The following is a 57671-nucleotide window of genomic DNA, read 5'->3' on the forward strand; positions in this document are numbered from 1 at the left end:
ACTTAAAAAGACTTGTAAAGCAGGATGCTACTGGGATATGGACAGTAATCGGATACGATACGATAGATAAATGATAGATAGGTGATGAATTAAAACAATTCATCACCTATCTTTGCATTTTCAATTTTCATTTTAATAAAGTGCCTATGGTTTTTATTAGCAATGGCTGCATTAGGGATGTCTATTGATTTAAGGAAATGAAATAGAAATACTTTAAAGTCCATGTTCACTCTATTATTAACATCTGACACTTTACCTTGTTTGGTTCATTCTTTAAATAGACTTAAAAGGAGAACCCCTTACGGGAATTCTCCTTTGTGCAAATTTTGGTTGAATTTACTCTTTAGGCTGCAAATCCTCAATCGAGTCAATCTCCATATAAGCTGGAACTACGAATCCATTTTGTGTACCTTTTAAGTTTTCACCTAAATCGATAAAGTCTTCTTCGTGCTTTTCATAGAAAGAAGCATGTGTCGAAGGTAACCAAGGAGCAACAGTTGCATCTCCTTCACCAGAAGCGATTGCTTCGAACATAATTGCAGGGTCTACGGGAGTCAATGTTACCTCGTATCCTAGTTGTTCTAATACTGCCTTCATCACATAGCCGGAGGCACGTTCCGTATCCCATGGTGTAGAAACTAATTCAATTTCTTCTCCTTCTACTTTCTCCACACCTTCTACCCATCCTTCTACTTTATCATGATTTTCTTCTATCCAATTCATTGCCGCTTCTTCAAACGGAACCTCTTGCGCATCAAACATCACAGCTTCCATATCTTCTGGCTCCCAGTAGAAACGATCAAGAATTTTATAAGCACTAGGCATATCCTCTTCTAGACCTTTTCTAACAATTGTGTTTATGTTTTCACTTCCACCCAAAGTGCCTTTGGGATCTTCTAGAATTTTCAAATCATATGCAGAGAACATCCAGTGCGGCGTCCAGCCTGTAAAAATAATTGGCTCTTCGTTTTTAATTGCTTCATCCAATGCACCTAACATACCTGCTGTTGAACTTTCTAGAAGTTCCCAACCTTCCAAGTTTTCATATTCTTCTAGTGTATTATGGGATAGCCCAGTTAACCCCGCTCCCGGTTCAATTCCTGTAATCGTATAATCTAATTTCTCACCTAAACTAGCGGTCTCTCCTGATGTACTCTCATTATCTCGATTTCCTTCTGCGTTTCCACAGCCAGTTAATAGTAGGGAAACAGATACGCCTAGAGTAACCCCAATCGACTTTAACTTTACCATTTTTCCATCCCCTTTTTAGAAAATTCAGCTTAACGACACCTTTTTAGCTATTAGCCCTAGTTAACAAAAAAAGTTAATGCTTTCTTATCTAAAAATTTTATGGAGTTATCCAATGATTAGATAACTCCATTTTTTTGTAAGAAATTTTAAATCATTAACCATTAGCATTTATCGATGCATGCCAGCGATTTATAATTATTCTACGCCCTCTGTCCATTCAGCCACTTTGTCTGCATGATCATTAATCCATTTAGCAGCTGCTTCTTTTGGATCTGTACCTCCATTAATATCAAGCATGACTGATTCAATATCTTCTGTTGTCCAGTTGAAAGCATCCAGTACTTTGAAAGCTTCTGGCATTTCTTCTTCTAAGCCAGTACGCGCAAATGTATTGATTGTCTCTTCCCCACCAAATACACCTTTAGGATCTTCTAAGTATTTTAGATCATAAGATGAGAACTTCCAGTGTGGAGACCAACCTGTTACAATTACTTCTTCCTCATTTTCAATCGCTTGACCTAAAGCAACTGTCATCGCACCTGATGATGATGGCAATAAATCCCAATCATTTAGGTTTTCATAATCTTTGATAGCTTGTTCGGTTGCAGCCATAACACCTGCACCAGGTTCAATACCTGTAATCGTCATGTCTGCTTCGTCAGTTAAGTCTTCGATCGAATTAACATCCATATAAGAAGGCACAACTAACCCAATTTTAGCTCCTGTTAAGTTTTCACCTAACTCTACTAAGCTATCTTTGTATTCTGCATATTGAGAAGCATGCGTATTTGGTAACCACCCCGCAACCATCGCATCGGCTTCACCGTTTGATACAGCTTCCCACATAATCGCATTATCTAGTGGTGTTAAAGTTACATCATAACCTAGATCTTCTAATACTTTACCTACAACATGTGTAGAGGCAACTTCAGTATCCCACTCAACATAAGCTAAGTTAATTTCTTTCGATTCTTCAGATGTTGCCGATCCATTTGAATCTCCTGACTCTTCTGTAGAAGATTCCCCTTCATCTGAACCGCTACATGCAGCAAGCATCGCACCCATTCCTAGAGCTAAACCCATCATTTTCAACTTTTTGAAATCCATCAAATCTTCCTTTCTTTATGTTATTTCTTTTTATTTAAGCTTTGCGTTAAACGGTCGACAATAATGGCGAAAATTACAAGACTAAGTCCCGCAACAAACCCATTACCAACTTGAGCACGTTGCAAAGCAGATAACACTTCTCGACCTAAACCAGGTGCACCAATCATCGATGCAATAACAACCATTGATAGGGATAACAGAACTGTTTGGTTAATACCAGCCATGATTGTTGATTTTGCTAATGGCAATTCAACCTTGAAAAGTTTTTGCCACCCAGTACTACCATAAGAATCAGCCGCTTCAACCAATTCTCTAGGCACTTGTCTAATACCTAGATTTGTAAAACGTACTGTTGGGGGTAATGCAAAAATAACAGAGGCGAATACACCCGGTACAACACCGATTCCGAAGAAGGCTACTGCTGGAATTAAATAAACAAACCCTGGCATTGTTTGCATAAAGTCTAAAATCGGCTTTATAACATTTTCGGCAACTGTACTTTTCGACATTAAAATCCCTAATGGAATCCCAATAATGATAGCAATAATACTTGAGAAAATAACAAGGGTAACGGTGTTCATCAACTGTCCCCACAAACCTTGGTTATAAATGAATAACAGACCGATGATCGAGAAGATAGCCAAGCCAAACTTTCTTTTCGTTGCAAAAAACGCAATGAGCGCAATGACTAAAATAAATACAACTGGCGGAATGGCAACGAGCATATCCGTTATAAAGTTCATCGAATTTTTACCACCGGATTGTAGAAAACCGAATAATCCTGATAAGTTACCTGTTAACCAGTCCATAATTGATTCCACTGAATCTGATACCGGCAATCTTGGAATAGAATCTAGCATTTTACTCATTTGCAGTCACCTCCTCACTATCTGAAGCAAGAGATTGAATGACTACACCTTTGATTAAGACACCTACAAGTTTATTTTCATTTACAACTGCTAAAGGAGTCGGTGATTCGGATATAATTCCTAATACATCTTGAATCAGCATATCAGGCGGCACTACATTCATATCTGTTTTCAAAATACCCAGTACATCTTTTTCGCCACGTTTTGCTGCCTCTAATGCATCATCCGCAGTGATATAACCTTTAAACGCTCTATTTTTATCAACCGCCAGTAGCACACTGACCTCTTCTTCACGCATCCGTTTCAACGCTACTTTTGGTCCATCAATTTCAACATTCACCGATATTGGTCGAATCATTGCATTTTCTACTGTTAATACCTTAGAACGGTCTACATCCTCCAAGAATGTTCTAACATAATCGTTTGCCGGATTTGTAAGGATCTCTTCTCCCGTACCGATTTGAATGATTTTTCCATCCTTCATCAATGCAATCCGATCACCAATACGTAATGCCTCATTTAAATCATGTGTAATGAATATAATGGTTTTTCTCACTTTTTGTTGTAAATCTAATAATTCATCCTGCATATCTTTTCGAATTAATGGATCAAGTGCAGAGAATGCCTCATCCATTAACAAAATATCCGGGTCATTTGCTAAAGCACGCGCTAATCCAACACGCTGCTGCATCCCCCCTGATAATTGACTCGGGAATTGATCTTTGTATGGTAATAATCCTGCGTTTTCTAAAGCTGTTTCCGCTTTTTTTGTTCTTTCTTCTTTAGGGATACCTCGCACTTCTAATCCATATTCGGTATTAGCAAGGACTGTTCGCTGTGGAAATAAACCGAAGTTTTGAAACACCATGCTCATTTTTTCGCGACGTATTGTTCGGAGCTGATGTTTATTCATTTTGGAGATGTTTTCACCATCTATGTAGATACTTCCGCTGGTTGGTTCAATGAGGTGGTTTAGCAGACGTACAAGCGTTGACTTACCACTACCTGAAAGACCCATAATTACAAAGATTTCACCTTCATTGACTGAAAAGCTCGCATCATAGACGCCGATTGTAGCACCTGTTTGCTTTAAAATCTCTGTTTTGTTTTTTTTCTGCTCGACAAGCTTAAGTGCATGATTAATATGCTTACCGAAGATTTTCGTCACATTTTCAACTTTAATCTTCTCCATACCGCACTCCCTTCCTATTTTTCTCAAATCTGTTTTTTATTAGTTTACAACTAAGCAACAACTTCATCCTAACAAAAGGTTGTTACTTATGTCAACTGAACATTCTATGAATCTAGTAATAGAGATATACCTTTTTTCAATAAAAAAAGGGCTATAGACACCGTTCGTAACGGTATCTATGCCCTAATCATTTTGGATATAAAAATTTTTGTACTCGCTCTAAACATTCGTCATTCCCAATAAAATAAATGACATCTCCTTGTTCGAAGGTAGCATATGGCCCTGGAGAAATCATTAATTCCACTCCACGACGAATTCCTACAATCGTTGCCATTGTATTTTGCCAAAAGTTAATGCTGCCAATGGATTGTGAAAGATATGGTGTTTCATCACGAACTTCAACTTGAAATGGTACAAATGGATTGACTGATTTGAATCGTTCCGTACGACTAACAAGCCTTTCCGTTGTTTCTTGTAAAACTTCCAACTCATTCTTTTGTCTTTTAATACTTTCTAGCATCTCTAATTGCACTTGATAAACGGATTGTACTTCCAAAAACTGATGGACAAATTGTGCAGCTTTTTCATAGGATTTAATCATAACCCCGCTGCCCTTTGTTGCCTCTACAATTTCTAGATCTTGCAGAACAGCAATTGCTCTTCTTGCCGTTTCAGATGATACATTATACTGACTTGCTAGAGAGGATCTTGCATAAATTTTTTCCCCAACCAAGAATTTTTTCTCAACAATTCTGGATGCTATATCAGCAGCTATCTTTTGATACCTTGGCTGCTTTACTTGGACTTTCTTATTTTCCATTACTGTTACTACCTTTCAACGGGTAATTTATTATAAAATTTCTTCTTCTCTTCAATATGATTATATTAAAGCATGTCTCAATCTCACGCTATGATTATTTTTTTGCAAAAAAGTTTTTTACAATGTTGACATTCTCGTTACGTCAACCTTTAAGATGAATTTATCGGGAGGGATAATGATGGAATACACGATTAGCAAATTAGCAAAAATAGCGGGTATAAGCAGCAGAACATTACGCTATTACGATGAAATCAACTTATTAAAACCATCTAGAATCAATAGCTCTGGCTATCGAATCTATGGCCAAAATGAAATCGATCGATTACAGCAAATTTTATTCTTTCGAGAGTTGGAAGTAGACCTAGAGACAATTATTCAAATAATGAATGAGCCTGATTTCGATCAAATGACCGCGCTGTTGCACCATCATAATAAGCTTGTCCAAAAACGTGCCCGCCTAGATAAATTAATCGAGACAATTGACAAAACAATTGCTCATCAGAAAGGAGAAAGTGTAATGAGTAATGAAGAAAAATTTGAGGCTTTTAAAGAAAACTTAATTACCGAAAACGAACAGAAATACGGAGAAGAAATTCGAGCAAAATATGGTAATAAAACCGTTGATGAGTCCAACGCCAAGCTTCGAGGGATGTCAAAGGAAGATTATGAAGCAATGGAACTGCTGGGAAATGAAATTTTCGAACTGCTTCCAAAAGCTCTGGCAACCGGTGACCCAAGTTCAGATTTAGCTCAGCTTCTTGCTGCAAAGCATAAAGAATGGTTAACGTATTCATGGTCATCCTATACAAAAGAAGCTCATAAAGGACTTGCGGAAATGTATGTCGCAGACGAACGCTTTAAAGCCAACTACGACAAGACAGTTGAAGGTGGCACCGAGTTTTTAAGAGATGCGATTTTAGTTTATGTAGATAAACAATAACCGATTTTTGTTTAATTTTAGCCATACTATTCCTATGAAGGACACTTTAAGAATAAGATCAGTGAAAAGGTCCTTCATAGGCTTGATGAAACGCGTTTCGACCAATGATTTACCCTCATGATGCGTTTCATTCAATTGTATAAAAGCGTTTTTACTATAACTTGGCTTAGAACTCAATTCATTTCTTTTCACTTCTATAACAGTTCTCTTCGCGCAACTCTCTTTTTTAATTAGTCTTTTTTCTATGTAAAAATGAAGAGTATATTGTTCATACTATATATGAATTATTTCCGAAGACACTTAACTGCCTCATAAAGGAGCAATTTCTAACTATGCAAAAACATGAAAAAAAGCTGAAGAAAATACACTATGATCATGAAAATCAGGAATACATAGTTTTAAACAAATGCCCACATTGCAATTTAGAAATTCATCCTACAACTGAAAATACGTATTCACTTGAAAATAATAGCTTTAAATTAAGTGTCATTTCTTTAACTTGCCCTTCATGTAAAAACGACTATTTTATATTCAATGATAATCGCAATGAGACGATAACAAATGAAAAATACCTTATTTCCATTCCAAAGTACGGTTTTAATGAGAGCTCATTGATTAAAAATACATCGACAAAGTTTCAAAACCTATACACTCAATCTACAAACTGCGAACTTTTGGGATACTATGATATTGCCTATTTCGGTTATATTAAGTCCCTTGAGATTTTACTAAAGGATATCGCCATATTGGAGCATCCTGATTCTGAGGATATTATTCTTTTTTGTAATGTCATTGCCTGTTTAGAGCAATTTCATTCGACAAACATCCACCTCTTCTCTAAAAAATTACTTGAGGTTTTGAAAAATGATTATCTACATTATCAGAAAAACACTAATTTCTATGAATATTCAGAGCTTGTAAAGGACTGCATCGATTATTTTTTACTCTATTTAGAATTACTTTTAAAAACATTAACATTAAATGAAACCAAAAAACCTTCAGATTAATAGAACTTCGAGGCTGGGACAAAACCCAAAAACACCATTTTCTCAAGTAGAAAAATAGTGTTTTTTCGTTGTGGTGGAGATTGATTTCCGTTCCGGGTACGCTTTTTCGCGGGCACTGCCCGAGCCTGTAGTCTCGGGCGTTGTGCTATTCCCGCAAGAGTCGACCCTATACTTCAATCAATTATGAAAGTATCAAATTTGCGCTAACTTTCTTATGATTTCTACTTATGTCCCAGCCTCTTTTTTCCCGAGCGTTCCTTGTCTCAATTATGCATACTTAACATTTTTAAGGGAAAACTAGAACTAAAAGGAGATTTTTCATGCCAAAAATTTCATCTATTAGTACATACAATCCCCCACATAAACTAGAACAAAGTAATATTGAGCAACTAACCAAGGAACTATTTACGAATAATATCCCTCAACTGGAACGCTTATTGAAAGTATTTGAAAACGGCGAGATAAAACAACGTCATTTTTGTGTTCCATTAGAATGGCATAAGAAAGACCATAGCTTTGAAGAACGGAATGATTTGTATATCGATTTAGCTGTGGAGTACGGTGTTACCGTTATTAAATCCTGCCTTTCAAATACGAGCTTTTTAGAGCAGCCTCTCTCATCTAATGAGATTGATGGGATTATCTTTGTATCCAGTACAGGAATTTCCACCCCCAGCATTGACGCACGGATCATGAACAAACTAGAATTTTCTGATCGATTGAAGCGTATACCTATTTGGGGACTTGGATGTGCAGGTGGTGCTGCAGGGATAAGTAGAGCATTTGATTACTGCTTAGCTCACCCAGAAGAAAAGGTGCTCGTTGTCTGTGTGGAACTTTGCAGCTTAACATTTCAAGCAAATGATTTTTCAAAAAGTAACTTAGTAGGTGCCTCTCTCTTTGCAGATGGAGTTTCCTGTCTTTTAGTCTGCGGTGATAACGTTCCAATAAAAAATAAAATGCCTATGCCTTATATTGTGAATACAGCTTCGAAATGGATGCCAGATTCAGAAGGTGTCATGGGATGGGATGTAAAAAATGATGGACTTCACGTTATTTTCTCTAGAGACATACCGACTATTATTAACAAATGGCTCGGTCCATTTATCGATGACTTTTTAGAGGAACAAAAGCTTACTAAGGAACAAATTAAAAATTTAGTGGCCCATCCTGGAGGAAAAAAGGTTTTAGCTGCCTATGAAGAAGCCTTAAATATGACCGAACAGCATACGGCCATATCAAGAAAAGTACTTCAACAAAATGGAAATATGTCCTCGCCAACCGTTCATTATGTGTTGGAGCAATTTATGTTAAATGAAGAAAACCCTAATACTTATGGTCTATTACTTGCTCTTGGGCCTGGATTTAGCGGAGAAGCGCTATTACTTCAATGGAGGGATTAACTAATGTTTTTTATACTATTTGTTTCTATTGTTATTTTACAAAGGATTATTGAAGTGATTATTGCAAGAAGAAATGAGAAAAAAATGTTAGCTGCCGGAGCCTATGAAGTTGGCGCTTCACATTACCCAATTATGATTACCCTTCATGTTAGCTTTTTTCTATGCTTAATTGGCGAAGTCCTTCTCCTTAACCGGACAATTTCACCCCTGTTTTTTTTGTTTTTTATTTTATTCTTATTAGTGCAAGGCTTAAGAGTATGGTGTCTAGCATCATTGGGACCATATTGGAATACAAAAATCATCATCCTGCCTGGAGCAAATGTTGTAAGAAAAGGCCCCTATCAATTTATCAGACATCCAAACTATCTTGTTGTATGTATTGAAATTTTACTGCTTCCATTAATGTTTCAGGCGTATATTACGGCAATTTGCTTTACCCTACTAAACTTTGCGATGTTAGCTGTTCGAATTCCAACTGAAGAAAAAGCATTGATCGAAGCGACGAATTATAGCAAAGAGTTTAAAAAGAAAGTCTCCAACGTTGTTACGAATGATCAACAACAATAAAAATCATTATATAAAAGTAATTCGTTTGCTTTTGTAGAGTGATTAAATAATATAATTATTTTATTGATAGAAATTACAAGAATTAAGTCGTATAATTCATCTTGTAAAGCACACAGATATCAATTAAAGCACCATATTAATTTAGAAAATACATTCTTTTTAACATCGAATCGTTTTTATATTAAAAATTTTCTAACATATTACTAACTTTTAGATTTTTAACAAAGAACTATAGGATTACGAGAATATTTAGTTTATCATTGAAGATGTATAAATTTCACAATGACGAAAAATTTGGTTTGATTTCAATGTGTGTTGTATAGCTTGTATGTGAAATTTCAAATTTTTTCAATGTAAAAAGCACAAGAGGCAAAATGTAAAGGAGAATTGGATATGTCAGAAGAATTGACTCAAGCTCAGCAAAGCTTACTTACAGGAAGAACAGATTTACTTGACCAATTATTAAAGCCTGAAGTTCAAGAATCACTAACTACTTTAGTAGAACAACTACCTAAGTTAACTGAGGTTGTAACACTTTTAACTAAAACTTATGATTTAGCTCAATTAGTTGCAACTGATGAAGTATTAAAGAACGATACAGTGAGCGCTCTTAAAGAAATGTCAGAACCGGTTATTGGTTCAGTTAAAACTTTAGCTGCTACTGCCATTGAAGCAAAAGATCGTGCAGAAGCTACAAACGAATCAATCGGTTTATTTGGTCTATTAAAATTATTAAAAGATCCTGAAGCACAAAAGCTTTTCCGCTTCGCTAATGCTTTTTTAGAAATCCAATCAGAACGTAAAACACAAGAATAGTTTCCTTATATTTAACTAGTATGGACGGAGGATTTATCATGGCAAAAGAAATCGTCATCTTAGGTGCAGGTTATGGTGGTTTACTAACTGCTCTAACATTACGTAAATATGTAAGTAAAGAAGAAGCGAAAGTAACAGTGGTGAATAAATACCCAACTCACCAACTGATTACAGAATTACACAGACTTGCAGGTGGTACAACTACAGAACGTGCAATTTCTTTCCCTTTAACAAAACTATTTAAAGATAAAGATGTAAACATAGTAGTAAATGAAGTAAAGTCTTTCTCTGTAGAAAATAAAGAGGTACATATGGTCGATGGTTCTGTAATGGAATATGATAACCTTGTAGTAGCTCTTGGTAGTCAAACTGGCTTCTTCGGAATTCCAGGTCTTGAAGAAAACAGTATGGTACTAAAATCTGTTGATGATGCAAACCGTATCAATCACCACATCGAAAGCAAAATCGCAGCTTATGCAAAATCAAAAAATCCTGCAGATGCAACAATCGTAATTGGCGGAGGCGGTTTAACTGGTGTTGAACTAGTTGGTGAAATCGTGGATAACTTCCCTAAAATTGCTAACAAATACGGTGTAGCCTTCAATGAATTAAGTATTAAACTTGTTGAAGCAGGTCCGAAAATCTTACCTGTTCTTCCTGATGACCTAATCGCTCGCGCTACTGAAAGCTTAACTAAACGTGGCGTTGAATTCTTAACTGGACTTCCAGTTACAGGTGTAGAAGGTAATAAAATTTCACTTAAAGACGGCTCTACAATCGAAGCCAACACATTCATCTGGACTGGTGGGGTTGCTGCACTACCATTAGTACAAGAATCAGGACTTGAATGTGACCGCGGAAAAGCTGTTATTGATGAGTATTTACGTTCTAAATCCCACCCAGAAGTATTTGTTGTTGGTGATGCTTCTGTTGCACTTCCTGCTGATGGCGGTCGCCCGTTATTTGCACCGACTGCTCAAGTTGCATGGCAAATGGGTGAAACTGCTGGCTATAACTTATATGCAACGCTTGAAGGTCAAAAACTTGAAGTATTTACTCCTGTCAACTCTGGTACACTTGCTAGTCTTGGACGTAAAGACGGTGTAGCTACTGTGGGGAGTAACAACATCCCATTAAAAGGGCTTCCAGCGTCGTTAATGAAAGAAGCAAGTCACGTTCGTTATTTAACACATATTAAAGCCTTATTTGGTTTAGCATATTAATACTTAAAAAAGAAGATTTCGGTTCACACCGAAATCTTCTTTTTATTATTCCATATCTGGTTTTCCTGCTTCAATCAAAACCTTACTTCTTAGTAAGACGAACCCGAGCATGAACAGTAAAATCCCTGTTCCAATTAAAAGCCATTCGATAGCAACAATATCAGCAAGGGGTCCAAATATAATCATTCCCAGAGGCATGACGGAAGTAGAAATCATTGTTAACACTCCAAAAACTCGACCTAAGTAATCGGGTCCAACCTTTTCTTGAAGTAATACCGTTGCTGGTGTGTTAAACATTGGCATGACGATACCAGTAAGTGCCATGATGATTAGATAAATCCAAAAAACAGGAATTACACCAAGTAAAACTGTACTGATACCAAATCCAAAGGCTGATAGCGTCATAGTATGTGTTTTATTTTTAAATCCGCCCCATGTAGCTATTAAAATTCCTCCAGCCATCATTCCAATAGAAAAAGCAATTTCAATCGCAGATAGATACCATTCATTTGCTCCAAAGCTTCTTGTAACTTGTAAAGGGGTTAAGAAAGCTGCTGGTGCTGCCAAAATAAGAAACATAGCAAAGAATGTAAAGAACTTCTTTAAAAACGCATGATTATTAATGTAGACTAACCCTTCTTTAAAGTCACTAAAATAACCTGTTGTTTGTGCTTCTTTCGCTTTTTCATGTAAAGGGACTTTTAAGAACAATAGTAAGGTAAATACCGCAATTGCAGCCGTAATGACATCTATAAAGAAAATTATTTCAATTGTTGTCATTGATAGAAGCCCGGCACTTGCAATTGGAGCTAATAACATAACGAGTGCTTGGATACTTCCATTTGCACCATTTACTTTAGTCAGCTTATCTCCTGGTACTATTTGAGGTAAAATTGCCCCTACTGCCGGTGTTTGTATACCTGTCCCGATTGCTCTGATAGCAGAGATAACAAACAGCAACCACATTGAATCATATCCATTTAAAAATAAAATAGCTAAGATCAGTGTAGAAATAGCAATCATAGAATCTGCCAATAGAATTAATATCTTCCGGTTATATCGATCTGCCCAAACTCCCGCAAACGGTGAAAGGAAAAACGTTGGGACAAATCCACAAATAATCGAGATGGTCATCATAATCCCAGATTGAGTAGTCAAAGTAATATACCACATGATGGCATATTGAACGAGTGCGGAGCCAAATAATGAAATCGTCTGACTTCCCAAAAATAGAGTAATACTTTTCTTCCAATTTTGTACTGTAATTTGTTCAGGGTGACTCATGTTACTTACATCCTTTTCTAATTTGATTGTATCTAGCTAATCCTATTAGAACCATTTCATTACAATACATTCATTACATTTATTAACAATTATGATTTTGGTATTGATCTGCTGGAAAAGAATTAATGTCCTTCATTTTGTTTTTACGAAATAAGTAGAGAAGAACACCTCTTCTACTTATTAATAAAGGTTTCCCTAATCGTTAGACCAATCCCATCTCCTCTACGAAAGTATGAGAGCTATTTCGAACTTTTCATCGAATATTGTTTATTGCTACTAGCTTTTAACCGAGCACAGTTGGGGAAATTCCCTTTAAACATCTGTGATATTCGTTAAAACTCTCATTCTTGGGTAAAGTAATTTCTATACTGAATGTTGTAATGATTAGTTCGAAAATCGGTTACGTAGTCTAACTGATTGCATCGGCGAAACCCTCCGTTCCTATAAGTGAATTATATTGTAACACATCATTATCTTAAATAATTAGAAAAAAGAAGAATCTTTACTTAAGATTTTGTAAACGATTGCGTCACTTCTAGACCTACTAAATTGTCCTTTGAAATTATTTAGAAAAGGGTATAATTGTAAATACAAGTTTTTAAAAAGGGGGCAAATAAATTATGAATACGAAGAGCGCTGTCCCAAGTAATCCCATTTATCCTGTCATGATTGCGATTGGGGTAGCTCATTTAATCAATGATACCATGCAGTCAGTCGTGCCTGCTATGTTTCCACTTTTAGAGAGAGATTTAGGACTATCCTTTACGGCCCTTGGTATCATTTCATTTGTTTTAAATATGTTTTCCTCCACCCTACAACCAGTGGTCGGCTACATAAGTGATAAGAAACCTATGCCATACGCATTACCCATTGGGATGATGAGTTCCTTTGTTGGTATCCTTATGCTCGTTTTAGCAGAATCCTATTGGGTTATCCTTGTTGCTGTTTTATTCTTAGGGTTTGGATCAGCGATTTTCCACCCTGAGGGATCAAGGGTGTCCTTCATGTCCGCAGGTAATAAACGAGGACTTGCTCAATCAATCTATCAGGTTGGAGGGAATTCCGGACAAGCGTTAGCACCATTAATCAGCGCATTTATTTTAGATATTTATGGTCAGCATGGAGCTGCTATCGTTTTGGTCTTAACCTCAATTGGTATAGTCATCTTACTTAAAGTATCGAGGTGGTATATGCAGCAGCTACAAGCAGAAAAGCTAGAAACGAAAAAGAAAAAAATACTCGTCTCTTCTTTACCGCCTCTTACTAAGAAACAAGTTGGGATTGCCATTGGGTTATTACTTACTGTTATTTTTGCGAGGTCCTTCTACACAACAAATATTACCTCTTTCTATGTGTTCTATTTAATGGATCACTATGAATTATCCTTAAAAACGGGACAAGTATTTATTTTCCTCTTCATGGCTTTTGGGGTTGTAGGTACATTTTTTGGTGGCTCATTGTCTGACCGAATTGGAAGAAAGAATGTGATTCTCCTATCTGTAGTAGGACCACTTCCATTCTGTTTACTACTCCCATATATGCCAATTTGGTTAGTTCTTATTTTCTTAATCATTATTGGAACCTTAATAATGATTAGCTTCTCCGTTACGGTTGTTTATGCTCAAGAACTAGTTCCAAGCAAAATTGGCACGATGGCAGGACTCACAACAGGCTTTGCTTTTGGAATGGGAGCCATTGGAGCTGTAGTAATTGGGTTTTTACTCGATTCTATAGGCATAGAGACAACAATAAAAATCGTTTCTATTCTACCTCTACTACTAGTTGTTGCATTCTTCTTACCTAAAGATAAAGTTGAAAAGTTAGCATAAAAAAGGAGAAACCCTATACAAATAGGGATTCCTCCTTTTTACTTTCTCAACTTTTTTCTATAGAATCGAATAACGATCACTATAAAGATTATTGCTAATGCTGCATACGCAAAATCTGAGTAGATGTCCATGTAATGCACAACTGTTTCCCATGAATTTCCTAAGGCAGCTCCTAGATTTACGAGTACCATATTCCAGATTAATGTACCAAATGTTGTTAGGACTAAGAAGATCCAAAAGTTCATTTTGGCTAATCCAGCCGGCAGCGAAATTAAACTACGAATCAACGGTATAAAGCGACAGAAGAATACAGTCCAAACATCATATTTCTCGAACCATGCATTGGCCTTATGAATATCATTACTTGTTAATCGTAAAACTTTACCCCATTTATCAACAAATTTTTCAATTCTTTTGATACCTACAATTGCGCCTACTCCATAAAGAATGATCGCACCAGCAACTGATCCAATTGTAGAGGCAATGATAACACCTGTAATAGTTAAATCTGTTGACGTCGTCATAAACCCGCCAAAAGTTAAAATCACTTCTGAAGGTATTGGAGGGAATAAATTTTCCAGCATGATTAATAAGAATACCCCTAAGTATCCAAAGTCCTCCATTATCGTTGTAATCCAGGTTTCCATTCATTCTCTCCTTATGTATAAATATATATTGTGATGATTCTATCATTTCATTTCCATATCTAATGCTACTCTATTATATCACCCTATTCAATTTTTCTTTTATTCATTCATAAAAAATCTGTTAACGAAAAAATAAGCCAACGAGAATTTTCGTTGGCTATAGCATTATATTTTATATTGACTCTTCATAAAGAGAAAGGTTCCTATAACAGTAAGATTATTTATACTTTTTCTTTTGACCCTTCGATATTTGCTTCCATTTACGTTGTTCTGCAAGCTTTGCTTGAGTGTTTGTTTTTCTTTCTATGAAGGCCAGCTCTTTTTGCAGCTTAAAATAACTTTGTAATCTTGATTGCTCAAGATGGCCATGATCAATAGCGAGATTAACAGCACATCCCGGCTCACTTTTGTGGGTACAGTCTCGATAACGACAATTTGATGCAAACTCTTCGATATCCTTAAAGCTAGAAGATAAACTATCACTCTGATCCCATAATTGCAGCTCTCTCATCCCAGGTGTGTCGATTAAACAACCTCCTCCTGGTAATAGCACAAGCTCCCGATGTGTAGTGGTATGTCTTCCTTTGGCATCATCTTCTCTTATACCAGACACTTCCATTTTTTCATTTCCGTATAATGCATTCGTGAGTGTCGACTTGCCTGCACCTGAAGAACCAAGTAAAGCCCCCGTTACACCTTCTTCAAATAATGCCCGAATTTGTTCGATTCCCTCTCCGGTATAAGAACTCGTTACAAAGATCTCTACACCCATTGCAACTGCCTTAGCTTCTCTCAAGTACCTATCAATATCTTCACATAAATCAGCTTTTGTTAAGACAATAATAGGTGTTGCTCCTGAATCCCATGCGGCTACTAAATATCGCTCTAATCGACGAATATTAAAATCGGCATTCAAACTCATGACGAGTAATACTATATCTACATTCGTGGCAACTATCTGTTCATCAATTTCTCGACCCGCAATTTTTCTTGAAAACTGAGATTTTCTATCTAATAGCTTATGAATGATTGCCCGGTTTTCGCCATCCATTTTTTCAACAAGCACCCAGTCTCCTACAGCAGGGAATTCTGCTCGATTAAATGCTTCGTATGCATAGAGACCTGATACAGATGCCAGCCATTCCTCATTTTCAGTAATTACACGATAAGAATGTTTGTGCTCTAGACTCACACGAGCTGGTACGCACTTTTCGTATTTCTTCTCTTTTAAAAGTGCAGTTAATTGGTCCTTGAAAAAGTCGGTAAATCCTAATAATTTTATATTCAATTTAATTTCCTCCAATAAATGTGTTGTCACAAAATTTTTTGCAAAATAAAAAACCTATGAGCTACGATTTGGTAGTCCATGGTTTCAACACATCCAAAGAGTATAATTAAATACACCTTAATTTATAAAATTAAGGAAGGTAATTAACACCGTACTTTGAGGTGAGTGAAATTAGACAAACCAAATCGCTTGTTTACAATCGCATATACATTTGTCAAAAAACTTCACCTCTTTCTCATATTATTACTTTCAGTATATTCTAACATCCCTAAAATGTCAATAAATGTTATGTATGCGTTTTGTCACCGGCTTTGTGTAAGGCCCGTTCACAAAAGTTATAGCTCCTGGACATTGTCGATATAGTGCGCAACTTACATAGTAGGCTGCGTATTCTTTAAAGGTAGCTCAATCTGAAAAGTATTTAATATGTAAAAACTTCATAATAAAAAAGAGACACCTCCTCTCGAGAGTGTCTCTTCTATCTATGCATAACCGGAGTCATACTCACAAAGTTAGTTCGTCCATTTTTTAATTTGACTATCTGAGCCGTATACAAAATGGTTTGGCAACACTTCGTGTACTTTGATTTCTTCAGTTGTTTCTTCGTGATTGTACTGAATTCTTGTACGTTTTCTTTCAGTCAGTGGATCTGGAAGTGGCACTGCTGATAGTAATGATTTTGTATAAGGATGAATTGGGTTATTATAGATTTCATTTGCTTCACCAAGTTCTACAATTCTCCCTCGGTACATAACTGCAATTCGATCACTAATATATTTAACCATCGATAAATCATGGGCGATGAATAAATACGTTAAGTTACGTTCCTTTTGTAGTTTTTTCAACAAGTTAACTACTTGTGCTTGAATCGATACGTCCAGTGCTGAAATCGGCTCATCGGCAATGATAAAGCTTGGATTTAAGCTTAAAGCACGGGCAATTCCAATACGTTGACGCTGACCACCAGAAAACTCATGGGCATATCGATTGGCATGTTCTCGGTTCAAACCTACTGCTTCCAGTAAGTTTCCGATATGCTCACGTCGTTCTTTTTTGTTTTTATATAGACCATGGATATCAAAGCCTTCACTAATAATCTCACCAGCAGTCATACGAGGGTTTAATGATGCATATGGATCCTGGAAGATCATTTGCATTTCACGATTAAATTCCTTTAATTCCTGGCGTGATTTACTAGCATGAATATCTTTACCTTTGAAGATTACTTGACCGTCTGTAATATCATATAAGCGAATAATCGAACGACCAGTTGTCGATTTACCACAACCTGATTCACCTACTAAACCAAGCGTTTCCCCTTCGTATACATCAAAAGTAATACCATCTACAGCTTTAATAGGATTAGAAGAAGAGCCGAAATGTTGTTTTAAGTTTTTTACTTCTAGTAACTTATTTGCCATTTTCTTCTGCCTCCTTTAAATAACCATCAATTCTTTGTTGAACTGCATCTGGAATCGGAACTTCTGGTGCATCAGGATGCAATAACCAAGTCTTTGCATAATGCGTATCAGAAATTTTGAACATTGGTGGTTCTTGTTCATAATCGATTGCCATAGCAAATTCATTACGTGCTGCAAAAGCGTCTCCCTTTGGTGGGTGGATTAAGTCTGGTGGAGAACCTGGAATCGTACGTAATTCTTCTTTTACATTATTTTTCAGATCAGGCATTGACCCTAATAATCCCCAAGTGTACGGATGTCTTGGGTTATAGAAGATATCATTTACTGTTCCATATTCTACGATTTGTCCAGCATACATAACCGCAACACGATCAGCAACGTTTGCTACTACACCTAAATCATGTGTGATAAAGATGATGGATGTATTGCTTTTCTTTTGAATGTCTTTCATTAACTCTAAAATTTGTGCTTGAATCGTTACGTCAAGTGCTGTTGTTGGTTCATCGGCAATTAACAATTTTGGATCAGCCGCTAATGCAATGGCGATAACTACACGTTGACGCATCCCACCACTGAATTCATGTGGGAACTGACGGAAACGTTTTTCAGGCATTGGAATTCCTACAAGATCTAATAATTTGATCGCACGTTCCTTTGCTTCAGCCCCTGAAACCTGTTTATTATGCTTCAAAATAACCTCAGTGATTTGTCGGCCAACACGCATTGTTGGGTTTAAAGCTGTCATCGGATCTTGGAAAATCATAGCGATATCATTTCCTCGAACTTTTGCCATTTCTTTTTCACTTAATGGTACAAGGTCGCGACCATCAAACAGAATTTCCCCACCTGCATAAATCCCAGGTGGTTGTGGTATCAATTTCATAATCGAATTACTCGTTACACTTTTCCCTGAACCAGATTCACCAACGATTGCCAGTGTCTCTCCTTCATATAGCTCAAAACTAACGCCACGAACGGCTTGGACAATTCCTGCATATGTTTTAAAGTTAATTCTTAAATCATTAACCTCTAACAATTTTTTACTCATCTTTTCTCACCTACTTCTATTTACGTAATTTTGGATCTAGTGCATCTCGCAAGCCGTCTCCTACAGCATTAAATGCGAAGATTGTTAATGAAATAAAGAACGCCGGGAAGAATAAACGCCATGGTGCTGAAGTTAATGCTTTATTTCCTTCCGAAGCCATCGTACCCCAACTTGCCGTTGGTGCTGGTACACCCAGACCTAAGTAACTTAAGAATGATTCTGTGAAAATAGCTGATGGAATTGTTAAAGTCATTGTAACTAAGATTGCCCCTAATGCATTGGGAACAATGTGACGCATAATTAAATGGCCAGTATTGGCTCCTAAAGTTCTAGCAGCTAATACATACTCTTGATTTTTAATGGATAATACTTCACCACGTACGATACGGGCCATGTTAACCCAACCTGTAATCGATAACGCAATAATCATTGGCAGTAAGCCTGGCTCTAATACAACCAATAAGATAATAACAACTAAAAGGTAAGGAACAGCAGATAAAATATCCGCAATACGCATCATAATATTATCTAATCGTCCACCTGCTAGTCCGGAGATACTTCCCCAGAATACACCGATGATTAAATCGATTACTGCAGCCGTAATCCCGATGAATAATGAAATACGAGCCCCTTGCCATACACGAACGAAAATATCACGACCTAAATCGTCTGTACCAAACCAGTGGGCTGCTGATGGTGCAGCATTATATATACCCAATTGCTCACGGTAGCTATATGGGCTGAAGACAGGAACAAAAATTGCCAACAAAGTGACGATGATTAAAGCGATCACACCGAATATTGCTAATTTATTTTGAGAGAAGCGAAGTGTAACTTCTTTCCAAAACGATACGGACTTGTCAGCTAATTTTTCATTTTCATCATGACGTCCACCAACAATTTTAAACATTTCAGGTGAGAACTTATCGAATTGCTTTTGAGTCATTATTTTTTCGCTCCTTTCAATTTAATTCGTGGATCAATTACACTGTATAGAATATCTACTATTAATACTGCGAATAGTAAGATAATTGAATAGAATACTGTTGTACCCATAATAACTGTGTAGTCACGGTTAGTAATACTTGTAACGAAGTGTTTACCTAAACCAGGAATTGCAAAGATTTGTTCGATGATGAAACTACCAGTAACAACTCCGGCAGTTAGTGGTCCTAAGTATGTAACAACAGGAAGTAATGCGTTTCTTAACGTGTGTTTGAATACCGTCGTCCACTTCCCAAGTCCTTTAGCACGGGCCATTTTAACATAATCACTACTACTTTGTTCTAACATACTAGAACGAGTAAGTTTTGCGATGAACCCCATATGTGTGATAGCGATTGCAAAAGCCGGTAGAATACTATAAATAAAACCTTTCCAACCACTTACCGGGAACATTCCCAATTTAAATGCCAGGAAGTATTGCATTAAACCAGCTAGTATGAATGACGGTACAGAAATACCCAATACCGCAATGGTAGATGCTAAATAATCCGGGAACTTATTGTGATAAAGTGCCGCAATAACCCCTAATAAGATACCAAACCCTATTGATAAAATCATTGCTTCTATCCCTAATGTTAAGGAGATAGGGAAACTCTCCGCAATCATATCATTCGTTGAGCGACCTTTGTATTTCATGGATTCTCCAAAGTCAAAAGTCACAGTATCGATTAAATAATCCTTATATTGAATATACCAAGGATTATCTAATCCATATTTTGCATTTAACTGCGCTTCAATTTGTGGTGGGAATGATCTTTCACTTGCGAAAGGACTCCCCGGTGCTAATTGCATTAAGAAAAATGTAGCAGTTACGATTAAATATAGTGCAATCAAGATATAACCTAATCTTTTTAAAATATATTTTAGCAATTTTGTCCCCTCCTTTAGATTTATAGAAAAAAATAACAGTACATAAGGCTGCTTTCATCTTGAAATCGAATTAAGCAGCCTAAGTACCATTAAATCAGTAAATAGTAACTTCTTAAAAATATCTTACTTGTTAATATCTACGTATTTTAAGTAAATGTTACCCATTGCATCAGTTTGCATGTTTTCAACATAGTCTTTCTTTACAGAAAGATTTGTGTAGTAGTAAATTGGTGCAATTGGATATTCAGTCATAGCAATTGCTTCAGCTTGTTTCATTAATTCAATACGAGCATCAGCGTCTGTTTCAGTAATTGATTGTTGTAATAATTCAGCATATTGTGGGTTTTCCCAACCAGTATCGTTGTTTCCATTATCTGCAGAATCATATTGCTCTAAGAATGTATAAGCATCGTTGTAGTCACCGATCCAACCCATACGTGCAACATCATAATCTAAGTTTGAAACTTTATCTAAGTAAACTTGCCATTCAGAGTTATCAATAGTTACATCGATACCTAAGTTAGAGTGCCAGCCTTCTTGGATAAATTGAGCGATTGCTGAGTGAGCTTCACTTGTATTAATAGAAAGGCCAATTGAAATTTCACTTGGATCAGAAAGTCCAAGTTCTTTCATACCTGCTTCTAAAGCAGCTTTTGCTTCTTCAATATCATTGTCTTTATAGTAACCACGATCTTCTTCAAAACCAGGAACAGCTTCAGGAACCATACCTAGAGCTGGAGATTGCTCACCTTTTAAAACGTTATCAATTAAGCCTTGACGGTCAATTGCAAGTGTTAACGCTTTACGGATGTTAGCGTTTGAAGTAAATTCACCAGTTGTGTTGAATTTATAGATATAAATTGATGCATAATCAGCAATGTTTAAAATACCTTCTTGTTTATAGCGATCAATTACATCTAACCCTACAGTTTGGAATGGAGATCCTAAGAAATCAATTTCACCAGCGTCAAACATTGTAGAGGCAGTTGCTTCGTTTTCTACCATTGAGATGTTTACTTTGTTTAGTGCAACATTTTCTGCATCCCAGTATTGATCGTTTTTCTCTAATGTAATAGAACCAGAATGTTGCCAATCAGCTAGTGTGAAAGGACCATTTGTGATATATGAGTCACCAGCTTCAGCATACCATGTATCGTTAGCTTCAGCTGTTGCTTTATGGATTGGGTAGTAAGTTTTAAATGCTGTTAACTCTAAGAAATATGGAGTTGGGTTTACTAATGTAACTTCTAAAGTTTTTTCGTCAACCACTTTAATTCCTAAATCTTCTTCTGTACCTTCACCATTGTTATAGCTTTCTGCACCCTTGATTGGGTAAAGGATTGATGCATATTCAGAAGCATTTTCTGGATTTAATGCAAATTTCCAAGCGTATGCAAAGTCTTCAGCAGTAACAGCGTCACCGTTTGACCATTTTGCATCTTTTAATGTGAATGTATATGTTAATAAATCTTCACTAATTTGAACATCTTCTGCTGCCGCATTTACGATTTCTCCATCCTTAACAGTTGTTAAACCTTCGAAAACGTTTTGTAAAATTGCATTAGATGTACTATCTGTTGCTAATTGTGGATGTAATGATGGTGGTTCAGATGCAATAACTAAGTTAAGTTCTTTAGCGCCTGTCCCATTATCAGATGATGAACTACTATCTTTTTCTTCTGATCCTCCAAAGTTACATGCTGCTAACACTACAGAAAGAGCTAATAACAATGAAAGAAGTAGAAAATTATTTTTCTTCATGAGGATCCCCCTATCATAATTTTGTAACATATTTCCCATTTTTCAGAAAACTTTTTTTCGGAGTTTTCATTTTTCAGAAATATCAGAGCTAACATTTACTATATTAACAAAAAGTTTTAAGTAAATAAACAAAAATTTTATTTTTCTAACTTATTATTTAATTTATTTCTAAAACGCACGCTTTTTCTGCTTTAATTTCAAATTTCTGTAATTTTAATTATTTAAATAGTTAGAAAAGTTATTCAATTAATAGTTATTATTATTTTCTGAATATAACGAATCCTCCCAATATTCTATTTTATAATATTTTAAAAAACTGATATTTCTTTCATCCCTCCTTCTTCTGTGTCAAAACTCATTTCAATTTCTTAAACTAGTTTGCCAAAAAAAAAGATGATAATTCATTCATCATTTAACGAATGAATTATCACTACTATTATCTTGTCCACATTTTGATTTGATTTTCAGTTCCATATACAAAATGAGCAGGTAACACTTCATGGACTTTCCCTTGCTCAGCAGTTTCCTCATGAGCATAAGGTATCCTTTCTCGTACCCGTTCTGTTAAAGGATCTGGAAGTGGTACAGATGATAGTAAAGATTTTGTATAAGGATGGATTGGATTATCATATATTTCATCTGACTTTCCTAACTCCACAATTTTCCCTCTGTACATAACCGCAATTCGATCACTTATATATTTAACCATCGATAAATCATGGGCAATAAATAAGTAAGTCAAATTACGTTCTCTTTGCAGCTTCTTTAAGAGATTTACTACTTGAGCTTGAATCGATACGTCTAGTGCGGATATTGGCTCATCGGCAATGATAAAACTTGGATTTAGACTTAGCGCCCGCGCTATGCCGATCCGTTGACGTTGCCCACCAGAAAATTCATGGGCATATCGGTTTGCGTGTTCACGGTTCAATCCAACCGCTTCTAATAATTCAGCGATTCTCTCTTGCCTTTCCTTCTTATTCTTATATAAACCGTGAATATCAAACCCTTCACCAATTATTTCCCCAGCTGTCATACGAGGATTTAGTGAGGCATATGGGTCTTGAAAAATCATTTGCATTTCACGATTAAATTCTTTTAGCTCTTGGCGGGATTTGCTCGTGTGAATATCCTTCCCATTGAACAGGATTTCTCCATCGGTAATGTCATATAGACGAATGATTGAACGACCAGTAGTGGATTTTCCACATCCTGACTCACCAACTAATCCCAACGTTTCCCCTTCGTAGATATCGAAGCTAATTCCATCGACTGCTTTTACCGGATGATTGGCTGTTCCAAAGTATTGTTTTAAATTTCTAACTTCAAGTAATTTATTAGCCATTTCCGTGTGCCTCCTTTATATAGCCCTCAATTCTTCGAGATATTGATTCAGGTACTTGAATTTGAGGTGCACTCGGATGTAATAACCACGTTTTCGCGAAATGCGTTTCTGACACTTGAAACATCGGTGGTTCTTCTTCATAATCGATTGCCATTGCATATTCATTTCTTGGGGCAAATGCATCACCCTTGGGTGGATGAATCAAATCAGGTGGAGACCCTGGTATTGTTCGCAAATCTTCTTTTACGTTATTTTTCAAATCAGGCATTGACCCTAATAATCCCCACGTATAAGGATGCTTCGGATTATAGAAAATATCATTAACAGTTCCGTACTCAACAATTTGTCCCGCATACATAACTGCTACTCGGTCAGCAACATTTGCAACCACACCTAAATCATGTGTTATGAAGATAATTGACGTGTCTCGTTTCTTTTGTATATCCTTCATCAACTCCAGAATTTGGGCCTGGATGGTAACATCAAGTGCCGTTGTTGGTTCATCAGCAATTAAAAGCTTAGGATCTGCTGCAAGCGCAATTGCGATTACAACCCGTTGACGCATCCCTCCACTAAATTCATGAGGAAATTGTTTAAATCGCTTTTCAGGCATCGGGATTCCAACTAAATCCAATAGCTTTATTGCTCGTTCTTTCGCTTCACCAGCTGTAATCTTTTGATGCTTTAAAATTACCTCTGTAATTTGGCGACCAACACGCATTGTTGGATTTAAGGCTGTCATTGGATCCTGAAAAATCATCGCAATTTCATTTCCCCGCACTTTCGACATCTGTTTTTCAGTTAACGGTACCAAATCACGGCCATCAAACTTAATCTCTCCACCTGCATAGATACCCGGTGGTTGAGGGATAAGTTTCATAATTGCATTACTCGTTACACTTTTCCCTGAACCTGACTCACCTACGATTGCTAATGTCTCTCCCTGATACAGCTCAAAGCTAACACCGCGCACTGCCTGAACAACCCCTGCATAGGTTTTAAAATTGATCTTTAAATCGTTTACTTCCAACAACTTCTTCGCCATTTTTTCAACCCCCTCTATTTTCGTAATTTAGGATCTAATGCATCACGTAATCCGTCACCCACGGCATTAAATGCAAATATTGTTAGTGAAATGAAAAATGCAGGGAAAAATAGTCGCCACGGTGCCGATGTTAATGCTTTATTTCCCTCTGAGGCCATTGTCCCCCAACTCGCAGTTGGTGCAGGAACACCTAATCCCAAGTAACTTAAAAATGATTCTGTGAAAATTGCTGATGGAATCGTTAATGTCATTGTGACCAAGATTGCACCTAACGCATTGGGCACTAAATGTCTTTGTATTAAATGCCATGTACTCGCACCGAGTGTACGAGCAGCCAACACATACTCTTGGTTCTTGATGGATAATACTTCTCCCCGTACTATTCTTGCCATATTAATCCACCCTGTGATGGATAAGGCGATAATCATCGGCAATAATCCCGGTTCTAATACAACAAGTAAAATAATAACAACTAGTAGATATGGAACCGCTGATAATACGTCAGCAATACGCATCATAATGTTGTCCAATCTTCCTCCAGCAAGTCCCGAAATACTTCCCCACAAAACACCAATAATTAAATCAATGACAGCAGCAGTGATTCCTATAAATAAGGAAATACGAGCCCCTTGCCAAACACGTACGAAAACGTCTCTCCCTAAATCATCTGTACCAAACCAATGGCTGGCAGATGGTGGTGCATTGTAAATTCCTAATTGCTCCCGATAACTGTATGGAGAAAAAACAGGAACGAAAATGGCCATTAATGTAATAATTATTAATGCAATTACCCCAAAAATAGCAAGCTTATTTTGTGAAAAACGCAAGAATACTTCCTTCCAAAAGGATACCGATTTATCTGCCAGTTTTTCTGTTTCGTCTTGTTTGATACCGACAATTTTAAACTTATCCGCTTCAATTTTACCGAACTGCAGCTCTTGTTTAGCCATTATTTTTTCGCTCCTTTCAGTTTTATTCGAGGATCAATAACGCTATATAAAATATCAACAACTAGCACTGCAAATAAAAGAATAATTGAATAGAAAACAGTCGTTCCCATAATAACTGTATAGTCACGATTGGTAATACTCGTCACAAAGTGTTTGCCTAAACCAGGAATTGCAAAAATTTGTTCAATAATAAAACTTCCTGTAACGACTCCAGCTGTTAGTGGACCTAAATATGTAACAACAGGTAACAAGGCATTTCTTAATGTATGACGTATTACGACAGACCACTTTCCAAGTCCCTTTGAACGGGCCATTTTCACATAGTCACTATTAGATTGTTCAAGCATGCTAGATCTTGTTAACTTTGCTATAAAACCCGCATGAGTAATTGCTATCGCAAGGGCTGGCAAGATACTATAAACAAACCCCTTCCAACCACTTACAGGGAAGAGCCCCAGTTTGAAGGCTAAAAAATACTGCATTAAGCCTGCCAATATAAATGAAGGAACAGAGATTCCTAGTACTGCTATAGTGGAAGCCAGATAATCCGGAAACCTGTTATGGTAAAGGGCTGCTATAACCCCCAGAAAAATACCCAATCCAATGGATAAAATCATTGCTTCTATACCCAGAGTTAGTGAGATTGGAAAACTTTCAGAAATAATATCATTTGTAGATCGTCCTTTATATTTCATAGATTCCCCGAAATCAAAGGTAACCGTGTCTACTAGATAATCCTTATATTGAATATACCAAGGATTATCTAACCCATATTTCGCATTCAATTGTTCTTCTATTTGCGGTGGAAAAGCACGTTCGCTAGCAAATGGGCTTCCAGGAGCTAGTCTCATTAAAAAAAATGTTGCTGACACGATAATAAATAAAGCAATAAGTATATAGATTAACCGCTTAAAAATGTATCTCAGCATAAAAAATCCCTCCTTTTTGTTTTCCCTGAGCTTATTTCCGGTGTTCATCAAGCCAGTAAAAAAGGCCGCTTGAATCGATTACTCGATTTTAAGCAGCCTAAGTTAGTTAGTAACACTATTTAATATGATAGATTATTTGTTAATATCTACATATTTAAGGTAGACATTACCAAGAGCATCTAGCTCCATATTTTCTACATAATCTTTCTTCACAGAAAGGTTTGTGTAGTAATAAATTGGTGCAACAGGGTATTCAGTCATTAAAATAGCCTCTGCCTGTTTTAATAATTCAAGACGTTTTGCTGGGTCTTGTTCTGTATTTGATTGCTTTAACAATGCTGTATATTCAGCATTTTCCCAACCAGTATCGTTATTACCGTTTGAAGCTGAGTCATACATTTCTAAGAATGTGTACGCATCGTTGTAGTCACCAATCCAACCTAAACGTCCAACTTGATAATCTAAGTTACTTAGTTTATCTAAGAATACCTGCCACTCAGAGTTATCTAAAGTAACTTCGATTCCTAGGTTTGTACGCCATCCTTCTTGGATGAATTGTGCGATAGCTGCGTGTGCTTCACTTGTGTTAAATGATAATTTTAAGTTAAGTTCGCTTGGATCAGAAAGACCAAGCTCTGCTAAACCAGCTTCTAAAGCCTTTTTCGCTTCTTCGATATCATTATCTTTGTAGTAACCGCGATCTTCTTCGAACCCTTTAACAGCTGCAGGTACCATACCTAATGCAGGAGATTGTTCACCTTTAGTAATGTTATCAATTAAACCTTGACGGTCAATTGCAAGAGTTAATGCTTTACGGATATTAGCATTTGACATGATTTCATCCGTTGTGTTGAATTTATACATATAGATAGCTGCATAATCAGAGATATTTAAAATTCCCTCTTCTTTGTAGCGGTCAATTACATCTAATGCTACTGCTTGATATGGTGAACCTAAGAAATCAATCTCACCAGCATCAAACATTGTTGCAGCTGTAGTTTCAGATTCAACCATTGAGATATTAACTGTATCTAAAGCTACGTTTTCAGCATCCCAGTAGTTTGCGTTCTTTTCTAATGTCATAGAACCACCATGTTGCCAATCAGTCAAAGTGAATGGTCCATTAGTGATGTATTGGTCACCAGCTTCTGCATACCAAGTATCGTTAGCTTCAGCTGTTGCTTTATGAATTGGGTAGTAAGTTTTAAATGCTGTTAACTCTAAGAAATATGGAGTTGGGTTTTCTAAAGTAACTTCTAAAGTTTTTTCGTCAACCACTTTAACCCCTAAATCTTCTACTTTACCTTCACCTAAGTTGAATGCTTGAGCACCTTTGATTGGGTAAAGAATTGATGCATACTCAGATGCATTTTCAGGAGTAAGTGCATAAGTCCATGCATATGCAAAATCTTCAGCAGTTACAGTATCACCGTTTGACCATTTTGCATCTCTTAATGTGAATGTATAAACTAAGCCATCTTCACTAACCTTTACATCTTCTGCAGCAGCGTTGATAACTTCACCATCTTTTACAGTTGTTAATCCTTCAAAAACGTTTTTTAGCACCGCATTTGATGTACTATCAGTTGCTAATTGCGGATGCATTGATGGTGGTTCTGATGCTACGACTAAATTAAGTTCTTTTGTACCACCTTCAGTAGTTTCAGTAGTACCTTCTGTTGCTGTTCCTTCTTCTGATGCTTCTTCTTCTTTTTCAGCACCAAAGTTACATGCTGCAAGTACTAGAGTTAAAGCTAGTAACATTAGCATTAAAAATAGATTGCGCTTTTTCAATGCGAATCCCCCTCTTTTTGTTTTTTCCCTATTTTCTGATAATAGGAGTAACAATTCTCATCATATCAAAAAACATTTACGAAATAAACAAAAAATTCATTTTTCTATGAAAATTTAGATAAGTTATTATATTAATATAATTCTATATATTATCATCTTTCGAGCAATATGATTTAGAAGATTAAGAGTGATAACTTTAGTCATTAGGAAAAAGCCATTAAAAATACTATAAGAATAGTAGTTTTTGTTAAATCAACTCATGGACATTACGTTATTCTATTAATAAATTAATTTTCATCTGATAATATTTTTATTTAAAATACTTTTCTATCGATAATTAAATTTTGTAAATTCGAAGTAAAAATTAATAAAAAAAAGAGGAATATTAGGAACAAAGAAGTGAATAAAATCTCATATTTTATATGAAAAGGTTATATTTACCTGGTACTTAACTAATATAAATATGAATAAAAAGGCATCTCATATTAGAGATACCTTTTCACTTATCGATTGGCTTTACGGAAGCCGTCAATACAATTATATATTGAAGATATTGGGAATAAAATCAACGTTGCTACTATGATAAAATTCCTAACCTGATCAGTCGTAGAATTGAGGATTTCACTCATATATGTTAGAAATTCTGGGTTAAACAAATTAGAATTTGTTATAAGAAAGATTAAAACGATTGTAGCGATTATCTCACGAATCACATTAAAAATGGCAATTTTCTTCGTCCACTGATGTTTAATAAAAAGAGTTAAGGCAAAGGCAATCTCTAATCCGATTACTAGAGCAATGATTGGCCAAAAAGAATTCAGCACATCTTGATTGAATGCCGGCATAATAAATTCCAGTCCATTCCCTACATTTCCATAAACACCAGCCAAGTGATCGGCGTTAAAATAAATCGTTCCCCAAATCGCCGTCCATAGCAAGCTCCCAAATACATACCCTTTTGAAACCGCCTTTTTTTGTGGAACAAATGGGATATTCTTCAAATCTTCTGGTGTCCATTTATTTAGACTCATTGTCCGTGGGTATTCATCTTTACTATGATCGGTTCTTTCGATAATAGCAAAAGTTAATGTCAGCCAAAAGAAAACCTGTATAAATACATGAACTACGCTCCAGATTCCCTCTCCTATTATCATTAGACCAACATTCAAAACTGTGTCTCCATTTTCGAACCCTACAAAGTACTCGGCAGCAACTACGATAAATGCAATAACTGCAGCTATAGGTACAATCATCTTTAGTAACGAAATATAGAGATCAAAATACTTAGGACCAATTAGATGCATTGGGCGTTCATTATATCCACTGGCCAAAGCTGCTGGATTCCCTAGCTCTCCAAGTACACTTTTTACATCGTCTTCTGAATACTCTTGTGGCAACATATCTTCTATGGTGGATTTTAATTCCAGACCAATATCTTCACGATTCTTCGCAGGTAATCTTCGTGTAACTTCATATATATATAGCTCAATTAAATTCAAATCTAATGATCCCCTTCCAATAATTTATAGAGTTCTTTTGAATTTTTTATCCATTCGTCCTTTAGCTTTTCGAAAACCTCAACACCGAAATCCGTTAAAATGTAGTATTTCCTTGGCCTGGATTCAGAAGTATCCCAAATACTTCTAACTAGTTCTTGCTTTTCTAATCTCCGAAGCAGCGGATATAACGTACTTTGTTCAATTGCTATTCCAGATTTTTCAAGCGACTGCACTAATGAGTAACCATATTGTTGTGTTTGCAATTGGCTTAATACCGCTAAAGTCAATGTGCCTCTTCTAAGCTCTGTACTTAACGAATCCAGTAAATTATTCAAGTTAGCACCTCCGTTTTATACTGTGTATAATACAGTATATGTTACACAGTATTATATGTTCAACAATATTGATAAGAAATTCAACTTTTAAAAAAACCTTTGCTTTGAATATGCTCAAAGCAAAGGTTTTTATGGTTTGTTTTTCCAAACATCTTGAAAACTATCTTCTTTAGGCATAATATGTGTATGACAAAACTATTAGGCTAAGATAGATTACAAGCTTACTGAAAGGTAGTTACTGCATATGTTTTTTGATCTAGATCCGTCCCTTATTATTATTTTATTTCTTTTTGGTTTTTTAGCTGCATTTATAGATTCAGTGGTCGGTGGAGGCGGATTGATTTCTTTACCTGCATTAATGTTTACTGGTTTAAGCCCCTCTGCAGCTGTAGCAACAAATAAGCTTGCTGGTACAATGGGTTCTTTAACGAGTACCATCACATTTTACCGCTCAGGCAATATCGATTTTAAATCGATTGCTAAAATTTTCCCTTTTGTCTTTTTAGCCGCGATGTTCGGCGCATGGGTTGTACATTTAATGGATCCAAATGTATTAAAACCACTAATGCTCTTCATGCTAGCAGCAGTAGCTGTTTATACGCTAATTAAAAAAGATTGGGGTAGCATTTCTACCTATAAGAAACTAACTACCAAAAAATACATCGGTTTTATCATATTAGTCGCAGCCATTGGATTTTACGATGGTTTTTTAGGTCCTGGTACGGGGTCTTTTCTAATGTTTGCTTTTTTAATGATTGGTTTTGACTTCTTAAAAGCTGCTGGAAATGCTAAATTTTTAAATTTTGCCAGTAATATCGGCGCCTTAATAATGTTCCTTTTTTTAGGTCAGATTAATTTTGCCTATGGACTCACTATGGGTGTTGCCCAAATTATTGGCGCAATTTGTGGGTCAAAATTCGCCATTAGTCGGGGAAGTGGCTACGTTCGCATTTTATTTATTGTTGTGACTGTTATTTTACTAGCCAAGAACGCATATGATTATTTTAACAACTAAGCAAAAAATCGAGACTGCGTTTTTAATCGCACCTCGATTTTTTTTATTTCACATTAAGTTATTTATGAAATTTGTGAATTTGTCTAAGTCTGATAAAGATCCGTTACAAAATTCACTATCTTCACAGATATAGTTCCCTCTCTTTGTATAAGTCCCTAAATCCGCGCCTTTTTTAGATACTAACAGCATGCCAACCTTAGCATGCTGATTACATACCGTACAAATTCCTACCTTAGAAGAATGGCTATAGGTACCGCGCACACCTTTTAAAACACCGTCTTCTCTATATACGATGTATTTTCGATTTGTCCCTGAATCGAACCAACTTAAATAGGAGGTTTCTTGCCAATCGTATGTTTCAAGCTTCGGCAGCTTTAACTTTTTATCTTTCGGAAACAGCTTTTTCAACTCCGTCTCAGTTGGTTTCTTAAACGGTTTGACATACTGTTTAATGTTAGCTAAAAATTGTTCTAGCTGCTCTTTTGATTTGATATCAAAGATAGGCTGCAGCAATAACTGTTGCTCAATATCACTGAAGGTTATCTTAGTATTAATCTCTTCTTGGACAAGAGCTTGAATTGCTTGTATAACCTTCTGATCTTTTGATGTTGTATATGTGTTCAAGACTTTTTTGGCTTGTTTTTTTACAAATTGAAATTGTTCTGGCGTTATAAAATGCATTTTTACCACTCCTTAAGCTTAGGGTACATAAAAGAGTGACAAACAGCAATTGCCAGGTATTTTTATAATTAAACTATACCTAAAAAAGCTGGCTTCATGCCAGCTCACTTTTTCCTATATAAGATTTTCTTTATGGTTTCAATAGATAAATGGTATTGCTCCGCTAACTCCCGAAGCGCAACTCCATCTTGATAATGCCTTTTTATTTGTTCATTTCTCTTTTGCAGTCGTTGTCTTTCACCAGATAAGACGCCCCACTGAATACGTTCTTTTTCAGGCTTAGGAATATAGATTAAATCTCCTTGAACATACTTCTGAATTTCCAATAATAGTTCTTCTGGTAGAATTTCATGTGCATTTACGTAACGCATTTGAACTTACGCTCCTTTACTTTTTTACTTTCAAAGTGAAGGGCAAAGCACACATGAATAAAGTGACTAAACACTTAGGGCGATTAATAACTTAATTACCTCACGCAAAGTATCGCCATATTATTCATAGGCTTTGCATGAGTAGGTCCATTAAGTGGCACATTTACTTGAGCCATCTTATCACTCCTTTAAAAGAGAGTTATTTAATTCTATTATACATTGGCAAACAAAAAAATCGAATGGAAAGTACTATTACTTTTCATTCGATACATGTTAGTTAATGTATTGGGGCAAACAATCCGTTTCATCGATAATATAACAGCTACCCTTTACCTTTTTGCAGTTTCGTTTAATAGCGGCTACTGCATTCGATATCTCTTCGATTTTATCGAACTTCTGCCTTTCATTTGTCAAAACAGCAATTGATAAAAACATTATCGTAAACTTTTCCATATTCCCCGATCTCACTTTTACTTTAAAATTCGGGTCATTTAAATGTTTCTCATCATAAAAGCTTGGAATCGTTTCATCAAATTCCTTAATAATCTCTTCACACATAGTATCTACTTGATACTTCGGAAGAATGGCCATAAAGTCGTCTCCACCAATATGTCCCAGAAAATATCCTCGTTGGGTAATATTTTTCTTTAAAATATCGGTTAAGTGCAGAAGTACCTTATCTCCCTTATTAAACCCATATAGGTCATTATATGTTTTAAAATGATCTAAATCGAAATAGAGGACACTGTATTTTTCTAAATATAATATCTCCGTCAGCTTTTGTTCTATCAAATGATTCCCTGGCAATTTGCTTAAAGGATTAAGGAAGCTTGCAATTTGTACTTGAATGTCAACAAACTCCATTAGCAGTGCTCGTATACTAACTACACCCATAAATCTGTCATCCTTCGTCACGATAACATCATCATACAAATCCTCTTCTTGCCTTTCCATTGCTAGCTTACTGACCTCAGTAATCGGCTGATGGAAATCAACAATAAGTGGACTTGTCTTGGCTAACAATTTACTTTCCCTACCCATATACAAATTATAACCATATAACGTCCCAATTTTTTGATAGAAATGTGTTCTTGTGATTTGAGCAATTGGTTTTTCATGATGTACGACTACAATTCCACGTAAATCAGGATTGTTAGTAAATAATTTGTCTACTTCTTTATTTTTTAAAGTTGGAGAAATAGAGGGTACGATTTTAACTATTCGTCCGATATTCGATACTACTTCACCTGTTTTCGTCATCATTTCCTCACCTATTTGCATCAATTTTACATAAATTATCTAGGCTAAGCTCGGTAATTCTCCCAATTTTATTTCTCTATTTGGTCTACCTAATGCATAGCCTTGGGCGTATTGTATGCCTAGTCGTTTGAGATATTTGATTTCTTCTGCTCTTTCAATGCCTTCTGCAATAATTTTTGTATTAGATTGTACGGCATAATCATGAATTAAAGATACCAACTGTTGGCTAGGTATACTTTCATCAATATTTTGAATGAGCGAACGGTCCAATTTTATAAACTCAGGTTTCAAGAAGATTAATGTTTTTAAGCTATTGTATCCTGAGCCAACATCATCTATGGCTATTCTGTAACCTTGTGAACGATAATGTGATAATACCCGTTCAAACTCTTGAAAATCTGTCACCGCACTTCTTTCAGTTAACTCGAACACTACATTTTCCGGCTGAATTCCGATCTCATTCAATTGCTGTAATGTATCCCCGCAATGATAGTTTTTATCTAGTAAAACATGTGGATGGATATTGATAAATATAGACAACTCTTCTTTTCGAAATGTATCATTTAAATTCGCAAAGTATCTTTTCAACGATAGATTTCGACAAAACATCTCAAACTCAAATACCCTATCGGTTTTACCAACAAACTCATAGAAATTGTCAACACTTGCAAAGAACTGCGATTGACTAGGGCGATTTAATGCTTCAAACCCAAATGTCTCTCCTGTTTGGAGATTAACAATCGGCTGAAAAAAAGTCTGTAAGGACTCATTTTGCATAATTTTCTTTAATTCGTTATATCTCTTAAAGTACAAAAGATCATCTTGTCTTTTATTAAATAAATATTTTAAATAGGAAAATAAATTAAGAGTTTGTTCTCTTGTATATGGTACTGAATTCATAGTAACTCCTTGTTTAATGAAGGGATTATTTCCTATCATATGCCATTGATGTTAATGTACTATTAATTCTTTATTAACCATTTGTAAAGGAGTTCGCGAAGCCCTTAATATCAAAAAGTCCCAAAAGCTTGTTAAACAAACTTTTGAGACACCTCCAACACCATACACTATTTCCAATCCATACCTGTACGTTTGATTTTAAAGTCTACTTGCACTTGAACATCCATTTCTTTATAAATTTCATCCCAATTTTCAGATGTCTTCACTTCTTCTCCCCAGTAACTGGGATATTTCGCTCTTACTCTTGATCCTATTCCAAGCACATACGATTCATTCAAAACAAAAGCCCTAAAGGAGTGTTTACTGATTCCTTTAGGGTTCATTATTATCGATTCTTTTTCAACACATTTATTTGTTTAGTGAGTTCATTAAACCTTGCATCTAGTTGGGTATAATTCGCGTCTTTAACAGTCATAAAACTTAATTTCCCAAGAACCTCCTGCCTTTCCGTTTCCAGCGTCAATAGCAATTCTTCTTGTGTATCTATTTGGGCGGGCTTTTCTTTTAATTGTTTATAAATGCTGCCTTCCTCAATCACCAAACTACTATTTGTTGTTTTTTCAAGGAAATAGCGATCATGAGATACAATAAGTAGTGTCCCATTATAATTTGATAGCGTCTCTTCCAACTGCTCACGAGATGGAAGGTCTAAATGGTTCGTTGGTTCGTCTAAAATCAGTACGTCTTTTTCTTCCAATATATAAACCATTAGCTTACATTTCACTCGTTCCCCCATACTCATATGCTGAATCGGTTCTTTCCAGGCAGCAACTTCAAAGCCTAAGTGCTTCATGAGATTTTGCACTTTCCCTCGTTCTTCAAAAGTATTTCGATAGAATAGTTCTTCAGGTGTCTTTGAAAGTGGCAAGTCAAACACTTCTTGCGTTAAGTATCCAATATTGGCAGATGGAGAGATCCATACGTTACCACCATCTGCTGATAGTTCCCCCATTAGAATTTTTAAAAGAGTCGTTTTTCCACTTCCGTTTGGTCCTACCAATGCAACCTTTTCACCGTGTTGAATAGTAAAGCTCGCATTATTAAATAATGTCCGATTATTTAATGCTTTCTTTAGACCCTTCACTTCTAAAAAACGTTTCCCGCGCTTGTCATTTGCATTTAAAGTAAACTGCACCTCATATTCAGGCTTTACTTGTTCCACTTTTGACTTCTCTAATTCCTTTTCGAGACGTTTTCTTTTGGATTTTATTTGTGCATCAGTCCGTTTTGCTTTTACTCGATGGTATTCTTTAAAACCTTCTTGCTTTGTCGAGGCAGCATGTGCTTTTTGAGACCAAGAGGAAAGCTCATTTAATTGTCCTTCGATTGTTTGAATCATTTGCTGTTGCTTTTCGTACTCCCGTTGTTGAGTGAGCCTTCTTTGTTCTCGAGCTTTCATATAGCTCGTATAATTTCCCTTCTGCTCGATCAATTGCTGATCCTCAAGTGACCAAACCTTTGTGACAACTTTATCCAAAAAATAGCGATCATGAGATACAAGGATAATGGTTCCCTTATATTGTTTTATACGCTCAATCAACAACTCGGTAGAACTTTCATCAAGATGGTTGGTTGGCTCATCCAGCAATAGAAGTTGTGCATTTTTTGAGAAACCTTTTGCAAGTCTTGCCTTTAGTCTCTCCCCGCCACTTAAATTACTATATTCATTTAAAGGCACTTGCCACTTAGCTAACAGGTGAGCTTCTTCCAAATCCACATATTCTACTATAAAATCTTCTGTTTCCTGTTCGACCATCTCTACCGTTACTTGTGGTTGTAGCCAGACTATCTTTCCATGAGACAACGGGAGACTCCCTGCAATCGTTTGTAGCAGGGTAGATTTCCCTGCTCCATTCTTGCCAATAATTCCGATCACATCTCCGCTATGCACTGTCCCGGTCACATTCTTAAAAAGAATGTTATCAATATTTTCGTATGTGACGTTTTGCAATTTTAAAAGCTCTTTCATCTATTCTCGCTTCCCTTCTTGGGGGAGGATTTATCATGTACAGTATTAAAATAAAAAAATCCTCCCAAAAATTCATTGGAAGGATTAGTCTCATTTTTATTAGATAGAAAGGTTTGGACTTTCTATTCCACTTTGGAACAACTCACGATATGTAAAAAAAACTTGATGTAAAATCAGGCTTTTATCCATATCAAATAAACTATTGGTCACAATAGCTGTTGAACGTTTATGGAAAAATGGGCAGACTAATCCTATTTTTAAATTCTTGAATTTATTTTTCAAAAATAAAAATAAGATTATATAATCATCGGCCACCCATCTTCCCTTCTCTTCATTTGTCATGAATTATACCATATCCGCACGTTTCTGAAAAATCGATATTATGCTTTTTTTATTAGGAGCATTTCATTTTCATCAAATTCCCACATTTCACCGTAAGCTACCTCCCAATAGTAACCATTTGGATCTTGGAAATAACCGCTATATCCACCCCAAAAAACTGTTTCTGGTTGTTTAACGATTTTGGCCCCTGCTTTTTCAGCCAGTGAAAATACATCATCTACTTCTTCTTTTGACTTACCATTGTAGGCTAGAGTAATTCCACTGAAGCCTGTTCCTATTTCCGGTGGTTGTTGCTCATTTATATCCTGAGCTAATCTTTCGATTGGAAATAACGATATTTTTGTCCCGTTATTATTAAAGAATATTACATCCGGGCTGGATTCCTCGCCATAAACAACTACTTCAAAACCTAACCCGTCCCTGTAAAATTGAAGGGATTCATGCATATCTTTTACTCCTAAAGTAAGTAAGTTTAAACGATTCATTGTTAGCCTCCAATATTTTCGCTTCCTACAAGCCGTTCTTTATATTTCGGACTTAATTCGCTCCAAACATCAAATTTATTGCCATCTAAATCCTGAAAAACGAAGTTTCTACCAGTATGCCCTCGATCCTCTATTTTTCCTACCTGTATTTGTTTTCTGCTAAATTCTTCGTAAATGTGATGAAGAGTTTCTAATCCATCCACTTCAAAGGTTACCGAAAATCGTTCTTCCCCATTACTATCAAGAAAATTAGCACTTTCATTAGGCAGAGATTGCACTAGAAAGAAACTTTGGTCAGCTAAGTTAAGAATCGCTTTTGTATGATCGATATAAGATAACTCTGCACTTAATTTTTCTTCATACCACTTGGCAGCTGCCTCAACTTCTTTTACAGGCAAGTAGATGGTGCCTACCCTAACTAAGTTTAAGTTCATTTTTTTCTCTCCTTCTCATAAAATAAACCCCCATTTGAAAAAATTTTATCATTTCGAATAGGGGCTTTCGTTTATGTAGTTCTAGTTGCCAAAGCATTTTGTATATGTGCAAGATGGTGATTTATGTGCCAAACACTGAAAGCCAATGTGGATAGAACTGTTTGTATACCCGTATCCGGATGCGTATACTTTTGTTCTAATTGTTCCTTATTTAGCTGTTCCAATAAATAAGCTAACCGTGCATGTAATCCTTCAATTATCTGTACGGACGAAATCATTGGCAGGTTAGAATCCTCTAAATTTGCCCACGCATTTTCTTCAAAGGGCTTAATCGTTGGATTTTCTTCTGTTAATGCCAGTTTAATTCGCGTATACATATTTACTTGTGCATCAGCAATATGGTGAACGAGCTGTTTAATTGTCCATGCTCCTTCTCGATAAGTGAGCTGTTGTTCTTCTTCGTTTAATGATTCTACCATCGCCTTTAACCTCAAAGGGTAGGAAGAAATAGTTTGAATCCATTCTACTATTAATTCGTCCGTCATAATATCAGGTTTTTCAAATTTTCCAATTGGATATCTTACATCCATTTGCTTTCACCTCAAATTGATTGATTGGTTTAAAAGTTTAACTATTTATGATTCAATCCCAAAACTTCCTGTATCTGTTTGAAATGGTGTTCATCATGCTCAACGAAGCCTTGTAAATAGTCTGTTAACGTTAAAGTAGTTTGACCTATTTTAATTTTGTTTTCCCACAACTCATCTGCAATATTGTTAATCGCAATGATCAGGCTTCTTCTAACAGTAATATATTTTGAGATTATTTCTTGTTTCGTCTTAGCTTTAGTCTCTAAAGATGACTGATGATTTAATTCATTTACTTCCGGTCCTTTCGGAAGTGCATGATTATTAAAGAGATAAGGAAGACGATTATCTAAAATAAATTGATCCCATGCCGGAAAATGACCAATAATCTCGCCAATAGTCCATTTCCCCTCTGCAATAGGGGTCTTCCATTGCTCTTCTGTTAAATTATCTAAATTCTTTACCCACTCGACAGAATTCTCATAATGCATTAAGATTTCTTCCTTATTTTGGTGCAAGAATTTCAGCTCCTATACCTTTTCTTATCCCCTTAAGATTCTAGAGAAAATCAAGAAGTCCTTCTTTAATCGACATTTTTCATTTAAAAAATAATGTCATTATAAGAACCGCGAACCAGTACAAAAGAAAAACTCCGTAAACAATTTTTATGGAAAGTTTCGTATTACTGAGAATCGTTTGTTTGCTGTAGTTGACCATCATTCTATGATCAAAACCTAAATACTCTTCCAAATTATCTCCAATTTTCTCTAAATCCTTATAATAAATTGTGATTCTCGATTCTATCGTCCAAAACACATATGTTAATAGCAATCCACAGATGGGCATTATTAACTCCGGGAACAATAGTGCGTCTGTCGTCTCCTTTAGTGCAAGTTGCACCAATCCAAACTGCACTACAAAGTAGACCGGAAATAGGGCAAATCGTAAACTACTATAATGTCTTCTTGATGCTTTTACTTCTTTATATTGTTCTAATGCGATAGCTTTTTTAGGCTCCAATTCACTCATTCTATTAACCACCTCTATTATATGGATAGCTTTATTGTAGCGAAGAAAGATTAGTAAATAAATAACGCAAATCCCTATAATATCCTTTTTACATAGAAAAACCGAAATCATTTAGTGATTTCGGCTTCTGATGATTTGTTCTAGAATGATTTTGCTTTTGGGGATACTCGGGATATCATCAATTTCGTAGCCCAGATCCTGTTCTGGCACTGTAAATTCCATTCGATTCACTAAATAATCAAGACTAACCTTCATTATATCAATGGTTATCTGTTCCCCTGCACAGCGATGGCCTAAATAATAATCTCCTCCACCCTGTGGAATAAAGCTAAATGGACTACCCACCCAATGAGCAAAACGTTCTGGGTTGAACTTTTGCGGGTCTTCCCACTTAACTGGATCATGGTTGGTACCATAAAGGTCCAGCAATGTTAACGTGCCTTCTTTAAACTCATAGCCATTCCACATAAAATCTGATTTTACTTTAGCAGCTACAAACGGAAAGAATGGGTAAAATCTTCTTACCTCTTGCACAAAGAGTTTAGAGTAGTCATGATATGACTGTAATTTCTCTTTTTCTTCGGGGTTTTCGAGCAGTGCCAGAAGAGAGAAGTTAATATAGATTGAAATAGCGACTATCGGTCTTAACATGTTCATGATTTCCACTGTCACCGTTTCCACATCTAATAAGTTACCTTGTGAATCCTTATGAAATGCAAATTGATGGATTACTGTGTTTTGTGGGAATTTTAATTTACCGTCTCGAGTATCTTGAATGAGTTGTTGAATTGTTTTTTCGCCCTGATTTCGGAACGTTCTACCTATCCAATGATTTGGACCAATTGCTGCAGCAGTTTCGAACATGGCAGAGAGCTCTTTGGTCATTTTCTTCACATCATTTGCGTGTATTGGATAGCCTATCCATTTAAACGCTACATTACAAAGCAACTCTTTTACTTCCTCGTAGAAAATGATCGAGTCCGTCTTGCTCCATTTATCGATGGATTGTTCCCACTGCATCTCTGTCAGCTCATATAAATGATTTAAATGCTCTTCTGTCATGACAGACATTAGCATCTCTTTCCGATTTCGATGATCCTCATCATCTAAGGTTTGCACACTGTTTTTTCCAAATAATGTTTGAACGATTCGATTAGGTGCTGCATCTTTTCTTTGAAATTTTTGTGGATCGTAAAAGATTTGTGCTGCTTCTTCTCCAAGCATACAGATAGCTTTTTTACCTAATAGTCTTGTCTCAAAAACATTGGACCGGAGCTTATCACTTCTGTTCAGAATAAAGTGATAGCCCTCCTTTAAAAGTCCGATACTATGATCGATTCCTTCTTCTTTTGGCATTTGATTTTCCATTTTTTTCACCTCATTTTCCGTTCACTCTTTATAGTCTTTCTAAACCTTTTCCATTTATACTTACCCTTCCTGCAGCAAAAAACACCAAAATGCTTTCATCTAAAAACATTTTGGTGTAAAAGTAATTAATATATAATAGGGTATACTTGATTTGTAGTTTCATTATCAAGCAAGTCGGCTAATTGTCCTTCAAATTCTAATTGAAGGTTCTTCATATTTTGCAAATCATTCGGAGATACGAGGGAAATTGGCTTTTGCAATTGACTAATACCACCTTTATTTAGCACTTGTGCAACAAATTCCGAACAAAAGAAAGCATGTTCTCTTTGATACGGTTTATTTATTATAAAGGTGATTAATCCCAAAAGATTATAACGATAGAGATGCTTTTCCATCTCAATTTTATGAATAAATGCTTTCATTTTATCAATTTGCTGTTCTGTAGCATCAAAACTATAAATGGCACACCTCGCATTTTTAAATAAGCCCTGTCTCACATCCTCATTTACAAATCCACCTATAAAAGGATTTCGAGGTCTTTTACGTCCGAAACTATAGACTTCGTTAAAATGTTGGTCAAATACAATCGATGCATGGTTATAAGGCTTTCTTGTATATAGCTTGATCATCCTTGTAAACATTGTACCTGTATCAGTCAGTAATAAATATACCTTCTCCCTTTCCATCCTATTACCCCTTCGTTTAAATCTTACTTCTTATAATAGAATATTGACTTTCACCTGTTAACCGACTGAGGAAATATTTACGTATCCGACCTAAGACGTAGTTTCGCTATTTTTTATCGATTCAGGAGATTAAGTGCTTGATAAAATAACATGTATAAGTATGAAGAAATAGCATAATTGTTTTTATGTAAAGTAGAGTAAAAATAGAACTTAGTCTCCAGAAAATCTCTTTAGCTGATAATACCTAACTCAAAAAATAAAACCCGGAAGAAAAATCTCCGGGCTTAGAAAGCACTAACTATCCTTAAACTAACGTAATTTCTTCTGTTCGTTCTCACGCTCAATATGTTCTCGCATTTTCTTTAATCGTTTAATCTCATGCTTTTTAATTGGAATCATTTCTTTGCTAAGCATTTTCCATAATGTAATCCCTAGTAATAATACTATAAAGATAAATGGCAGTGCAGCAATCAAGGATGCTGTTTGTAAGGCATCTAATCCACCTGCATATAATAATACACCTGATATTGCCGCCATTAAGATTCCCCATGTTAATTTCGTAACAACTGCCGGGTTAATAGCACCATTGGATGTCATGCTAGCCATAATGAATGTTGCGGAATCAGCCGATGTAATTAAGAAAGTAAAAATAAGAATAATCCCTATAACGGAGGCAATCATAGATAGCGGTAAATTATTTAAAGTTTGAAAAAGTGCCACTGTTACATCTTCATTTACTAATGTAGCTATATTGGTATTCTGATGTAAATCATACCAAAGTGCTGTACCTCCAAAAGTTGCAATCCAAAAACAGGATATTACTGGTGGTACGATTAATACACCAAAAATGAATTCGCGTATCGTTCTACCTCTTGACACCCTTGCAATAAATGCACCAACGAACGGTGACCAAGAAATGGCCCATGCCCAATAAAAGACAGTCCAATCCTTCACCCATGTGTCTTCTTTATAGGGCTGTAAACGCAAACTATATTCAACAAAATGAGAAATATAATCTCCCACAGCTAAAGTAAAAGTTTCCAAAATAAATACTGTTGGACCCATGATAAATACAAAGGCGAGTAAAAGAATCGCTAACCCCATATTGACGTTACTTAATATCTTGATTCCCTTTTGTAAACCGGTCGTAGATGATAGCATATAACCAATGAACATAATGGCAATAATAGAAAGCTGTATTAAAAAATTAATAGGCAAACCAAAAACTGCATTCAACCCGCCGTTTGTCTGTAGAACCCCAAGCCCAATAGAGGTTGCAACCCCCATGACAGTTGCAATAACTGCAAAAATGTCAATAAGATTTTTGATTCCTTTGTTAGTTCCTGTAATGGGCTCTAATGACGTCGAGATAAGTAAATCCTTCTTTTTATTAAATTGCATATAGCACATAACCAGACCCATCAGTGCATAAACAGACCATTGACTGATCCCCCAATGGAAGAAGGAGTAACCCATGGCAAGTCTAGCAGCCTCTGTTGTTAAAGGTTCTACATCATCGGTTGGGGTAGTGAAAAAATGACTCATTGGCTCAGCTACACCCCAGAACACTAATCCTACTCCAAGACCAGCTGAAAACAGCATCGAAATCCAAGTAATATATGAGAAATCGGGTTTAGCTTCATTTCCACCAAGTCGAATCGAACCAAACTTACTTATAGCCAAGAATATTAAGAAGAGAATAATGACAAAAACTGAAAGTAAATAAAACCATGAGAAATTACGCGTTGTCATATCAAATATATTACTAGCTACTTCACCAAACCGTACCGGAAACAATGCACCTAAAACGACTAAAAATAGTATGATCAATGCCGCGATTGTAAAAACCGGATTTTTTATAACTTCTTTCACAAAAACACTCCTCATTAACGTGTAACTTGACTTATATTCCCCTATTCTTTCCGAAGTAAACATCAAAAAAATGCGGAGCTCTACTCAATTTGGTTAAAAATAAAAACCCGGAAAAAAATCCGGGTTTCTTTTTTCACTGAAATCACTATATCATGACCTAATAATGTCTAGCCTTAGCATCCGTCCTCAAAATTTGGTTATGGAGTGAAATCTCCGTTTTACCATTCACTTGAGATTTTTGAATCTTCGGCTTAGCCCAGTTGCGGTGATTCTTTGAAGAATGAGGATCTAATATACCCTTCTTATCCATCCGTCACACCCCTATAGTCGTATAGTAGATTTCTTAATGTGAAATCAATTTTAGTATGAAGCAGTCACAGTAAATCATGCATTTTTTCTTTTTTATATTTACTGTTTAATCAGGGTTTTATTATAAAATAATTTAATTCTTGGCTCATTCCTATATAGAAAATCCTTTTTTCGGGAACACTTTTTTCCCCCTTCCATATTTTATAAAGGAAAGGGGCGATAAATATGGTTTCGATAGAACCACTCGAAATAAACGGACACATGTTTACTGCTGTTACTGTACGGTTACCAAAAACAACACTATTAACTGTTTCAAACGAAAACGGCTATATTATGTGTGGGGCATTAGATGTTGGATTGTTAAATAGTAAATTAGCCGATCGTAAAATCATAGCTGGTCGTGCTGTAGGTGTGAAAACAATTGAAGAATTATTAAAAGCTCCACTAGAGTCCGTTACTCACGAGGCAGAAAAATTAGGAGTTGTAAAAGGAACAATTGGTGAAGACGCTTTAATGATGATGATTTAATAGGAAAAAGCCCGAGAAAATTACTTTTCTCGGGTCTCTTTCATTTTGTAAAGTCCCACCGATTTCTATAATCCATCCTATATAGAATGACATTTCGATTGGAAATAAAAATGCTCCAACAATAATGCTAAATCGCGCAATTAGGTCTCCTCATGTATAACCTAAATTAGCAAAAACAATACGATTTCATCATCGGAAAATTTGGTATATCTAAAGGCGAACCCTTCTGGGTATAGCCACAGTCTAAGCGGTTAAAATAAACTAAACAAAAATTTGGCTAACCAGGAGTGAAACTATGCTAAACATTTCTAAAGTAATAATTAGTTTCATGCTTTTTTTTAGTTTAGGCAGTACTAGTACCGTTCTAATTCGCGCTCAAGATCATGGCGTCTCCTCAGGTGAAACCAAACAGTCAAATGTAGATATAACAATCACTGGTGAAGCAGATGAACAGCTTCTGGATCAACTTACTAATAATTTAAAGGCTGAGAGTGAAGAAGAAATCGATCCAGATGAATCCATTAGAGGATCAGCTCAATATATCGATATGGATCAATTTAAAAAAAGGTATCTTAATATACCTTATACTGATACTCAAAATGACAGACAACAATTAGACATAGTTTACCCACCAATAGGCAATCCACCCTATAAAGTAATTGTGGCACTTCACGGGGGTGGATGGTCAAACGGCGACCGCAAATCTGCATCCATAAAAACAATCCAAATGGCAGCACAACAAGGCTATGTCGTCATAAATGCAGGGTACCGATTAACTGACGAAGCAAAATGGCCAGCTCAGCTCCATGATGTAAAGGCAGCCATCCGCTTTATACGCGCGAATGCGAAAGAGTATCGATTAGACACGCGCAATATCGTTGTATGGGGAAATTCCGCTGGGGGACATTTGGCTAGTATGCTGGGTGCAACAAATGGAATGGTTGAGATGGAAGACCTTTCGATGGGGAACTCTAAAGCTTCCTCCGAAGTGCAAGGGGTAGTCTCCTGGTATGGGATTTCAGACATTTCAACACTACCAGACACTAGTATAAATATTGCAAATAAGCTTTTAGGTTTCAATGTTCGAGAAAAAGCAGAGGAGGCTGGTGTTGCTAGTCCAAACCAGTATGTAACGAAAGAGTACCCTCCGATTTTCATGATTCATGGCACAAACGATCGAATCGTTCCCTTTAAGCAAGCTGTAGAATTTGCAAAGAAAATTAATCAAGTAACAGGAAAAAAACAAGCATCAATAAAGCTTCATATTAATGCGACACATGGTGATAATGCGATTAAAAATGTAACAAATGTGGATGAAACATTAAACTTTATAGATAAAATCATGTACACAGAACGAAAAAACCCCTATCGAACTAAGAAATATAACGAAATAAAGACAACCTCCGAGAAATCATCTTAAACCTTAAGGAGACGTCTTATCAAAAAACGTCTCCTTTCGATTCAATAAGCTAATGACCTATTGCATCACTAAACTTCCCTGTGATTTTTTCAATTTCTACTTCAAATAATTCCGTTTTCGGTAAAGCAGGATATCCGTCCTTTTCGAATGTCCAGTTAGGATCTCCATACTTTTTCCACAGTCTGTCATAAAACCATTCTTTTTTTGCGTCCTGATTAATATGCTTAATTGTTCCAAACAAGACAACACTCATGTAACCTAAAGCCGATTGGCAAGCATACTTTCTTCCCGGAACAATATCCCCCATCTCACATACCTCAATGCTTACTTTCTGATTCACCTTTACATTTTCCCAAAAATGACTTTCTCTTAAATTTCCTATATGCAAGTAAAGTTTGGTTCCCCCTTCGTAAACATAAACAAAAGGGATCACATACGGATAACCATCTTCACCTATTGTTGCCACATGCGCTACTTGTGCCTGCTTTAAAAATTCGTAAGCCTCCTCAACTGTTACCTCTCTCTTTTTATTATGAATTGTTCCCCTCATTCTCTATTTCCCCCTTCGCAAAAACTGTACATTTCGCTCTTTAAATATATATTCTAAATACTTCTTTAAACTCCTCTTTTTTTGCTTCTATTCTAAAAACACATTACCCAACATTTATAATTAAACGATAATGTGTTAAAATCAAATCGATAAAGCGAAACCACATTAGGGGGAGAATATTCAATGGGTAATTCTGTTTTAAAACCAAATGCTAAAATTAGTCCAGAACGCGAAAGTGAAGCATTGGCTATTCGTAATAACTTAATTATTGAATTATTAGTTAGTGTATTAGACGAAAAATTAGTTATCGAACGCCATATTTTACGCGAGCGTTTAGCAAACCTTATTGAACTTGCTAAATATGACGAAGAGCTAACAGAAACTCTTCACGGTGTAATTAATAAATTATAATTCACATATATAAAAGAGTCGCTTCCTTATAAGGAGCGACTCTTTTATAGTTTACGGATATTTTAATAGAAGATTTCTATAATTTAACAAATATTCAATACAGGACAAGCATAAACTTTGTTATCAAAGCGAAAGGATGGTGTATGTGACATCAGCGTTACTTTATATGGTGTTGATACGACTACTATCTGGAAGTCTAGAAGTCACAGTAGCTGGCCTAATGTATAAAACTCATGATTTAGAAAAAGCTTTAGCACTAAACTCCATGCTAGCTTTAGTTGGTCCCTGTGTACTGATAATTACAACAGGACTCGGCGTTGCTGGATTGGGTGATAAAATTTCTTTCCAAAAGATGATTTGCATATTTAGTGGTGTTTTATTAATTTTGTTAAGCCTAAAGATGAAATGATTCATTTCCCTTAGCTTAGCTATTTAAACCAACCTTTCTTTTTGAACCAAAGTAACATAGCCGCACCGATTAACACCATTGAAAGTAACGAAAATACATACCCATATTTCCATGATAGCTCTGGCATATTCTCAAAATTCATCCCATAGATACCAGCAATAAAGGTTAGTGGTGCAAAGATGGATGTGATAATGGTTAGAAGTTTCATGACATTATTTGTTTGATGGGAGTTTAATGATAAGTAACTATCCCTGATATCTGCTGTGACTTCCCGATTTGTCATGACCATTTCAGAAAGCTTTAGAAGATGATCATAAATATCAGAAAAATATTCTCTTCTTTCTCCAATTCGATTCACATTTAAGTGATGAGAATTCAACATGCGGTAGAGCAAATCACGCATCGGATTTACGGAATGCAAGAGATTTAATAGCATATTTCTCGTTTCAAACAGTTCATTCATGAGATGATTCATCGATTTCCTGTTTGTATTCTCAATCATCTTTTCTAACTCATCTTCAATTTTATAGATTAATGGAAAGTAATTATCAACGATTTTATCTAATATTTCATAAAAGATATAATATGGATCCCAGCCGGATATAGACTCTTGAGCTAAAAATCGACTCCATACTTTAGAAACTTCTTCTGAAGGAACTTTATGAAAGGTAACAATACAACTTTCACCAACAAAAAAATCCAGTTCATCTTTAATAATGTGTTCATTTTCTTCTCTAAGAATGTGCGTTACATAAAATGTGTAGCTTTTATAATAATCTAATTTAGGACGCTGAAACTCATGCACACAATCTTCAATTGCTAGTGGATGGAAGTGAAATGTATCTGAGAGGTGTTTGATTTCTTCTTCACTTGGTTCACTAAAATCCACCCAAAACCATCTATAGTCCGATAAAACAGCATGATTGATTGAGATGTTTTTTTCTAAATGATTGTCATTTGTTATTCCTATAAAATTTATCATCGGTTTTAACCCTTCCATATTTAAAACATTAGATAGTATAAGGATATTCCCATTTACTCGAGTAAATAAACCTTACGAATTGGGCATGTTTCTTTTAATACGATTTAGAAGCAAACTTCAGTAAGTAATAGTATGAGCTAAAGAACAATCGTTAATCTTCTTTGGATTAGAAAACTTTTCATAGGCATGGAATAAGATTTATCATCCTTTTTAAAAAAATGCCTAATCTCCTGAATACATTGGAGACTAGGCATTTTAATATTATATTGTTGCGATTAATTTCTTCTGCTGACGTTTTACCGGATCTAATCGTCGCTCAATAATCCCCAGTAAAATGTCTGATATGATGGCCATTAAGGCTGTTGGTAGGGCACCTGCTAATATTATTGCTGTTCCATCCGTTGCGTTAGTACCACGAATAATAATATCTCCTAAACCACCTGCACCAATAAATGCACCAATGGCAGTAATTCCAATTGCTACTACAAGGGCAATTCGAATCCCGGTAATAATCACTGAGAGCGATAAAGGCAGCTCAACCATATATAACACTTGCACCTTTGTCATTCCCATACCTCTACCCGCATCTGTGACACTTTTGTTGATCGTCGTAATACCCACATACGTGTTTTTGATAATAGGCAGCAATGAGTAAAAGAATACCGTTACAATAACTGTTGTTTTCCCTAATCCCAATACAAGCATTAAAATGGCCATTAGGGCTAGGGCTGGAATCGTTTGTATAATATTCGCTAAGGTGATGACTACACTAGAGAGTTTTCCGTATTTGGAAATGAGAATACCCAGTGGAATACCAATGATTGCAGCTAGCAATACACCATAAATCGAAATTAAAAAGTGATCTAAAAACTGACTAAATACGTAAAAGCCATTTTCCTGCATATAAAAGAAAAATTGCTCCGTTGTAGACATTTGTGTCATATCTTTCATTACTCATCACCTCCTGAAAAGTAATCATGTTCTTTCAAGAAGTTTTCTGCTACAACAGCAGGTTCGATTAAATTATTGTCAGCCAAGAAGTTTAACTCCTGCATCGTTTCGGTAGGAATTTTCCCAACAAGTCGTTCTACTGCATTTTTGACTTCCGGTTTTTGCTCCAGTAACTCAGTATCAGCAAATGGACTCGCATCATATGGAGGGAAGAAATTTAAATCATCCTCTAAAACAACTAAATCATAGGATGCAATACGGCCGTCTGTTGTATAGCCCAAAACTACATCCAGTTCTCCGGACTCAACTGCATCATAGACTAAACCGATTTGCATAGGATAGGTACGAGAAAAATCAAATCCATATGTTTCAACAAATGCTTTATAGCCATCCCCTTCTCGGTTCATCCAAGATGTATCCACACCCGCTTCAAGCTCACCTGCTACAGAGGCTAAATCACTTAATGATTGTAAATTATATTTTTCGGCAGTTTCTTTCTTTACCATAAAGGCGTAGGTATTTTCAAACCCATATGAATCAAAAAAGGTTTGATCAAATTTTTCCGCAAATTCCTTTTGTACAAAAGCTAATGCCTCATCTGCATCTTTTATCGGTTCTGCCTGTAATGCCCCGGTTAAATCTGTACCTGTATATCGAACAGCTGACATATTGGCATCACCATTTACCATCGCTTGATGGACGACTGTACTGGAACCAAGATTATTAATGACTTCGGCCTCTTCCTCTGTATAATGCTCAATCATGTATTTCATCATATAAGCTAATATTTGCCCCTCTGTCGTTACAACTGAGGCGATTTTAATCGAGTCATTCTTCTTATTTCCAGATAGCGAACATCCACTAATGACTAGAGTTAAAATAATGACACTCATTAGAAGGAGTCTTTTTCTCATGAAGCACGACTCCCTTCAACTTTCAAGCCTTTTGGAGTTACCAGTTTTTCTAGCTTTGATAATAGGAAGTCAGCCAGCAAAGCTAAAAGGGTAACAATCACTGCTCCACCTACAATGAGTTCTGCTTGATATAAATTTAAACCGTTAAAGATAAAATCACCCAGACCACCTGCACCAATATAGGAAGCTAGCGTTGCCCAAGAGATAACATATACTGCGGATAATCGGATTCCGGACATAATCACAGGTATTGCTAACGGCAGCTCTACTAACAATACCGATTGCATCGTCGTCATCCCCATTGCAATCCCTGCACCTTTGGTATTGGCATTCACTGAGTGCATGCCAATAAACGTATTATTTAAAATTGGCAATAATGAATAAATACATAATGCAACAACTGCTGGTACCTTTCCTACCCCAAATAATGGAATCATTATAGCTAGTAAGGCTAGGGATGGTACTGTTTGTAATACACTGGTAATACTTAATACGATCTTTGATATATATTTTGATTTTGATAATAGGATTCCTATCGGAACGGCAATAATCACACCTAAAGCTAAAGCGATTATAGAGATATAGAAATGCTCCCAAGTTTTTAAAAGAATATCCGAGCTGTTTTCAGTGAAAAAGGACATCATCCACTAATCAACTCCTTCAAACTTTCAGAACCTGCATGCACTTTTTCGGAAGCTGTTGGCTCTTCTTCTCCCCAAATTGTGTCATAAACGATATCAACAATATTTGCACGAGTAACTAAGCCTACTAAGCGGTGCTCCTCATCGACAACAGGGATATTTTTTAAGTTACGCTTTAAAATTCTGCGAACAGAATCTTGTAATTTAGACCCAGTTTTTACGTAGAAGACATCTTTTTCATAGCATTCTGAAACACTTTTCTTCGTCTTACGCGCACCAGTAAAGCTTTCTACATCTAAATATCCTTGCAGTCGATTGTCGCCATCAGTTACAAATAGCGTATCGACTCGTTTTTCCACCATTAAACGGATGGCTTCATCAAGACTCTTTTCAATTGTTATGGAGATAGGTTTAATCATTACTTCATCAACGGTTTTAATATTTGGTTTTTGTTGAATGAGGCGATGTGAACCGATAAATTCTTTTACAAAATCATTAGCCGGGGCTGCTAATATATTATCGGGGGTATCAAACTGAATTAATTTCCCTTCATGCATAATTGCGATTCTATCTGCCAGTTTAATAGCTTCATCCATATCATGGGTAACGAAAATAATTGTCTTTTTCAGTCGCTGTTGAATATCTTTAATCAAATCTTGAAGTGTATCCCGGGTAATAGGGTCAAGAGCACCAAATGGTTCATCCATTAATATAATGTCTTGGTTTGCAGCAAGTGCTCGTAAAACACCAATACGTTGTTGTTGCCCCCCTGAAAGTTGAGCTGGGTAATAATCTAAGTAGGATTGCGGTAAATTGACAAGTTCGATTAAACGGCGAGCCGTTTCGTCCTTCTTCTCTTTCGACCATTTTAAAAGTTGTGGAACTAACGTGATATTATCTCGTATCGTCATATGTGGCATTAAACCAATCTGCTGAATGACATAACCAATACTTCTTCTTAAAGTAACAGCATTCATCTTTGTTAGGTCTTTTCCATTCAAGGTCATCTTTCCACTTGTTGGTTCGACCATTCGGTTAATCATCCTTAGTGCGGTTGTTTTACCACTTCCACTTGTACCTATAAAAGCAATAAACTCTCCTTCTTGAATATCAAGATTGAGCTTATCTACAGCGACTTTGCCGCCTCGATAGATTTTCGTTAAATTCTCTATTTTCAACATTCTATTAATCTCCCTTCCTCCCCATTAATGTTACAGGGTTTTCACAATAAATCAAACAAACTAATTAATTACAATACATAAATGTTACAATATAGTGAACTTTTTAGGTATTTTTTGTGACGAACTATCCGTCGATTAGTCCATAATAATACCTTCTCAATCTACTAATCTAAAGCCATTTAGAACCTTTCTTAAAAAATTTAATACAAGTCAGATAAAAGAAAGTTATTTGAGTATTAAATTTTTTAAGGGTTGACAGAATAATAATTTATATTTTGAAATCGGAATACACCTATAAACTCAAAACAATTAGGGGTTTTGCTATTAGCAAGGCTGCTTGTCATGGACAAATTCTCTTGGCATCCACATTATTTTGTCCGCGAGACCGCTTATGACCTTGCTGCAACATTGAATGTTATTAGCAAAAGAATTTCAAGTGCTAACTAACTCACTTGTATCTCATTACCCAAATGCACTATTTTTCAAACAAAATTTTTCATAATTTGCTATAACCCTTGATTGCATTCAATTTACTAAGCTTTAAACACAGAGCATTTTAGAATTTTTTGCGAGGGTGTTTTGAATAGCCGTTCGTGCTCTCTTGATCCGCCATTTTCAATAAAAGAAAGCACAATTCGGTATCCGATACAATAGCCAATCCACTTAGGCAGACCTTCAACTTCATTGCCATACAAAAACGGAAAATGGTTATCCACACCCTTTATGTGTAATGCTCGCGCAAAGTTCTTTGTCCATACTTTCAAGCACTCTTCCTGTGAATATTTTTTTGTCCATGGGGATAACCATCGTTCGCCATATAACTCTTCAACAGCAAATTCCGCTAATCCTTCGATTATCAACGTTTCCAGCAACTCGATTTCGTGTTGAGATTTATCTAAGCTAGTGAGTCTACAGATATGATGATACTCATGCGCCAGCAAAGCTTTTAATTCCTCTGTTTCTAAATCATCCGTAACAAATAAAAATAGCACGTTATTATATGAAACACCGTTTTTCTTCACTTCTGTACCGTCGACAACAGGCCGAAATTTTGTCAGTGGATAAATAAAAATAGGCACATCTGGTCCATTCCATAAATTTTTAAGATAATCAAACTCCTCCTGTACGGTTTTCCATACTTTTTTATGTTCGAGCCTCAGCAAATTCTTACTAATTGCAGCACTCTCATGTGGCCCAAATAACCCTCTTGATATCAGTTCTTCCTGAATTTCTTTTGTTGAAGCTTGTGGAAAAAACTCTTTCAAAGGATTACAAATCATCTCCCTATGAATATCTACTAGACTTTCTCCGGTATGTTCAGATTTTTCGATTAATTTATAAATTATCGGAAGTGTATGAACGACTGACATCTATCTCTCTCCATTTCAAACTATTATTTCTATAATTTATTGTTCTCAAGGAATATGTTTTAGACATCTCACACGTGTCAAAATAATTTAGCTTCATATATTGATTATTAGTCTAGTAAAAAGGGGGGGAATAGAATGCAACCAAGAGAAGCATACGATCTATGTTGTCGTCACATGGGCAAAAGAGTGTGCATCACTGAAAAATGTGGCCGTAAACATTATGGTACAATTACTAGAGTTGATAGGGACATGGTTTGGATTATGCCAAATCGTGGTTTTGGCGGATTTGGTCTTGGCTTTTGGGGCTTTGGTGGAGGCGGATTAGGCATTGGAATCGCAATTGGTGCCATTGCTGGAATTGCTTTAGCAGGAGCTTTTCGTTGGTAATATTATGAACAAAAGTGCAAGTGCCTTGCTTAATCCTTCTTTGACGTAAACATAACCCTCGTGTGGCAACATTGACATGACTTACCTCGAGTAAGGGCCAAGTTGCTTATGGAAACTGTCGAATGTGCTTACATCTGCCGCTTTGCTTTCGTTACAGATAAATTGCACATGTGGATAAAGGCTGTGCACTGAAGCTGGATATAAAATTGGTTATTCGTAAAACTATCCTTAAAATTATAAAAAATCTATTTTGGACACTCGATCCAAAATAGATTTTTTTAATAAAACTACTTGTTTAAAGTATCGTTTTCAACAGCATACTTCAACTTTGATAATTTGTTATACCAGAATTTCTCATAGTAAGCTAGCCAATCCTTTAATTCCTTTAAGGGTTCAGGTTGGAGGAAGTATATTTTTTCTCTGCCACGCTTTTCACCATGTACTAATCCGGCTTCTGTTAAAACAGTGAGATGCTTCACAACTGCTGTTCGACTGACATCAAAGTGGGAAGAGAGTTCTGCTATTGATTGATTTTTTTCTGAAAGCAATTGAAGAACTTCTCTCCTAGTTGGATCAGCTATCGCCTGAAAAACATCGACTTTTTGTAGCTCAGCACTCATTAAGCTTCTACCAATTGTTTTAATTTCTGAACAATACCTGCCCACCCTTGATTCATCGTATCGCGAATTGCAGATTGTGGACGTTGTGCTTTTGGAACAATCGCACCTTCTTCTTTCCAGCCACCATGAATCACAGTAAACTCTGTTTCACTTCCCATATCTCTAAGGAGGAATGTTAACTCCCAACCATCTGTATCCCATTGAATCGAAATTTTAGTTGGCTCTTCAACTTCAAGTACTTTACATGGTGATGGACCAAATGGGGATTGGATTGTGAATTCGTGCCCTACTTGCAATTTAAAATCACTCGGCATAAACCACTCCGCAATTCCTTCAGCTGTTGAGACATAATCCCAAACCTTTTGAATTGGTGCATCAATTGATACAGTTTGAATAATATCTGGTAATTTTTTTTGTTCATTTGACATAAGATGAATGCTCCTTTTAACGAAAAATATAACCTATAGGTGTTATTTTATGATTATATACAACCAAAAGGTGTTATGTCAAACTTGGCTTATACTTAAAAAATAAAAGTAAATATGGCAAACAGTAATGGCATAATCGTTAATACAAAGCCAATCTTCGTTAATTTCTTAATAAATAAGAACACAACACCGATGATCCAAAGTACAACAAAAAAGGCATCATCATATACAACTCGTTCAAAGCCATCTTCCAATATTGGTATGGAAATGAAAAAAGCAAAAATGGCTGTCCAGATAATATGTATGATTCTATAGATTTTAAACATAAAAACCTCCCTTTCCTACTTAATTATTAACGTGCTCATACATCGAAAGGATTCTTCATTCAGTAATCTAGACAAATAGTCTAACCTTTATAAGCGTTATTACATATAATATGGCATTAAAGGGGTGAAAATTTTGTATTCGGCAAACGATTCTAAAGAATTAAAGCGACCTAATATTCTGTTTTTACTCGTCGATGAGCAACGTTACCCGCCCTGTTATGAAACTGAAACTTTATATGAGTGGAGAAAGGAAAATTTAATTACACAAGAGATTTTACGTGAGAAAGGACTTACCTTTTTAAATCATTATATCGGAAGTACTGCCTGTTCACCGAGTAGAACAACGCTTTTTACCGGTCAATACCCATCTCTCCATGGCGTTACACAAACAACTGGGGCAGCCAAAGGGGCGTTTGATCCAAACGTTTACTGGCTTGGGTCAAATACCGTTCCAACTATAGGAAATTATTTTCGTACAGCAGGCTACCAAACATTTTGGAAAGGAAAATGGCACCTTTCAGATGAAGATATTTTAGTTCCTGGTACACACAATGCATTACCGAGTTATCATACAACCACTGGTATTCCTGATTCTACAAAAGAAAAGCTCTATGAAAATGCAAATCGATTAAATGCATACGGCTTTGATGGTTGGATTGGACCAGAACCTCATGGAGCGGACCCTCGAAATTCTGGATCCTCAGCGAAAGTCGGGTTATGTGGACGCGACGCAATTTATTCAGCGGAGGTTGTGGAATTAATTCAATCATTAGAACAGAACCCAAGTTCAAATCAGCCTTGGCTCATTGTATCTTCTTTGGTAAATCCGCATGATATCACTCTTTTCGGATCACTTTCTAGACTAAGCCCAAACTTTAATTTTGAAATAGATCCTTCAGTGCCAAATATCCCACACTCACCTACGTCAAAGGAAGATTTACTTACAAAACCAAAGGCACAATTGAGTTATCGGGATACTTATCAATTAGCCTTTCAAGCAACAGTCGATTCTGAGTTTTATAGACAGCTATACTACTCACTTCATAAGAAAGTAGACGAAGAACTATATAAAATTTACACTGCCTTGGCAAATTCTATTTTCTATGAAGATACTATTATCATTTTCACATCTGATCACGGAAGTTTACTGGGGGCACACGGTGGACTTTTCCAAAAGTGGCATAATGCTTACGACGAAGCTCTTCATGTACCATGTATTATTCATAGCCCAAAATTGTTTGCAGAACCGAAAGAGTTGAAACTACTAACAAGTCATGTGGATATCGCCCCAACATTATTAGGTCTAGCTGGTATAGATATAGATGTGGTACAGAAAGAATTGCTTAAAACCCATTCAGAGGTACACCCTTTTGTTGGACGAAATCTTGCTCCTTTCATCAAAGGGGAGGAAACTATAACAAAAGCTAACGAAGCCCTTTACTTTATGACAGATGATGAAGTAACAAAAGGATTAAACCAAACATCACTGCAAGGCGAACCTTATTCATCTGTTCGTCAGCCCAATCATTTAGAGACCATCATTATTAAATTACCTACTGGCAAGGGGGACTCGGAGGAAATATGGAAGTATACGCGTTATTTTGATAACCCACAATTTTGGAGTACTCCTCACTCTGAGGATCTTGAAACAACGAAAATCTTCACCACAAAACTTTCAGATACAAAAGAAGCTAACATGGTGCTTAAGACAACAAAAACTGAACCTGTGGATGAGGAGTTTGAATTATACAATTTAACAAGGGATCCTTTAGAGAGGATTAACTTGGTTCATCCTTTGCACGAAACTCCCGAAACAAAGTTAGTTCAGCTTCTTTTATCACAAGTATTAAAGCAGCAAAGGAAACAGAAAAGGATTTATCCTACTAATTAATAAAAACTAGAAGGAAACATTTACGTGTATATTTTGCTAATTAAAATTCTAATATCGTATGTATTATGCGAGCGAACTAAGGGGCCAACACGACGTTGGACATGGGAGCGATGTCACATGGACGTGACGTTTTCGCTCCCCACACAAGCCGCAGAGCCAACTTGTTGTCTCTACGACTCGTCTTTGTGCTTATGTAAATGTCCGCTCACACTAGTTGCATCTTCTAAACTTTCCGCAGTAATTGTGCAGCTTACGTGGTAGGCTGCGGCTTCTAAAATGAACAACTTTCTGTAGTTAGACTAAAGGTATTCGATTAATAATTTCGGAGATAAAATACGTTTTACTCATTATTACTGAGCAATAAAAAGTGTCACTCCTTCTTTTTCTTAAGGCGTGACACTTTTTATCATTTGATGGCATTACGGATGTGAGCTAGATGGTGATTCCCGTGCCATGCATAAAGTCCAATGTTTTTCTCAAGCGTAATGTCACCAGCGTCTGGATGAGTGAAGGTTCTTTTTAGTTGTACGACTGTAAGTTTTTCTAATATGTATACCCATCGTTCATGTAACGACTGTATTAACGCCAAGGATACTTCAATAGGAAGATTTGAATCAGGGAGTTCGGCCCATTTTTCCTCTGCATAGGGTTTTATGGTTGGGTTGTTTTCGGTTAAAGCAAGTTTGAAGCGTATATAGGAATTCAGATGACTATCCGCTATATGGTGGACAAGCTGCCGAATGTTCCAGCCACCTTCCCGATAAGTATTTTTAAGTAATTCTTCATCTAACTCATTAACAACTTCATTTAATCGCGCTGGAAATGTTTTAATTTCATGAATCCATAGCTGAACTTCTTCCGAAGAAATGCTTTCACCACATGAGAACTGACCAATCGGATACCTTTCATTCATGTTGAATCCCCCATCCATCTTTTTATACTACTTTATTCATAGATAAAGCTTTTTTATAAAATACGAGACTTAGTAATACGATCACTGCCATAACAAAATATATTTCTCCTGCATAATGAGTGAGAAGCCATCCACC

Annotated in this window: 63 protein-coding genes (2 of these 63 cut by a window edge); 15 read left to right on the forward strand and 48 right to left on the reverse strand. The window is 36.1% G+C overall.

The window, feature by feature from the left end:
- Window positions 1-74: the end of a hypothetical protein gene (locus C1N55_RS18760; protein WP_137730203.1), read on the forward strand. It extends 376 nt beyond the left edge of the window; only the last 74 of its 450 coding nucleotides appear in the window; its start codon lies off the left edge, out of view; its stop codon occupies window positions 72-74.
- A gap of 262 nt (window positions 75-336) precedes the next feature.
- Here the strand turns inward: C1N55_RS18760 and C1N55_RS18765 are convergent, their stop codons facing one another.
- The 5 genes from C1N55_RS18765 to C1N55_RS18785 all read right to left on the reverse strand — a co-directional run bounded on the left by C1N55_RS18765 (window position 337) and on the right by C1N55_RS18785 (window position 5239).
- Complete coding sequence (locus C1N55_RS18765) at window positions 337-1251, reverse strand: glycine betaine ABC transporter substrate-binding protein (protein WP_137730204.1); 915 nt, start codon at window positions 1249-1251, stop codon at window positions 337-339.
- A gap of 195 nt (window positions 1252-1446) precedes the next feature.
- Window positions 1447-2358 carry a glycine betaine ABC transporter substrate-binding protein gene (locus tag C1N55_RS18770; protein WP_137730205.1) on the reverse strand — a complete coding sequence of 304 codons (912 nt, stop codon included), beginning with the start codon at window positions 2356-2358 and terminating at the stop codon, window positions 1447-1449.
- 20 nt (window positions 2359-2378) lie between these two features.
- The gene (locus C1N55_RS18775; RefSeq protein ID WP_137730206.1) at window positions 2379-3227 is read right to left on the reverse strand and encodes an ABC transporter permease; all 849 of its coding nucleotides are present in this window, start codon (window positions 3225-3227) and stop codon (window positions 2379-2381) included.
- Window positions 3220-4419 (reverse strand): quaternary amine ABC transporter ATP-binding protein, encoded by a 1200-nt coding sequence (locus C1N55_RS18780; RefSeq protein ID WP_137730207.1) that lies wholly within the window; start codon window positions 4417-4419, stop codon window positions 3220-3222. The genes C1N55_RS18775 and C1N55_RS18780 overlap by 8 nt, the downstream gene beginning before the upstream one ends.
- A 187-nt stretch (window positions 4420-4606) precedes the next feature.
- Window positions 4607-5239, reverse strand: coding sequence for a GntR family transcriptional regulator (locus C1N55_RS18785; RefSeq protein WP_137730208.1), 633 nt, complete (start codon window positions 5237-5239; stop codon window positions 4607-4609).
- Window positions 5240-5417: 178 nt separating this feature from the next.
- Between C1N55_RS18785 and C1N55_RS18790 the strand changes: the two genes are divergently transcribed.
- The 6 genes from C1N55_RS18790 (at window position 5418) to C1N55_RS18815 (ending at window position 11195) form a co-directional block, all read left to right on the forward strand.
- Window positions 5418-6179 (forward strand): MerR family transcriptional regulator, encoded by a 762-nt coding sequence (locus C1N55_RS18790; protein ID WP_137730209.1) that lies wholly within the window; start codon window positions 5418-5420, stop codon window positions 6177-6179.
- Between the two features lie 332 nt (window positions 6180-6511).
- The gene (locus tag C1N55_RS18795; RefSeq protein WP_137730210.1) at window positions 6512-7186 is read left to right on the forward strand and encodes a hypothetical protein; all 675 of its coding nucleotides are present in this window, start codon (window positions 6512-6514) and stop codon (window positions 7184-7186) included.
- 320 nt (window positions 7187-7506) lie between these two features.
- Window positions 7507-8589, forward strand: coding sequence for a type III polyketide synthase (locus C1N55_RS18800; protein ID WP_137730211.1), 1083 nt, complete (start codon window positions 7507-7509; stop codon window positions 8587-8589).
- 3 nt (window positions 8590-8592) lie between these two features.
- A complete protein-coding gene (locus tag C1N55_RS18805) occupies window positions 8593-9156 on the forward strand; it encodes an isoprenylcysteine carboxyl methyltransferase family protein (protein WP_137730212.1) in 564 nt (187 codons plus the stop codon).
- 393 nt (window positions 9157-9549) lie between these two features.
- Entirely contained in the window at window positions 9550-9972 is a 423-nt protein-coding gene (locus tag C1N55_RS18810) for a DUF1641 domain-containing protein (RefSeq protein ID WP_137730213.1), read from the forward strand.
- Window positions 9973-10010: 38 nt separating this feature from the next.
- Entirely contained in the window at window positions 10011-11195 is a 1185-nt protein-coding gene (locus C1N55_RS18815; protein ID WP_137730214.1) for an NAD(P)/FAD-dependent oxidoreductase, read from the forward strand.
- A gap of 45 nt (window positions 11196-11240) precedes the next feature.
- Here C1N55_RS18815 and C1N55_RS18820 read toward each other — a convergent pair whose 3' ends face one another.
- A complete protein-coding gene (locus C1N55_RS18820) occupies window positions 11241-12479 on the reverse strand; it encodes an MFS transporter (RefSeq protein WP_137730215.1) in 1239 nt (412 codons plus the stop codon).
- A 620-nt stretch (window positions 12480-13099) separates the two neighbouring features.
- On the opposite strand from C1N55_RS18820, the gene C1N55_RS18825 reads away from it, so the two are divergent.
- Window positions 13100-14308 carry an MFS transporter gene (locus tag C1N55_RS18825; protein WP_137730216.1) on the forward strand — a complete coding sequence of 403 codons (1209 nt, stop codon included), beginning with the start codon at window positions 13100-13102 and terminating at the stop codon, window positions 14306-14308.
- Window positions 14309-14346: 38 nt separating this feature from the next.
- On the opposite strand, the gene C1N55_RS18830 is transcribed toward C1N55_RS18825, so the two are convergent.
- The 14 genes from C1N55_RS18830 to C1N55_RS18895 form a co-directional block, all read right to left on the reverse strand.
- The gene (locus C1N55_RS18830; protein WP_137730217.1) at window positions 14347-14955 is read right to left on the reverse strand and encodes a DedA family protein; all 609 of its coding nucleotides are present in this window, start codon (window positions 14953-14955) and stop codon (window positions 14347-14349) included.
- 217 nt (window positions 14956-15172) lie between these two features.
- On the reverse strand, window positions 15173-16243 hold the full coding sequence (rsgA, locus tag C1N55_RS18835; protein ID WP_137730218.1) for a ribosome small subunit-dependent GTPase A: 1071 nt from the start codon (window positions 16241-16243) through the stop codon (window positions 15173-15175).
- A 512-nt stretch (window positions 16244-16755) separates the two neighbouring features.
- Complete coding sequence (locus tag C1N55_RS18840; protein ID WP_137730219.1) at window positions 16756-17664, reverse strand: ABC transporter ATP-binding protein; 909 nt, start codon at window positions 17662-17664, stop codon at window positions 16756-16758.
- The gene (locus tag C1N55_RS18845; RefSeq protein WP_137730220.1) at window positions 17654-18712 is read right to left on the reverse strand and encodes an ABC transporter ATP-binding protein; all 1059 of its coding nucleotides are present in this window, start codon (window positions 18710-18712) and stop codon (window positions 17654-17656) included. Before C1N55_RS18845 ends, C1N55_RS18840 begins: the two co-directional genes overlap by 11 nt.
- A gap of 16 nt (window positions 18713-18728) precedes the next feature.
- Entirely contained in the window at window positions 18729-19658 is a 930-nt protein-coding gene (locus C1N55_RS18850) for an ABC transporter permease (protein WP_137730221.1), read from the reverse strand.
- On the reverse strand, window positions 19658-20587 hold the full coding sequence (locus C1N55_RS18855) for an ABC transporter permease (protein WP_137730222.1): 930 nt from the start codon (window positions 20585-20587) through the stop codon (window positions 19658-19660). Before C1N55_RS18855 ends, C1N55_RS18850 begins: the two co-directional genes overlap by 1 nt.
- Window positions 20588-20710: 123 nt before the next feature.
- Complete coding sequence (locus C1N55_RS18860; protein ID WP_137730223.1) at window positions 20711-22348, reverse strand: peptide ABC transporter substrate-binding protein; 1638 nt, start codon at window positions 22346-22348, stop codon at window positions 20711-20713.
- A 436-nt stretch (window positions 22349-22784) separates the two neighbouring features.
- Window positions 22785-23693 carry an ABC transporter ATP-binding protein gene (locus C1N55_RS18865; protein ID WP_137730224.1) on the reverse strand — a complete coding sequence of 303 codons (909 nt, stop codon included), beginning with the start codon at window positions 23691-23693 and terminating at the stop codon, window positions 22785-22787.
- A complete protein-coding gene (locus tag C1N55_RS18870; RefSeq protein WP_137730225.1) occupies window positions 23686-24738 on the reverse strand; it encodes an ABC transporter ATP-binding protein in 1053 nt (350 codons plus the stop codon). Before C1N55_RS18870 ends, C1N55_RS18865 begins: the two co-directional genes overlap by 8 nt.
- 14 nt (window positions 24739-24752) lie before the next feature.
- Window positions 24753-25688: an ABC transporter permease gene (locus C1N55_RS18875; protein WP_137730226.1), complete on the reverse strand. Its 936-nt coding sequence runs from the start codon at window positions 25686-25688 to the stop codon at window positions 24753-24755.
- A complete protein-coding gene (locus C1N55_RS18880; protein WP_137730227.1) occupies window positions 25688-26617 on the reverse strand; it encodes an ABC transporter permease in 930 nt (309 codons plus the stop codon). Before C1N55_RS18880 ends, C1N55_RS18875 begins: the two co-directional genes overlap by 1 nt.
- 132 nt (window positions 26618-26749) lie before the next feature.
- Entirely contained in the window at window positions 26750-28387 is a 1638-nt protein-coding gene (locus C1N55_RS18885; RefSeq protein WP_137730696.1) for a peptide ABC transporter substrate-binding protein, read from the reverse strand.
- 527 nt (window positions 28388-28914) lie between these two features.
- Window positions 28915-29910 carry a hypothetical protein gene (locus tag C1N55_RS18890; RefSeq protein ID WP_137730228.1) on the reverse strand — a complete coding sequence of 332 codons (996 nt, stop codon included), beginning with the start codon at window positions 29908-29910 and terminating at the stop codon, window positions 28915-28917.
- A gap of 2 nt (window positions 29911-29912) precedes the next feature.
- Window positions 29913-30245: a PadR family transcriptional regulator gene (locus C1N55_RS18895; RefSeq protein ID WP_137730229.1), complete on the reverse strand. Its 333-nt coding sequence runs from the start codon at window positions 30243-30245 to the stop codon at window positions 29913-29915.
- A 244-nt stretch (window positions 30246-30489) separates the two neighbouring features.
- Here C1N55_RS18895 and C1N55_RS18900 point away from each other — a divergent pair, with 244 nt between their 5' ends.
- Window positions 30490-31260, forward strand: a complete 771-nt coding sequence (locus C1N55_RS18900) for a TSUP family transporter (RefSeq protein ID WP_137730230.1) — start codon at window positions 30490-30492, stop codon at window positions 31258-31260.
- Between the two features lie 48 nt (window positions 31261-31308).
- Here C1N55_RS18900 and C1N55_RS18905 read toward each other — a convergent pair whose 3' ends face one another.
- From C1N55_RS18905 to C1N55_RS18980, 16 genes are all read right to left on the reverse strand, one after another.
- Window positions 31309-31941, reverse strand: coding sequence for a FusB/FusC family EF-G-binding protein (locus tag C1N55_RS18905; protein WP_137730231.1), 633 nt, complete (start codon window positions 31939-31941; stop codon window positions 31309-31311).
- A gap of 104 nt (window positions 31942-32045) precedes the next feature.
- Window positions 32046-32312: a CD3324 family protein gene (locus tag C1N55_RS18910; protein WP_137730232.1), complete on the reverse strand. Its 267-nt coding sequence runs from the start codon at window positions 32310-32312 to the stop codon at window positions 32046-32048.
- 273 nt (window positions 32313-32585) lie between these two features.
- Window positions 32586-33572: a GGDEF domain-containing protein gene (locus C1N55_RS18915; protein ID WP_137730233.1), complete on the reverse strand. Its 987-nt coding sequence runs from the start codon at window positions 33570-33572 to the stop codon at window positions 32586-32588.
- A 39-nt stretch (window positions 33573-33611) separates the two neighbouring features.
- Window positions 33612-34472: an EAL domain-containing protein gene (locus tag C1N55_RS18920; protein ID WP_137730234.1), complete on the reverse strand. Its 861-nt coding sequence runs from the start codon at window positions 34470-34472 to the stop codon at window positions 33612-33614.
- Window positions 34473-34639: 167 nt separating this feature from the next.
- A complete protein-coding gene (locus C1N55_RS18925) occupies window positions 34640-34810 on the reverse strand; it encodes a Ger(x)C family spore germination C-terminal domain-containing protein (RefSeq protein ID WP_168193904.1) in 171 nt (56 codons plus the stop codon).
- A gap of 47 nt (window positions 34811-34857) precedes the next feature.
- A complete protein-coding gene (abc-f, locus tag C1N55_RS18930; RefSeq protein ID WP_137730236.1) occupies window positions 34858-36501 on the reverse strand; it encodes a ribosomal protection-like ABC-F family protein in 1644 nt (547 codons plus the stop codon).
- 99 nt (window positions 36502-36600) lie between these two features.
- The gene (locus tag C1N55_RS18935; RefSeq protein WP_137730237.1) at window positions 36601-36843 is read right to left on the reverse strand and encodes a hypothetical protein; all 243 of its coding nucleotides are present in this window, start codon (window positions 36841-36843) and stop codon (window positions 36601-36603) included.
- Window positions 36844-36881: 38 nt separating this feature from the next.
- Entirely contained in the window at window positions 36882-37328 is a 447-nt protein-coding gene (locus C1N55_RS18940) for a VOC family protein (protein ID WP_137730238.1), read from the reverse strand.
- A 2-nt stretch (window positions 37329-37330) separates the two neighbouring features.
- On the reverse strand, window positions 37331-37762 hold the full coding sequence (locus C1N55_RS18945; protein WP_137730239.1) for a VOC family protein: 432 nt from the start codon (window positions 37760-37762) through the stop codon (window positions 37331-37333).
- 71 nt (window positions 37763-37833) lie between these two features.
- Window positions 37834-38352 carry a YfiT family bacillithiol transferase gene (locus tag C1N55_RS18950; protein WP_137730240.1) on the reverse strand — a complete coding sequence of 173 codons (519 nt, stop codon included), beginning with the start codon at window positions 38350-38352 and terminating at the stop codon, window positions 37834-37836.
- A gap of 41 nt (window positions 38353-38393) precedes the next feature.
- The gene (locus tag C1N55_RS18955; protein WP_137730241.1) at window positions 38394-38867 is read right to left on the reverse strand and encodes a DinB family protein; all 474 of its coding nucleotides are present in this window, start codon (window positions 38865-38867) and stop codon (window positions 38394-38396) included.
- Between the two features lie 79 nt (window positions 38868-38946).
- Window positions 38947-39378 (reverse strand): hypothetical protein, encoded by a 432-nt coding sequence (locus C1N55_RS18960; RefSeq protein ID WP_137730242.1) that lies wholly within the window; start codon window positions 39376-39378, stop codon window positions 38947-38949.
- A gap of 111 nt (window positions 39379-39489) precedes the next feature.
- A complete protein-coding gene (locus tag C1N55_RS18965; RefSeq protein WP_137730243.1) occupies window positions 39490-40746 on the reverse strand; it encodes a CYP152 family fatty-acid peroxygenase CypC in 1257 nt (418 codons plus the stop codon).
- A 125-nt stretch (window positions 40747-40871) separates the two neighbouring features.
- Window positions 40872-41432, reverse strand: coding sequence for a C40 family peptidase (locus tag C1N55_RS18970; RefSeq protein WP_137730244.1), 561 nt, complete (start codon window positions 41430-41432; stop codon window positions 40872-40874).
- A gap of 309 nt (window positions 41433-41741) precedes the next feature.
- Entirely contained in the window at window positions 41742-43319 is a 1578-nt protein-coding gene (locus C1N55_RS18975; protein WP_137730245.1) for a BCCT family transporter, read from the reverse strand.
- Window positions 43320-43461: 142 nt separating this feature from the next.
- Window positions 43462-43614 (reverse strand): YpzG family protein, encoded by a 153-nt coding sequence (locus C1N55_RS18980; RefSeq protein ID WP_137730246.1) that lies wholly within the window; start codon window positions 43612-43614, stop codon window positions 43462-43464.
- Between the two features lie 224 nt (window positions 43615-43838).
- On the opposite strand from C1N55_RS18980, the gene C1N55_RS18985 reads away from it, so the two are divergent.
- Together C1N55_RS18985 and C1N55_RS18990 are read left to right on the forward strand one after the other, a co-directional pair.
- The gene (locus C1N55_RS18985; protein ID WP_137730247.1) at window positions 43839-44141 is read left to right on the forward strand and encodes a YunC family protein; all 303 of its coding nucleotides are present in this window, start codon (window positions 43839-43841) and stop codon (window positions 44139-44141) included.
- Window positions 44142-44436: 295 nt separating this feature from the next.
- Window positions 44437-45561 carry an alpha/beta hydrolase gene (locus tag C1N55_RS18990; RefSeq protein ID WP_137730248.1) on the forward strand — a complete coding sequence of 375 codons (1125 nt, stop codon included), beginning with the start codon at window positions 44437-44439 and terminating at the stop codon, window positions 45559-45561.
- A gap of 49 nt (window positions 45562-45610) precedes the next feature.
- Here C1N55_RS18990 and C1N55_RS18995 read toward each other — a convergent pair whose 3' ends face one another.
- Window positions 45611-46111, reverse strand: coding sequence for a pyridoxamine 5'-phosphate oxidase family protein (locus C1N55_RS18995; protein WP_137730249.1), 501 nt, complete (start codon window positions 46109-46111; stop codon window positions 45611-45613).
- Window positions 46112-46294: 183 nt separating this feature from the next.
- Here C1N55_RS18995 and C1N55_RS19000 point away from each other — a divergent pair, with 183 nt between their 5' ends.
- Both C1N55_RS19000 and C1N55_RS19005 read left to right on the forward strand, forming a co-directional pair.
- Complete coding sequence (locus C1N55_RS19000) at window positions 46295-46522, forward strand: phosphate-starvation-inducible protein PsiE (protein ID WP_137730250.1); 228 nt, start codon at window positions 46295-46297, stop codon at window positions 46520-46522.
- A gap of 136 nt (window positions 46523-46658) precedes the next feature.
- On the forward strand, window positions 46659-46931 hold the full coding sequence (locus tag C1N55_RS19005; RefSeq protein ID WP_240758333.1) for a YqhV family protein: 273 nt from the start codon (window positions 46659-46661) through the stop codon (window positions 46929-46931).
- Window positions 46932-46950: 19 nt separating this feature from the next.
- On the opposite strand, the gene corA is transcribed toward C1N55_RS19005, so the two are convergent.
- From corA to C1N55_RS19035, 6 genes are all read right to left on the reverse strand, one after another.
- Window positions 46951-47913: a magnesium/cobalt transporter CorA gene (corA, locus tag C1N55_RS19010; RefSeq protein WP_137730698.1), complete on the reverse strand. Its 963-nt coding sequence runs from the start codon at window positions 47911-47913 to the stop codon at window positions 46951-46953.
- A 261-nt stretch (window positions 47914-48174) separates the two neighbouring features.
- Entirely contained in the window at window positions 48175-48864 is a 690-nt protein-coding gene (locus tag C1N55_RS19015; RefSeq protein ID WP_137730251.1) for an ABC transporter permease, read from the reverse strand.
- A complete protein-coding gene (locus tag C1N55_RS19020; protein WP_137730252.1) occupies window positions 48864-49778 on the reverse strand; it encodes an osmoprotectant ABC transporter substrate-binding protein in 915 nt (304 codons plus the stop codon). The genes C1N55_RS19015 and C1N55_RS19020 overlap by 1 nt, the downstream gene beginning before the upstream one ends.
- Window positions 49775-50422 carry an ABC transporter permease gene (locus tag C1N55_RS19025; RefSeq protein WP_137730253.1) on the reverse strand — a complete coding sequence of 216 codons (648 nt, stop codon included), beginning with the start codon at window positions 50420-50422 and terminating at the stop codon, window positions 49775-49777. Before C1N55_RS19025 ends, C1N55_RS19020 begins: the two co-directional genes overlap by 4 nt.
- Entirely contained in the window at window positions 50419-51600 is a 1182-nt protein-coding gene (locus tag C1N55_RS19030) for a betaine/proline/choline family ABC transporter ATP-binding protein (RefSeq protein ID WP_137730254.1), read from the reverse strand. Before C1N55_RS19030 ends, C1N55_RS19025 begins: the two co-directional genes overlap by 4 nt.
- 533 nt (window positions 51601-52133) lie before the next feature.
- Complete coding sequence (locus tag C1N55_RS19035) at window positions 52134-52970, reverse strand: DUF2268 domain-containing putative Zn-dependent protease (RefSeq protein ID WP_137730255.1); 837 nt, start codon at window positions 52968-52970, stop codon at window positions 52134-52136.
- Between the two features lie 135 nt (window positions 52971-53105).
- Here C1N55_RS19035 and C1N55_RS19040 point away from each other — a divergent pair, with 135 nt between their 5' ends.
- Window positions 53106-53357: a hypothetical protein gene (locus C1N55_RS19040; protein ID WP_137730256.1), complete on the forward strand. Its 252-nt coding sequence runs from the start codon at window positions 53106-53108 to the stop codon at window positions 53355-53357.
- A 287-nt stretch (window positions 53358-53644) separates the two neighbouring features.
- On the opposite strand, the gene C1N55_RS19045 is transcribed toward C1N55_RS19040, so the two are convergent.
- From C1N55_RS19045 to C1N55_RS19055, 3 genes are all read right to left on the reverse strand, one after another.
- Window positions 53645-53977, reverse strand: a complete 333-nt coding sequence (locus C1N55_RS19045) for an ArsR/SmtB family transcription factor (RefSeq protein WP_137730257.1) — start codon at window positions 53975-53977, stop codon at window positions 53645-53647.
- Window positions 53977-54405 (reverse strand): SRPBCC family protein, encoded by a 429-nt coding sequence (locus tag C1N55_RS19050; protein ID WP_137730258.1) that lies wholly within the window; start codon window positions 54403-54405, stop codon window positions 53977-53979. Before C1N55_RS19050 ends, C1N55_RS19045 begins: the two co-directional genes overlap by 1 nt.
- A gap of 95 nt (window positions 54406-54500) precedes the next feature.
- Window positions 54501-54731 (reverse strand): hypothetical protein, encoded by a 231-nt coding sequence (locus C1N55_RS19055; protein ID WP_137730259.1) that lies wholly within the window; start codon window positions 54729-54731, stop codon window positions 54501-54503.
- Window positions 54732-54855: 124 nt separating this feature from the next.
- On the opposite strand from C1N55_RS19055, the gene C1N55_RS19060 reads away from it, so the two are divergent.
- Window positions 54856-56622, forward strand: coding sequence for a sulfatase-like hydrolase/transferase (locus tag C1N55_RS19060; RefSeq protein ID WP_370452550.1), 1767 nt, complete (start codon window positions 54856-54858; stop codon window positions 56620-56622).
- Between the two features lie 406 nt (window positions 56623-57028).
- On the opposite strand, the gene C1N55_RS19065 is transcribed toward C1N55_RS19060, so the two are convergent.
- Together C1N55_RS19065 and C1N55_RS19070 are read right to left on the reverse strand one after the other, a co-directional pair.
- The gene (locus C1N55_RS19065) at window positions 57029-57535 is read right to left on the reverse strand and encodes a YfiT family bacillithiol transferase (RefSeq protein WP_137730260.1); all 507 of its coding nucleotides are present in this window, start codon (window positions 57533-57535) and stop codon (window positions 57029-57031) included.
- A gap of 22 nt (window positions 57536-57557) precedes the next feature.
- On the reverse strand, window positions 57558-57671 hold the 3' portion of the coding sequence (locus tag C1N55_RS19070; RefSeq protein ID WP_370452551.1) for an MDR family MFS transporter. 1065 nt of this gene lie beyond the right edge of the window; only the last 114 of its 1179 coding nucleotides appear in the window; the start codon falls outside the window, past its right edge; it ends in the stop codon at window positions 57558-57560.

The sequence above is a fragment of the Lysinibacillus sp. SGAir0095 genome (assembly GCF_005491425.1).
In the GTDB taxonomy this organism is placed as follows: domain Bacteria; phylum Bacillota; class Bacilli; order Bacillales_A; family Planococcaceae; genus Ureibacillus.

Bases quoted from the DNA above. Each gene is read 5' to 3' on its own strand.
- C1N55_RS18765 (WP_137730204.1), bottom strand. From the start codon at position 1,251: ATGGTAAAGTTAAAGTCGATTGGGGTTACTCTAGGCGTATCTGTTTCC.
- C1N55_RS18770 (WP_137730205.1), bottom strand. From the start codon at position 2,358: ATGGATTTCAAAAAGTTGAAAATGATGGGTTTAGCTCTAGGAATGGGT.
- C1N55_RS18775 (WP_137730206.1), bottom strand. From the start codon at position 3,227: ATGAGTAAAATGCTAGATTCTATTCCAAGATTGCCGGTATCAGATTCA.
- C1N55_RS18780 (WP_137730207.1), bottom strand. From the start codon at position 4,419: ATGGAGAAGATTAAAGTTGAAAATGTGACGAAAATCTTCGGTAAGCAT.
- C1N55_RS18785 (WP_137730208.1), bottom strand. From the start codon at position 5,239: ATGGAAAATAAGAAAGTCCAAGTAAAGCAGCCAAGGTATCAAAAGATA.
- C1N55_RS18790 (WP_137730209.1), top strand. From the start codon at position 5,418: ATGGAATACACGATTAGCAAATTAGCAAAAATAGCGGGTATAAGCAGC.
- C1N55_RS18795 (WP_137730210.1), top strand. From the start codon at position 6,512: ATGCAAAAACATGAAAAAAAGCTGAAGAAAATACACTATGATCATGAA.
- C1N55_RS18800 (WP_137730211.1), top strand. From the start codon at position 7,507: ATGCCAAAAATTTCATCTATTAGTACATACAATCCCCCACATAAACTA.
- C1N55_RS18805 (WP_137730212.1), top strand. From the start codon at position 8,593: ATGTTTTTTATACTATTTGTTTCTATTGTTATTTTACAAAGGATTATT.
- C1N55_RS18810 (WP_137730213.1), top strand. From the start codon at position 9,550: ATGTCAGAAGAATTGACTCAAGCTCAGCAAAGCTTACTTACAGGAAGA.
- C1N55_RS18815 (WP_137730214.1), top strand. From the start codon at position 10,011: ATGGCAAAAGAAATCGTCATCTTAGGTGCAGGTTATGGTGGTTTACTA.
- C1N55_RS18820 (WP_137730215.1), bottom strand. From the start codon at position 12,479: ATGAGTCACCCTGAACAAATTACAGTACAAAATTGGAAGAAAAGTATT.
- C1N55_RS18825 (WP_137730216.1), top strand. From the start codon at position 13,100: ATGAATACGAAGAGCGCTGTCCCAAGTAATCCCATTTATCCTGTCATG.
- C1N55_RS18830 (WP_137730217.1), bottom strand. From the start codon at position 14,955: ATGGAAACCTGGATTACAACGATAATGGAGGACTTTGGATACTTAGGG.
- C1N55_RS18840 (WP_137730219.1), bottom strand. From the start codon at position 17,664: ATGGCAAATAAGTTACTAGAAGTAAAAAACTTAAAACAACATTTCGGC.
- C1N55_RS18845 (WP_137730220.1), bottom strand. From the start codon at position 18,712: ATGAGTAAAAAATTGTTAGAGGTTAATGATTTAAGAATTAACTTTAAA.
- C1N55_RS18850 (WP_137730221.1), bottom strand. From the start codon at position 19,658: ATGACTCAAAAGCAATTCGATAAGTTCTCACCTGAAATGTTTAAAATT.
- C1N55_RS18860 (WP_137730223.1), bottom strand. From the start codon at position 22,348: ATGAAGAAAAATAATTTTCTACTTCTTTCATTGTTATTAGCTCTTTCT.
- C1N55_RS18865 (WP_137730224.1), bottom strand. From the start codon at position 23,693: ATGGCTAATAAATTACTTGAAGTTAGAAATTTAAAACAATACTTTGGA.
- C1N55_RS18870 (WP_137730225.1), bottom strand. From the start codon at position 24,738: ATGGCGAAGAAGTTGTTGGAAGTAAACGATTTAAAGATCAATTTTAAA.
- C1N55_RS18875 (WP_137730226.1), bottom strand. From the start codon at position 25,688: ATGGCTAAACAAGAGCTGCAGTTCGGTAAAATTGAAGCGGATAAGTTT.
- C1N55_RS18880 (WP_137730227.1), bottom strand. From the start codon at position 26,617: ATGCTGAGATACATTTTTAAGCGGTTAATCTATATACTTATTGCTTTA.
- C1N55_RS18885 (WP_137730696.1), bottom strand. From the start codon at position 28,387: ATGCTAATGTTACTAGCTTTAACTCTAGTACTTGCAGCATGTAACTTT.
- C1N55_RS18900 (WP_137730230.1), top strand. From the start codon at position 30,490: ATGTTTTTTGATCTAGATCCGTCCCTTATTATTATTTTATTTCTTTTT.
- C1N55_RS18905 (WP_137730231.1), bottom strand. From the start codon at position 31,941: ATGCATTTTATAACGCCAGAACAATTTCAATTTGTAAAAAAACAAGCC.
- C1N55_RS18910 (WP_137730232.1), bottom strand. From the start codon at position 32,312: ATGCGTTACGTAAATGCACATGAAATTCTACCAGAAGAACTATTATTG.
- C1N55_RS18915 (WP_137730233.1), bottom strand. From the start codon at position 33,572: ATGACGAAAACAGGTGAAGTAGTATCGAATATCGGACGAATAGTTAAA.
- C1N55_RS18920 (WP_137730234.1), bottom strand. From the start codon at position 34,472: ATGAATTCAGTACCATATACAAGAGAACAAACTCTTAATTTATTTTCC.
- abc-f (WP_137730236.1), bottom strand. From the start codon at position 36,501: ATGAAAGAGCTTTTAAAATTGCAAAACGTCACATACGAAAATATTGAT.
- C1N55_RS18935 (WP_137730237.1), bottom strand. From the start codon at position 36,843: ATGACAAATGAAGAGAAGGGAAGATGGGTGGCCGATGATTATATAATC.
- C1N55_RS18940 (WP_137730238.1), bottom strand. From the start codon at position 37,328: ATGAATCGTTTAAACTTACTTACTTTAGGAGTAAAAGATATGCATGAA.
- C1N55_RS18945 (WP_137730239.1), bottom strand. From the start codon at position 37,762: ATGAACTTAAACTTAGTTAGGGTAGGCACCATCTACTTGCCTGTAAAA.
- C1N55_RS18950 (WP_137730240.1), bottom strand. From the start codon at position 38,352: ATGGATGTAAGATATCCAATTGGAAAATTTGAAAAACCTGATATTATG.
- C1N55_RS18960 (WP_137730242.1), bottom strand. From the start codon at position 39,378: ATGAGTGAATTGGAGCCTAAAAAAGCTATCGCATTAGAACAATATAAA.
- C1N55_RS18965 (WP_137730243.1), bottom strand. From the start codon at position 40,746: ATGGAAAATCAAATGCCAAAAGAAGAAGGAATCGATCATAGTATCGGA.
- C1N55_RS18970 (WP_137730244.1), bottom strand. From the start codon at position 41,432: ATGGAAAGGGAGAAGGTATATTTATTACTGACTGATACAGGTACAATG.
- C1N55_RS18975 (WP_137730245.1), bottom strand. From the start codon at position 43,319: ATGAGGAGTGTTTTTGTGAAAGAAGTTATAAAAAATCCGGTTTTTACA.
- C1N55_RS18980 (WP_137730246.1), bottom strand. From the start codon at position 43,614: ATGGATAAGAAGGGTATATTAGATCCTCATTCTTCAAAGAATCACCGC.
- C1N55_RS18985 (WP_137730247.1), top strand. From the start codon at position 43,839: ATGGTTTCGATAGAACCACTCGAAATAAACGGACACATGTTTACTGCT.
- C1N55_RS18990 (WP_137730248.1), top strand. From the start codon at position 44,437: ATGCTAAACATTTCTAAAGTAATAATTAGTTTCATGCTTTTTTTTAGT.
- C1N55_RS18995 (WP_137730249.1), bottom strand. From the start codon at position 46,111: ATGAGGGGAACAATTCATAATAAAAAGAGAGAGGTAACAGTTGAGGAG.
- C1N55_RS19000 (WP_137730250.1), top strand. From the start codon at position 46,295: ATGGGTAATTCTGTTTTAAAACCAAATGCTAAAATTAGTCCAGAACGC.
- C1N55_RS19005 (WP_240758333.1), top strand. From the start codon at position 46,659: ATGGTGTATGTGACATCAGCGTTACTTTATATGGTGTTGATACGACTA.
- corA (WP_137730698.1), bottom strand. From the start codon at position 47,913: ATGATAAATTTTATAGGAATAACAAATGACAATCATTTAGAAAAAAAC.
- C1N55_RS19015 (WP_137730251.1), bottom strand. From the start codon at position 48,864: ATGAAAGATATGACACAAATGTCTACAACGGAGCAATTTTTCTTTTAT.
- C1N55_RS19020 (WP_137730252.1), bottom strand. From the start codon at position 49,778: ATGAGAAAAAGACTCCTTCTAATGAGTGTCATTATTTTAACTCTAGTC.
- C1N55_RS19025 (WP_137730253.1), bottom strand. From the start codon at position 50,422: ATGATGTCCTTTTTCACTGAAAACAGCTCGGATATTCTTTTAAAAACT.
- C1N55_RS19030 (WP_137730254.1), bottom strand. From the start codon at position 51,600: ATGTTGAAAATAGAGAATTTAACGAAAATCTATCGAGGCGGCAAAGTC.
- C1N55_RS19035 (WP_137730255.1), bottom strand. From the start codon at position 52,970: ATGTCAGTCGTTCATACACTTCCGATAATTTATAAATTAATCGAAAAA.
- C1N55_RS19040 (WP_137730256.1), top strand. From the start codon at position 53,106: ATGCAACCAAGAGAAGCATACGATCTATGTTGTCGTCACATGGGCAAA.
- C1N55_RS19045 (WP_137730257.1), bottom strand. From the start codon at position 53,977: ATGAGTGCTGAGCTACAAAAAGTCGATGTTTTTCAGGCGATAGCTGAT.
- C1N55_RS19050 (WP_137730258.1), bottom strand. From the start codon at position 54,405: ATGTCAAATGAACAAAAAAAATTACCAGATATTATTCAAACTGTATCA.
- C1N55_RS19055 (WP_137730259.1), bottom strand. From the start codon at position 54,731: ATGTTTAAAATCTATAGAATCATACATATTATCTGGACAGCCATTTTT.
- C1N55_RS19065 (WP_137730260.1), bottom strand. From the start codon at position 57,535: ATGAATGAAAGGTATCCGATTGGTCAGTTCTCATGTGGTGAAAGCATT.